The following is a 57,671-nucleotide window of genomic DNA, read 5'->3' on the forward strand; positions in this document are numbered from 1 at the left end:
TTGAACCTCGGGAGTTAACCTGCCCATCCAGTGAGGCATATTTTCTGATTAGGCGGGCAAGACTTTTTGGATCTCATTTGGGCGCGATACATAGAGTATCAAACTGACGCCGGATATATGTTTAAGGCCGCGTTTCATTTTCAGGAACAACCGTCGATGGTGAATTTATGAGATGAATAAATACATTGAGGAAGTCTGAAAAATACTTTGATTTAGATGGAGTGACCATATATGTTCACTCTTGCCATCATTTACATCTTGTATACTCAATCCTCACAAGAGGACACAAGCATTCAGATTCATCAGCCCTCTGCGCTGGTGCTGAACTTATCGGGTCCGATCCGTGAACAAGCCACCTATGTTCAATCGGTTGATTCAATTGCCAGTTCACTCCTTGGTGACTCGCTGCCGAAAGAAAACATTCTGTTTGATATCGTCGATACTATTCGCCATGCAAAGGACGATGAACAAATTTCGGGACTGGTGCTCTCACTCGGAGAGATGTCTGAGACCAACCTGACGAAGCTCCGCTATATCGCCAAAGCAATTAATGAGTTTAAAGCCAGTGGCAAGCCGGTGTTTGCGGTCGGTAACCTGTACACACAAAGCCAGTATTATCTGGCCAGTTACGCTGACAAAATTCTAATGTCTCCCGACGGATTGGTGATGCTCAAAGGCTACAGTGCTTACGGTTTATATTACAAAACCCTGCTCGATAAGCTTGATATCACCACTCATATTTTCCGCGTCGGCACTTACAAGTCTGCGGTTGAGCCCTTTATGCGCGATGATATGTCGGATGCAGCAAAAGCATCAAACAAGCGCTGGTTACAACAGCTCTGGGATGCCTATCTGAGCGATGTCGCTGCCAACAGAAATATCACACCGGACAAATTACGCTTATCGATGGATGATTTTCTGACGCAACTGAAGCGTGTCCACGGTGACGTGGCCAAACTGTCACTCGATCTCGGGTTGGTCGATGAACTGGCGTCCCGCCCGCAAATGCGTGCTGAACTGAGCGATACATTTGGCAGCAATGGCCAAGACGGCTACCGTTCAATCAGTTACTACGACTATCTCAACACGCTCGACTCACAGTTCAAACCTAGCCTGACCACCGACAACGAAATCGCTGTGATTGTCGCTTCAGGAACCATCATGGATGGTAATCAGCCTCGTGGTGAAGCCATTGGTTCGGAAAATATCAGCGCCCTGCTGAGAGATGCGCGTAATGATCCACACATCAAAGCCGTGGTATTGCGCGTGGACAGCCCGGGAGGCAGTGCTTCAGCCTCTGAAGTTATCCGTAGTGAGATTGATGCGCTGAAAGCTTCTGGCAAACCGGTCGTGGTTTCCATGTCCAGTCTTGCCGCTTCAGGAGGATACTGGCTGTCAACCAGTGCAGACCAAATTGTGGCGCAACCTACAACACTCACAGGGTCGATCGGGATATTCAGTGTGCTGACCACCTTTGAACACAGTCTTGACCGTATCGGTGTGTCGACTGACGGTGTGGGAACCACGCCATTTTCCGGTCAAGGTTTCACTACCGGTCTGTCCGACGGCACCAAACAAGCCCTGCAGCTAACCATCGAGCACGGATACCAGCGCTTTATTTCGTTGGTCGCAGAACATCGTAACTTGTCTTTGCAAGATGTTGACAAAGTGGCACAAGGACACGTCTGGACGGGTCAGGATGCGCTCAAGTTCGGTTTAGTCGATAAAATGGGTGATTTTGATGACGCCGTTGATCTGGCCGCCAAACTGGCCAAAGTGGATGATTATCAACTCAACTGGCTGGAAGAACCGGTTTCAACCATGCAGAAATTACTGATTGGGCTATTTTCGGAAGCCCGTGTATCACTGGGGCTCGATGTGACAGCGCTACTCCCCGAGAGCCTGCGCTCAACAACCCAGAAAATGCTCAGTGACGCAACGCTACTCAACCAGTTGAACGACCCTAAAGGACAGTATGCATTCTGTCTCAATTGCGAAGTTGAATAAACCATTAAACGTGATCAAGGGCGACACTGTCGCCCTTTTTATTACCGATGATTCCGCTATAATCGCACTCCCTGAACTTGATAGAAGAGTAATTTCAGTCATGGCAAGAAAACATATCTATATTGCCTACACGGGCGGCACGATTGGTATGCAAAAATCATCACACGGTTATGTACCGGTGGCTGGTTTTATGGAAAAGCAACTTGCTGGTATGCCCGAGTTTCATCGTCCGGAAATGCCTGAATACACCATTCACGAATATGATCCGCTGATCGATTCATCAGATATGACACCTGAAGACTGGCAGCTCATCGCGGATGATATCCGTAAAAACTACGAGCAATACGACGGTTTCGTCATTCTGCACGGCACAGATACGATGGCCTATACAGCATCAGCGCTGTCATTTATGTTAGAAAATCTGGGCAAACCGGTGATTGTGACCGGCTCACAGATACCATTAGCCGAACTGCGCTCCGACGGACAAGCCAACTTGCTCAATGCGCTCCACATCGCTGCCAACTATCCCATCAATGAAGTGACACTGTTTTTCAATAATCAGCTGATGCGAGGCAACCGCAGCACCAAATCCCATGCGGATGGGTTTAATGCCTTCACTTCACCGAACCTGCCGCCCCTGCTGGAAGCGGGAATCAATATTTCGGTGAGCAGCAATGTAACTGTCGGCAAGCAGCCCGACGGCCCTTTTCAGGTCAGTGATATCACGCCACAACCGATCGGGGTGATTACCATGTATCCGGGCATCTCCCATGAGGTAATCCGCAATACATTGCTTCAACCCGTCAATGCGATGATTCTGCTGACCTTTGGCGTCGGTAATGCGCCGCAAAATCCTGAGTTGCTCGCTCAGCTCAAAGCCGCCTCAGAACGGGGAGTAATTGTGGTCAACCTGACCCAGTGCCTTGCCGGGAAGGTCAATATGGGTGGTTATGCGACCGGAAGTGCACTGGCGGAAGCCGGGGTCATCAGCGGGTTCGATATGACGCCGGAAGCGGCACTGGCCAAACTGCATTATCTTTTGAGTAAAGGGCTGGATTACGAAACCGTCAAAGCTGAGATGCAAAAAGTTCTGCGGGGAGAAATGAGCCTGTAACACCGCCGGTTTTCTATAGACGGTATCTGAAACAGAAAGCTGAAACAGAAAGCCGAAACAGAAAGATTAGCGTTGACCCGATGATCAAGCCGCACTCCCAGTGAAGAAAGTCCTCAACCGGGAGTGCAGCTGTCAATGATAACGCCAATCAATCAGGTTGATTGGGATTAACGCGCAAGATATCGTCTTCTGTCTGCCCGGGCTGAAACTGTTTTTTCAGTTCAGCCTTCGATTTGAAACAAATCTCTCCGCCGGCGGCAACTGTCATATGTTCCGGCTGTGCGTTATGCTTAGATTGGTACAACATCACAGCTTGAATACATGAGTCTCGCTGTTGTGCCGAAAGTATCGTACCTTCAGGCCACTTACCCGTTTCAACAGCATAGAGTAAACGCTGGTAAGCCTCAGGTGTAATCGCATCAATGAGTTGTTGAGTATCCATTGCATATCCCGGATGGTTGGTTGTACGAACAATTCAACATAATGAAGTTTCAGCCGCTAACGTCAAGATATGTCGCATAAATAATTGTATATGATCACAGGCTATCGTTATATGCAACAACCAATGAAGTATACTAGTCTTGCTATCACTGTTCTCTTGTTGAGCGGTTGTTTTGAAAATACCAGAAATACAGACAAACTTTGTCTGGATCACCCCGAACTCCGGTGCGAAGAACTGAACATTAATGACGGGCAATGCCGTGTTGCCAGAACAAATCTCATCTGGCATCGTCTCGAAGTTTACAAAGACCCGACAGATCTCAATAAAATCACCGAATACCAACTCACCCAGCAATATAAAAAATGTCTGGAAGTTGCCGCCCAGATTCAACCGATTGATCAGGCTGAACTCAAGAAAAGACGTTTCAATGCCTTACTCAATTCCGGGAAAAATATGGAACGCCTGGAAAAAGAGCTCATGCAATTTAACACCCCCTCCTCACTCTATTTTTTATGGAGTCAAACCGGTGATACACAGGCTCGCAGGCAATTTTTACAACTGGAAGGCAAACCGGAGATGGAAACCGCAGCGCTTCAATATGCGCTGGCAACTTTCTATATCGACAGAGACAGAGAAAAAACCATCAAACTGCTCAATCACGCACTGGAACTCTCTGATCCGGAGTCATTAAATACCAGTATTCTAGAATCATTAGCCAGTTTGAACCAACTGCTCCATCATCAAGAAGCATCTTACATTTGGGCCATGGTCGGCAAACATTTCGGTGTCCCCATCGCATCGACCCAAAATATCCAGCTGATGTACGGCTTCAGTGATGAAAAATTCACGATGTTAGATGACGTTGCAGATATGATTATTGATGCTATAGAAAACCATGAATATCATCCGTCTATAATGCCTGAGTTCAAAAAATAATCATTCTGTACGATTTATACAAGAGTGAAGAAAAAATTTTCACTCTTGATCGTTTTTGTTGAAAATTAACGACACCGAATTGACACAGTAACGTTCACCGGTCGTTTTCGGACCATCATCAAATACATGCCCGAGATGGCTATCACAAGCAGCACAGCGGATTTCAATCCGGCTCATGCCATGACTGTTATCCTGTAAATATCGAATTGCATCGGCACTGAGCGGTGCATCAAAACTTGGCCAGCCACATCCGGAATCATACTTATTCGCTGAGGAAAACAACGGCGCCTGACAACAGGTACATGTATAGAGACCTGTCTCTTTATTATGAAGGAGCTTTCCGGAAAACGGCATCTCGGTGCCCTGCTGGCGACAAACTCGAAATTGCTCATCTGTAAGCGCTTGACGCCACTGAGATTCTGATTTTTTAACCTGTTTCATATCCTCACAACTTATACTGGGTACTTTACTTTTACGCGCTCGATTTTATCATGTTTTTTTCATGAAAAACTTGCACAGTCGCGGTGTTGTAGCACATACTTCAACACCTTAACATCATTCGTTGAGATCTTTTAGAATACCATGGATGCTTCGGTATTCTAGACCAACTGGTGATTGGCAGAGGCCAGATTGCAGAATAAATGTAACCGACCGAAAGAAAGATTCACTTTTTTGATTTTAAACAATTAAAGTAGGATTATCGGTTGCAGAGATGAATCGGTTTCTGTAATTTTACTACCAGTATCTTTCATTAAGAAATTAAGTTGTGGAGCAACTACAATGACTATCAAAGTAGGTATTAACGGTTTTGGCCGTATCGGCCGTTTTGTTTTCCGTGCAGCACAAGAGCGTAACGACATCGAAGTTGTTGGTATTAACGACCTTATCGACGTAGATTACATGGCATACATGTTAAAGTACGATTCAACTCATGGTCGTTTCAACGGAACTGTAGAAGTTGAAGGCGGTAACCTGATCGTTAACGGTAAGACTGTACGTGTCACTGCAGAACGCAACCCAGAAGACCTGAAGTGGGATGCAATCGGTGTTGACGTTGTTGCTGAAGCAACCGGTATCTTCCTGACTGACGAAACTGCACGTAAGCACATCACTGCTGGTGCGAAAAAAGTTGTTTTGACTGGTCCTTCTAAAGACGCAACGCCAATGTTCGTCAATGGTGTTAACTTCGACACTTACGCTGGCCAAGACATCGTTTCTAACGCGTCTTGTACAACAAACTGTCTGGCACCTATCGCTAAAGTACTGAACGACAAATTCGGTATCGAATCAGGTCTGATGACAACAGTTCACGCAACAACTGCAACTCAGAAAACTGTTGACGGCCCGTCTGCAAAAGACTGGCGCGGTGGCCGTGGTGCTTCTCAGAACATCATCCCATCATCAACTGGTGCTGCAAAAGCAGTTGGCGTTGTACTTCCTGAAGTTAACGGCAAACTGACTGGTATGGCTTTCCGTGTACCAACAGCAAACGTTTCTGTTGTTGACCTGACAGTTAACCTTGTAAACGGTGCTTCTTACGAAGATATCTGTAAAGCAATGAAAGAAGCGTCTGAAGGCGAACTGAAAGGCGTTCTGGGTTACACTGAAGATGCAGTTGTATCTCAAGACTTCATCGGCGAAACTTGTACTTCAGTATTCGATGCGAAAGCTGGTATTGCACTGACTGACAAATTCGTAAAAGTTGTATCTTGGTACGATAACGAAATCGGTTACTCAAACAAAGTTCTTGATCTGATTGCGCACATCTCTAAGTAATCGCAATTCAATCTGAACTTGTTCAAAAGGCGGCTGATAGCCGCCTTTTATATTTTCAGACCACCCACTTGTTGAACCCAATCTCCGGCTGAGTACCCAAAATGCGAGGATGAAAAAATGGATTTACATGCTTTACCCACCCTGACCAACCTGTCTGACTGCGTCTCCATTGTTGAACAAGAGAACACGAAAATAGTGCGTGTCATCCACGATAAGGCAACCGCCGGCATTTCTTTATTCGGTGGCCATGTAATTTCCTTTCAGCCCACAGGTCAAAACGATTTAATCTGGATGAGCGATGCAGCGATATTTGATGGCTCAACCCCGTTGCGCGGTGGTATTCCCGTTTGCTGGCCTTGGTTTGCCCGGATTGGCTCACCGTCTCACGGTTTTGCCCGGACTCAGCAATGGACCCTGATTGAACATCGGGAAAGTGAAGCCGGTGTGGTGGTAACGCTCGGCCTGACAGCCAATCCCGAAACACTGGCAATCTGGCCCTATCAATTCAGCTTGCGCTTGTACATTGCCATCAGCGATACGCTTGAAGTGACGCTGGAAATGACCAACGAAGACGCAAGACCGTGGCACTTCTCCGGAGCACTCCATACCTATTTGCATGTCGGTGATATCCGCCAAGCCACAACCACAGGCATGGGTCATGAATACATTGATAGCCTACAAAATAATATGCTATGTCAGGGTGACGATACATTACAACTGACGGACACGATTGACCGCGTTTACACTCAGCCGACACCACAGATTCATCTTCATGACCCTGAACTGAAACGCACGATTGTCGTTGAAAACGAGGGCCATAATTCGGCAGTGCTATGGAATCCTTGGTCACAGGGTGCTCAGTCAATGGCGGACATGACCGACGATGGCTATCAAACCATGCTGTGTATTGAGTCGACCATTCATGCCCCCTGCATTTCTACGGGGATCACTTTGCAACCGGGCGAACAGCATCAATTGAAAACCAAACTCGCTGTCACTGATTAACATACAACACTTGCGCTTGTCCCTGCGTCAACCTGACAAGCGCTTTTTATTTGTAGTAGAACCCGATACACTGCCCGCCTTCAATCGATACGAGATACAAGCCCGATGATGTCTTATCAATGTCCATTGTGTGACACACCACTTCAGCAAGAGCCCGGTACATTTCGGTGTATCAATCGCCATCAGTTTGATATTGCCAAAGAAGGGTATGTTAATTTAATGCCCGTTCAGCATAAACGTTCCAAAGATCCCGGTGATAATAAGGCAATGATGCAAGCCAGACGTCACTTTCTGGAACAAGGGTACTATACCGCCATGCGTGATCAAGCTGCCCGCCTCTGCGCGCAATTTATCTCGCAATCTGCTGAATTGTTGCTGGATATCGGCTGTGGCGAAGGCTACTACACGACTCATGTCGCACAAACCCTAGATGCAGACAACTCTGATTTGCAGGTCTACGGTCTGGATATCTCCAAACCAGCGATTCGCTATGCTGCCAAACGGTATCCCAATTGTCAGTTTTGTATTGCATCCAGTCATCGGCTGCCTTTTGCCGCACAAAGTATCGATGCCATATTACGTATCTACGCACCATGCAAATCAGAAGAACTCCACCGTTGTCTGAAAGACGATGGGATCGTGGTAACCGTGACACCGGCAGCCCGTCATCTATACCAGTTAAAAGCACTGATTTATCAGGATGTTCGTTTGCATGATCCACAGGCAGAATCGATTGAAGGATTTACCCCGGTTCATGAAGAGCAGTTACATTATCCGATGCAGATGAGTGGTACAGACGCATTGAATTTACTCCAAATGACCCCTTTTGCCTGGCGCGCCAGTGAAGCAGTTAAAACCGCATTACAACAGCAAGAGACCTTTCACTGCGAAGCAGACTTCACGCTGCGGGTTTATCGAAAAATATAACACCTCCCGGATTCAGGCATATTTTTTGCTGTATCTATATTGATATGTTATCTGCAGGAAAATTTTGAGAAAAAATAACTCAAGTTTTTCCTTCACCCTCCGTTAACTTAAAAGGAGATGGGCAGGAGAATGTTATGGACCCAGTAAAAGCAACAGGATCTACAACTTTGTATTCACCTCAGTCGGTTAAAGCAAAACAAATTGCACCGACAGCTCAGAGTGCGCCTGATAAAACCAATGAATTCACAAAAGTTGAGCAAAACAAAGTCATCTTATCTGACGAAGGGAAAGCTTTGCTTGCCGCGCTGAAAGAAATCGACAAAGAAAACAAAGCGAGTGAAGACAAAAGTGTTGGTGATAAAGTCGAATCATTCACTTATGGTGCTCTGGGCATGGAACATCCTAAAAAATTAGAAGAAGAAGATGACGGCTCTTACTCTGCGGGGCAATATCTTTCCGCAGCGGCAACAGTTGGCAGTATCTTGCTCGCCATTGTTTGATTTAAAAACACACCATTGAATCAAACATGACGGCCTGACCCGCGACAACTTCAACTTCTTTGATTTTTTCCCATCCCTTCAGATGATCCGTCTCTGAAGGGATATTTTTTATCTGCATCGGTGATTAACCAACGGCTCCAACTGCCTCCGTTATGCCGATCATTCAATACCATGTTCACGAAAACAACTAACGTACTGCTTATCTTCTTTCTGAATATGTAACGTTAACCAATCTTCAAGAAATGACATCAGTTCTTTACCAATGTTTTCGCCATTTTCAACCCGTTTCTGGAAATCAAGCACCTGCTCGACCAATCGATGATGAGCATCGACGTGTTCTTCTTCATTCACATAGCCGAACTGTTCAAACAGCGTCTCCTCATACTGGAAGTGATTTGCTGTATAATCGATCAAGCCTTGTACCACCCGTTTAATCGATGCCAATCCATAACCGTTATTCAATAAATGATTCAGTTCATTAATCAGATGGACTAAGGTTTGATGCTGACGGTTGATCTCCTGAATATCCAAATCAAGTGAAGGCCCCCACTCGATTAGTTTATTTCTTTGCTTATCTTCAGCTTCCAGTTGGCGGTGATCAATCGCAAAACGGTGCAAGAGTGAATTAATTTCACCGGATATATTTTGCACCGTGACACTCGCCATCAGTGTCTCCTGTGTCGCTCTGACATTCTCTTTTGCCACACCAGAGATTTCTGACAGACAGTGTTCCAAATTAACCGTCGCATTGACCTGCTCATCCAGAGACGTGGTAATCTGGCTGCTCTGCCCTTTAATTTCAGCGATCTTATCCAACAGTTGCGTGAAAGACTGACTGGTCTGATCGACAATCCCCATAGATTCTTGCATACATTCACTGTTTCTCTGCATTGCTTCAACCACGGTACTAATACTGGTGCGCAATGCTTCGATCCGCTCATGAATATCATGGGTTGCCGTTTGCGTACGCGTTGCGAGCGTCCGCACTTCATCGGCAACGACAGCAAACCCTCGCCCTTGCTCTCCGGCCCGGGCGGCTTCTATCGCGGCATTCAAAGCCAACAAATTGGTCTGTTCCGCAATATCACTGATTGTCCCGATCACCTGACCAATACTGACACTCTCTGCTTCGAGCGAAGTGATATGCTGATGTGATGTTTCGATTTGCTCACTGGCTGTATGTAACGCATGTTCCAGTTGCGCCATACCACGACAACCATCATCCGCCTGTGTTTTGGCTTCATTCGCATAACCGGATGAGATCTCCGTAAAATGTGCGACCTGCCGGGTTGTCTCTACCAATTGTCCGACGATTTCTGCCGCCTGTTCAACATCGTTTTTTTGTTGTAAAGCCCCGACTTTAGATACTTCAGAATCTTTTTTTACCGACTCGGCGACATGAAGCAACGCTGCCGAGGTTGCCCCTAGTGCCCCAACCGTTCGGGAAACATCTTCACCAATTCGATTAAAAGAGCGATAAAGCGGATGCGCGCCTTCTCGCTCAGTCTTGATTCTGACCCGCAGGTCACCTTCAGACAACTCAATCGCAGCACTTTGTGTCATAACGAGTAAGCGATGAAATGACTGTAATGACAAAAACACCACGATACTGAACAGGATTTGCCCCCCTGTCCACCACCAAAGTTGCTGTGAAATAAAATAAGCTAAAAAAGGAAGTTGCAGGATAAACAGGATGAGATTCCATTGTTGCGCGCTCAACTGACTTAATTTTTTTATATTGTTATAATTCATAAATAACTCTCAAGGGGTAATACACGTTTGTTATATTGATTTCCCCAAGTGACTGTACGATACGGCTCAGAAAGCTATCTGAAGGGATTCCGCCCCCAGAACATCGAGTCTGCTTGGGTAGGCCTCATACAATTACTTAACAAAATCATAGAAAAAGATTGATAAGTTTCCAGAAAATGTAACAAAAAATAAAGCACAAGCATTCGAAAATTTGATCGCATAACAATAATCATAAAAATACAGTCAGCGACCCCATTCATTCCCGAATTGAAATGATGCGTAAAATAATGATCTGCCAAATTCAAGGATGACAAAATAGAGTGACGACCCAATGCTCACCTATTTATTCTGCCCACCGCTTGGTTGTTCAATCTAACAAATTGAGTGGATGAGGGCGTGACCGTAAAAACGCTTCGCAGCGATCAACTGGCTCAGGACGGCAAAGGTAATACCCTTGAATCTCATCGCACTGATGCTGATGCAAGAAAGCCAGTTGCCTGTCATCTTCAACCCCTTCGGCAATGACATTCAGCCCGAGGTTATGCCCTAACGCAATAACGGCTTGCGCAATACTGCATCCTTCAGGGTTGTCCGGCAGATCAGTGACAAAAGCACGATCAATTTTCAGCCGGTGGACCGGAAAGTTCTTCAACGCACTGAGGCTGGAGTATCCCGTTCCGAAATCGTCAATCGAAAGCTGTACCCCCATACGGTTAATTTTTTGCATGATCTCAACCGCTTCTTGCGGATTTTGCATCACCACACTCTCAGTAATTTCCAATTCCAGATATTGGGGTTCTAACCCACTCATTTCCAAAGCAGCCGCGACTCGCTCCGGTAAGTCTTTCTCATGAAATTGTCGGGCGGAAACATTCACCGCAACACAGAGGTCTTGAATGCCGGCATCCTGCCATGCTTTATTCTGTTTACACGCCGTCTGCAAAACCCAATCTCCGATCGGTACAATCAGACCTGTCGTTTCAGCCAGCTGAATAAAGCGCATCGGAGGCACCATGCCGAATTCAGGATGTTGCCAACGTAACAGTGCTTCAACACCGATAATGCGCTGGGTATGAAAACAATACTGGGGCTGATAGTGCAGAACAAACTCTTGATTATCCAATGCATGACGCAGGTTCTCCTGAAGCACCATTCGTTCTTGAATTTCGTTGCCCATATCAGGGCTATAGTGCTGAAAACTATTCCGCCCGAACTCTTTCGCATGATACATGGCAACATCAGCATTTCTTAACAGCACATCAGCGGTCTGGCCATCATCCGGATAGTGAGCAAACCCAATACTACTGGTCATTCTGATTTCATGATCAGCAATCTGTATCGGTTGGGTAATCGCTTCTTTAAGGCGACTGAGCACCAGATCAATCGGGTCGGCGTTATACAAGAGTATGACAAATTCATCGCCCCCCAAACGCGCCAACGTGTCGGTTTTTCTGATACAAGTTTCCATCCGTTTGGCAATAATTTGTAATAACACATCACCGCAGCTGTGACCCAAACTATCATTAATCATTTTGAAATGGTCGAGATCAATCAGCACAACCGACACCTTACGTTCATAACGTTGCGCCCATAACAGCCCCTGATTTAAGCGGTCATCTAATAAAGTCCGGTTCGGTAATGCCGTTAACGTATCGTGGTGTGCCAGATACTGAATCCGCTCCTCGTTCTGCTGGCGCTCAATGGCAATGCCCGCAATTCGGGTTGCCATCTCGATAAATGTCATATCAACCTGACTCATCTGATATTTTTCCAGAAAATAGAGCGTCAGAGTTCCTAAGATATCTCCCTGTGAAGTGACCATCGGGATGGTATAACACGCGTGAATTCCAAACTGATTCAGTAATGTACCGTAGGTTTCCCACCCGAGCGTCGGTTCCAGCGGGTTCTCACACCAGACGGCCTGCTCTCGCATCACTGATTCACTATTCGGGCTCGATGACTCCGTCACAGATTCACCTTCGGGAAATAATTCCTCATACTGCGCGGCAAACGTATCCCCCATCGCTGGTGCGGTACGCAATGTCAATCGATCATTGCTTTTCAAAAATATCGCACCCAACGTCTGCACCTGATGGGCTTCAATCAATTGAATTAAACGATTCAGAATGTCATCCAGTGACGAGCCGGTGACCATCATTTCAAACAACTGCCCTTGGCCGATACGCAGTGCTTCCGTTCGTTTACGCTGATCAATATCATGAATGACCAGAATTTCTCCCTTAGATAGATCTTCCCGATCAATCGCGGTCAAAATCGTCTCTCCCCAGAAACAGTGGCCGTCACTACGCTGATAGCGGATATCCGACACATATTCACCTTGCTGGACAAGTGACTGATAGGCCGCCTGATGGATGTAATCATCATGATATTCAGCCGAATAGAGTGCTTCGAGCGGCAAATCACTTAAAGCTTCTATCTCCTGACCGAACAGGGTCGCCAGTTTTTGGTTGCATCTGACAATCCGACGCTGCTGTAAGAATGCAATTCCCACCCCGGAGTGCTCCAGTAGTCGCTGTTGCTCCTGTAAGATCTGATTCAGTTTCACTTGTGCTTTTTGACGAACTTGGCTTTCTTCGATCAATTGCTGATTTTTTTCGGTTAACCGATGTTGCATATCACACAAAGACAGGTGGAGCTTAATCCGGGACACAACCTCTTCGATCTGAAAAGGCTTCGTTATATAATCCACACCGCCAACTTCAAACCCCGTGACTTTGTCCGTCACATCATTCAGAGCCGTCATAAAAATAACCGGAATATGACGCGTTTTGTCGTTTTGCTTCAAGTGAGTACACACTTCAAAACCATTCATGCCCGGCATCATCACATCCAGCAAAATCAAATCCGGCACGACATAGTCAGCGCGCTGTAATCCTTCCTCTCCGTCTTCGGCAATCAAAACCTGAAAATGCCGGCCATCGAGTTCATCCACTAATACGCCCAGGTTGGCGGGGGTGTCATCGATGATCAAGATGATTTGATCCTGATGTTTTACAGTCGGATAGTCTACAATACTCATATCGCGGATTTCCTTGCCAATAACTCATTAACTAATAGGGATATCCCCCGGGATTGGAATGCTTTCGTCATCTCAATCAAATGCGCAGCAAAAGCACCATAACGGGAGTCTTCAGCGCTTAAGTCTTCAGCCCAGCGACGGATATGACGCATATTGCCGATCAATGCCAAATGGTGAAGCTCTTCTAATTGCTTTCTCGGTGGGGCAACCCATTCTGAAGTATCGGACACCATCGCTAATGCATCCAATTCTGATGTCTGTTCATCAACAATCCATGTGAGATGCAACTGTTCCCCGATCTGAATCAGCAAACGATCCCGGTCAATCGGTTTGCTCACAAAACCACTTGCCCCGGCCTCTTCTCCTTGTCTCAGTTCGGTTTGCGATGCGCTGGCAGAGACAATCAATATGGGGACATCCTCCAGCTCCGGAATCTGCCGAATATTCAGTGTGGCCTCCAGTCCATCCATTACCGGCATCACAATATCCATCAAAATCAAGTCTGGCTGCTTTGCATATGCTTTCCCGACACTATCCTGACCATCGACGGCTTCACAGGTTTCAAAGCCGATTGCACCTAATAAATCAACCAATAGCATACGGTTCTCCAGTACATCATCGACAATCAGAATCTGTTTGCGACTCCCCTCATAGCCAATGATATTCTTCTGACTGAGGCTAAAGTCCCGCTCCCGCTTCTCCGTCACCACCGGCAAATCCAGCGTAAAGAAGAACCGGCTTCCCACGCCCGACTGACTGGTTACCTGAATCTCACCGCCCATCTGTTTAACGAGCTGCTGGCTAATCGCAAGGCCGAGTCCTGTACCGATAATCTGCCGTTTTTTATTTCCGACCCGCTCAAAGGGGTGGAAAATAATATTCTGCATTTCAGGATCAATCCCGATACCACTATCTTCTACCGAAAACGTGACTCGCACCGGATCCGCGGTATCGGCCGATTCAGCAACAACGCTGAGGTAAACATATCCCGTGTCGGTATACTTCACCGCATTGCCTAACAAATTCAGCAACACCTGACGCAGGCGTTTTTCATCGACAAAAACCCAAGGCAGTATCTGAGGCTTGAGCTGAAGCTTGAGATCCAAATTCTTCTGCGCTGCCTTAATGCGAATGATTTCAAGCACACTCTGAAAACACCGGGTCAAATCAATCGCTTCAGGTGCCAAATCCATTCGTCCGGCTTCAATTTTCGACAAATCCAACAAGTCATTAATCAGGGTCAATAAATGCTGGCCACTCTGAATGATGGTATTCAGTCCATCTTTTTGCTGTTCATTCAGTTCAGGAGCCCGATGTATCAACTGCGCATACCCGAGAATCGCATTTAACGGCGTTCTCAGTTCATGGCTCATATTTGCCAGAAAAACAGATTTGGCATGTGTGGCAGCTTCGGCCTGAATGCGTGCACGGTTGAGTTCACGAGCTTGCGCCTCCAATTGTTCTGTTTTGTGCTGCAAGTCTTCTGTCCGTTCAACAACACGCTGCTCCAGTTGTGCCATAATCTGTTGTCGTTCCGCTTCCGCCTCGGCTTCCATTGCCCGGACCTTGATAGCGTTTTCCTGAAAGATTTTCACTGCACGGGACATACTGCCGACTTCATCCTGACGCGCGACACCGGTAATATTCACATTCAGATCTCCGGCGGCTAACTGACGCATCACAGCGGCCAGCGAGATAATCGGTCTGGCGATCAAGCGAGACGTTGACCAGGCAATAAACAGTGCCGTCAAGGCCGTAATACCGCCAACAATCATGCCGGAAAGTTCACTCCATTCATTATGCTGATCAGCGGCAACTTGCTGTTCTTTGGCAAATTGAGATACCAGTGACGATGTTCGTTCAACCTCTTCACGGACTTTTTGGTGAACCCGGGACAGCGCATAGCTTGCCTGCCCGAAGCGGATAAAAGCATCGCGGTAGCCATCAATTAAAGAATTAACGGTCACTGTCGCATTCTGCGACGATGCCAATGTACTCACAGCGGGTAAAATACGCGAATAATGACTCAATTGATCCAACGTATCATGGACAAGTGCGGCTTCGTCATCCGTCGGACGCAGCAGGAATTTCAATGTCTTGGCTTCCAAATAGGCCACCCGTTCTGCAAACCGTCTGGAGATATTGACAGAGTTTTGCAGTAATCCGATCTCGGTGCGCAGGAAATCCATCTCCTCTCCCAGTTCCTTCTCGCGTACTGCAACCAGTTTTTCAAGCTGTTCAATGACTCGTTCAATCATTTTAAAGTGATCCAGTAGCGCTGCATAAATCACGCTGCGCTCTGAGTTGGTCTTGTTCAACACTTCAATATCTTGCCGGGTAAGATTATTCACCTCTTGCAGCTGCGCAATGGCCGTCAACCATTGCGCTTGATTACTCTGCTCTTTGAGCATATTCATGACCGGAAACATGGCTTGCAAAGCCTGCTTGATTTCGGTCAGTGGCTGTTCGGTTTGCCCGGCAGCATGCGGTAGCAACAGGGAAGACATTTTATGCACCCCCGAGCGAAGACTCTGGATAATCTGGTGAGATTGATACACTTTGTTCATCCCGGTATCCTGCAAATCCATTCGCTCATCAAGTGCTGCTCTTTGTTGGATCAGATGGTTTTCAATCGCAGTTGCCACGTTTTGCAACTGCATCTGCTGACGGGTCATATTGCTGGTTTCTGTATTCATCATTTCGGTCGCCAGCCCTAAGATGTCAACCGTATTAGAGAAATAACGCATTCTTCTTTTCAGTGCAGAGACTTCTTCCTCATGAACACTCTCCAATTCACTCAAATCCAGATGAGCAAGTGTCTCGACATTTTCTTCTATAATGGCTTTTACTTCGTCTAAACGAGAGGGGTCATGAGAAGAGATAAAATTTTCGATCCGTTCTGCCGCATCATTGACGGAGACCATCACCGCAGAGCCGTAACCGATCATGTTCACTGACTTCTTCAATTGGGTCAAACTATAGAAGTGAACAAGTGAAACGCCGATATTCAGTAAGACCAACAAGATCACTGATACCGTAATCTTAGTGGTAATCGACCAGTGTTCAAATGACCTGATTTTCAGCATAACACCGTATCCGCGTACTTACTGATGCAGCGCCGCATCAATCATTTTCACCACATCTTGCTGAGAATATGACGGATTGGCAGCACCACCGACAGGTATCCTCTCAAGCCATGCATCCAACTCATCACTGTATATAGTTACTAATGGGACATGTACCACCTTCGGGACTTCTTTTCCGGCTAAGATCTGCTGCGCCACCCAAAAACCAACCTGCGAAATACTGGGACTCGCCGAGATGGAAAATGTCTCATAACCATGCGCGTCCCGCTCTTGCTGCCAGAGTGCCAGTTCGTTTTGTCGATTCCCCATCACAATAATCGGTAACGGCCGCCCTGCTTCTTTAAACGCTATCGCGGCACCATAACCATCTCCGCCTTGATCCACCACTGCATCAATTTTCGGTAATGCCGGCAAGGCTAAAGCCACCTCTTTCTTGGCCACTGAGTTGGTCCATTGACCATAGACGGTATGAACGATTTTCAACCCGGGATACTGCTTTACCGCTTTATGAATCCCCGCACTGATATCTTTATCGGTCACATCACCTGAAATGCCACGAATTTCCAACAAATTGCCTTTGCCCTTCAGACGCTTGGCGACATATTCAATTTCAGCGTGCCCCATTTGATCCCAATCGTAATTCACCTCATAAACACAAGGTTCATTGATCTTGCTGGCAAGAACGACAACAACGACACCAGCCTGACAGGCATCATGCACCAGCCCTCTCAGCGCAGCATCTGCGGCAGCGAGAATCACAATGGCATCATAACCTTCCATAATCATATTCTGGATTTGCCGGGCTTGCTGCGGGACGGAATTATTCGCACTGATCACCGGGGCATCTTTGATCAAGCCTTCTCGTTGTGCCTGAGCGGCAACATCTTTCCAGTCCTGCACCATGACTTTACGAAAATCACTCCCAGCATAAGAGTTACTCAATATAATCCTTTTATCGCTGGTATCACCGCGCACAATGCCAGCAGCCAGAATCGCCGGAACGTAGAGAAGCAATAAAAACGAGCTCACAACCGTAAGCATATATCGCGCTCGCTTCATCCGACTTCGGCTATAAAATAACTGAGTCAATACCATGCAATTCATCTCCCGATTCGAGATTATCGGATGTCAGAGGGAGATCTCATCAGGCTGAGACTGAGCAATTGGCAAGACAATTCTCCCTGAACATTTCCCAGAACATAGAGAAAATATGGTCAGAAGGCGTGCCAAACACAAAAATTAATCATAAATTACGTGAAATAATACTCATATTATTGATGCAACCACCAATCCGTCACGGGCAATATTGACAAATCACCGGATCACCTCTGAGTGCGATTTATCTAAATTATCTCATGAGAATAACCCCGGATTCGCCATCATGATGCGCATTCTCAACTTACCTTCATGGCCTGCATTCTGGTATCATCGCCAACCAAATTCAGAAACAGGAAAGATCTTCAACTGAATGATTTCAATCCGAATGGTCTTTTAAGATGAGAGGAACAGGGAGAATCATAGCCGATGAATCAACAGACTGAGTCTTATCGTCAGGCACACCGGGAAGCCCTGTGGGCGATTGCGTTGGCACTGGGATATTTTATTTGGTGGTACGCCACGGCTTACGGTTTTTCTTTGCCGCCAGAATCTCAGACATTGCCCGAACTGTATTGGGGAATGCCGTTATGGTTTGTGCTTTCTTGTATCGTTGGCCCGGTACTTTTTACCCTTTTGTGTGGTTTGATGGTGAAATGCGTGTATCGAAATGTCCCTCTGTCTACAGCAGAAGGCGAGGATAAACCACCCCACCATACACTGAATTCATCCGGACACTCCGGCACTTCACAACAGAATAATCACCATGAATAGTCAACTGATTATCCCTTTACTGATCTATCTTGCCGCTGTTTTTGCGCTGGCACTGCTGACCCGCCGTCATCACCGGCCGGGACAATTTCTCAGTGAATATTTTATCGGTAGCCGCAGCCTTGGCGGGTTTGTCCTCGCCATGACCCTGGCAGCAACCTATGCCAGTGCCAGTAGCTTTATCGGCGGGCCGGGGGCAGCCTATAAAATGGGACTTGGCTGGGTATTACTGGCGATGATTCAATTGCCTGCGACGTGGCTGACCTTAGGCGTGCTGGGAAAAAAATTTGCTATGGAAGCCAGACGCCACAACGCGGTGACGCTCAATGACATTTTATTTGCCCGTTTTCAGAATCGTACCGTGGTGGTGATTGCTTCACTCACCCTTCTGCTCGCTTTTTTCGGCACTATGGTGGTGCAGTTTGTCGGTGGAGCACGATTACTGCAAACAGTGACCGGGCTCTCTTATCATCAAGGACTGTTGCTGTTTGCCTGCACGGTCGGACTCTATACCACGATCGGTGGTTTTCGGGCGGTGGTCCTGACCGATACGGTTCAGGGAATCATGATGCTGATCGGAACCTTTGTGTTACTTTGGGGCGTCATCCATGCCGGTCACGGTATCGGTGAACTGGTCACCCGGCTGCATCATATCGATCCGGCGTTAGTCACCCCATACGGGCCGGATCATTTTCTCAGCCAACCGTTTATCCTCAGTTTCTGGGTATTAGTCTGTTTCGGAGTGATCGGCCTGCCTCATGCAGCGGTTCGCTGTATGTCCTATAAAGACAGTGCTTCATTACATAAAGGAATTGTCATCAGTACCATCATGATGGCTTTACTGATGTTCGGCACGCATCTGGCCGGTGCACTTGGCCGGGGAATTATCCCGGAAGTTGCCAGCCCGGATCTCATCATGCCGACACTGATGATGACGGTGTTACCTCCGATGGTTGCGGGTATTTTTCTCGCCGGCCCAATGGCGGCAATCATGTCCACCATCGACTCACAACTGATTCAGGCCTCTGCGACCCTGCTCAAAGACCTCTACCTCAACTACATCAATCCCCGGATGCTGAGTGAGGCTCAGGGCGAACGCAAGCTGAGCCGTCTCTCGATCTGGGTCACCGGTATTTTTGCCCTGCTGGTCTTTTTGGCCGCGACCCATCCGCCGGATATGATTATCTGGCTCAATCTGATGGCTTTAGGTGGTTTACAGGCAGTCTTCCTCTGGCCGCTGGTTCTGGGATTATACTGGTCCAAAGCTTCAGCAACCGGTGCATTGAGTAGCATGGTGGTTGGTTTGAGCAGCTATATTTCTCTGGTAGCCTGCAAGCCTGATCTCGGTGGGATTCATCCGATTGTGCCGACACTGGCACTCGGGTTGGTCGCCTTTATCATCGGCAGCTATCTCAAGCCCGCAGCATCGACAGCTATGGCGACTGAATGATGTTATTTACAGGTAGCTACGGCTACCTGTGGCTTACACGCTGTTGTATGATTTCTCACTGAACGTGATGAGACTTTGATCCTTGCTAATGCGCTATAAATTTTTATGACTCATCCTCTGCGAGGCGACATTTTCCATTCACTTGCACAATGCTGGGATAATTATCTAAAAACAAAATGATAGCATCGTATTCAGCGTTCAGTTTTTGCAACAGTATCCAAAGTTTCAACAGCATTAAACGGGTGATAGCGTGTAATAGTTTGGCAATCATTTCCCCCGATTTCATTTCACTTCATTTAAATCATCCGCTGAATAAATAAAACCATTCAGGGAGAATGGTTAAGCAGAATCTATCCGCGCTAAACAAACTTGTTCAACCACTGCTTTTAACTGCAACACTCTCCCTTCGAGATAAGCCAGCTCCTCTGCGGTAATTTCATAATGCTCGGAATAACGGGCTTCGATATAGGCGCGTTGCAAACGGCGGAAGCTGCGACGGTGGAATTTATTGTCGAGCGGGAAAATCGTCTTAAACTCTGGCTCGATTTGCGCACACAGTTTACTCAGCTTTTCGATATTGTGGGATTTGGGTAAGTAGTTGGTGCATGTGAGTAACACACAAGCAAAGAATCTTTCTGTGGTCTGATGCAGGAGAAAAGCAGCTTCCGTAATCCAATTTTTAGCTGCTGTTTCTTGATAAATAATAAAAAACTGAGATGCACTTTTAAGCCATTTCTCATAATGCTTTCGGGCTATTCCCCGCAATTCTTCCTCCGTCAAATCCCCCGGCTCAATCAGCGGTTTCGGTGTTGCGGCAAACAGTTCAATCCCCTCTTCACGGATATCCTTAAAGAAATAATGCCCCTGCTGCAATCGTTCATTTACTTCCTGCAAATCGTGAACAATCAAACCCAACGGCGCGGATTTCACTTTGCGATCAATTTGCTCTTCCGCCCGCTGCCAGACCACATAATCTTCCACCAAGGCAGCTTTGTTGACGATCACCAGAATATCGTAATCGCTGATGTAACCATTGACCGGATCGCTGACCCAATTGCCTTTAGCGTGGCTGCCGAACAGGATGATTTTCAGGATACGAAACTCGCTTTTACTCCCGGTTTTGCCCTCAAGATAGTCTTCCAGCGTATCACGCAGAATGGTCGAGATCGTGGCAAGCTCTTGCTGTTTGAATTCAGGCAGGTGGTCGAGGGAGGTTTTCATAATCGCGCTTCGCTTTGGTGGATAACATGGCTCTAGCATAAAAGAAGCATTCAGAAAAAAACACTGTTTATCATATCCTTAGCATAATTGAAGGATAAAATGCGACGCGGTTCTTTTTTATTTCTGTCCCCGATGATTGTCTCAGGTTTCGGCTTCGAGGCATCACACAATGATGCTTATGTGCCAGAACACATGGTGTATTCGGGATGCCCCGTATGTTCATCGCGCTGTAGACTCACCACATGAAAGCCTTGCGACACATAGAACTGATAGCTGGCCTGATTTTCTTTGTACACTTCACTTTCTTATAATTAATATCTATTGCTAGTTGAGGAGGTTAACGCCGCTCTCTGCGGCAATTTTGGAGCGCAACGAAAAAATTGTCCGACAGCAGCGCCTTGTTAGCTTTTGCTGCCATTGCCATTGCCATTGCCATTGCCATTGCCATTGCCATTTGTAGCATTTTCGACTCTTGATGCCAGATCTCAACTAGCGAAGAAAGTACTTTATATGCTTTATCACTGAATAAACCAGCCAGCAAACCAAGAAATGCACAGCTATATGGATTTGAAGGAATACGGACATCTGGGGAAGTAAGAAGAAATAGATGCTGCCCGCCCTTCAATGCGAGATAAACAATAAAACCAGTAGCTAGACCAGACGTCAACGTGCGGACGCTCATTCGAGTTCCTGACCTTAACCCAAAAATCATGGCTCCAAGAGCGCTACATGAAATAATGGGCAATGCCAAAAGATGGTCTGATCTCATTTCATAGATGAAGCCTATATAATGAGAAGAGCTGAGATTTTCTAAAATACTCGGAGCTGATTCTGATTTTATTGAATTTTCCTCGAATCTTGCTGTTACCTTCTGATAGTTTTTTATAAGCTGTTTTAACACTCCAGATTGATCATCAACACCTACAGTAATCAGTGTCGAAACCTTATCATTGAGTTCTTCAAACTGTTCAATTTTTATAGTCGCTTCTTTTCTATTACTGTAAACAGATTCATCTATTTTGACATTCTGACTAGAAGTCAGGCTAACAGCTATATTCGCTAAATCACTATTTAATGACGCAATCTTGTTGGACACATTATTGCTAAAGGACTCTCTAGATGCCATTTCTGAAACTGTAATCACAGACAATACAGCAAACACTACCACCGCCACGAGCTCGAACAGCTCGTAGTACATATCATACAAACGAGTTATCAATAATGGCTTTATACTTTCCTTTAAAACGCCCTTTTCTTCATTCATCACTCTATTCTCGTTTTGAAAGCTAACGCCACGCTCTGCAGCAAATATGGAGCTTAGCGGAGAACTTGTCCGACAGCAGCGCCTTGTTAAATGCAAGCTTGGCAAAACCTTTCAATCATCCAAATTAACAACATTATCCTCACCAAACCAACTAACCGCTGTTTGAATGACTTGAGCACTTGGGTTTGGAAAGAATACGGCTAACCTTTCTTTTGCTCGAGTGCAACACACATAAAATATTTTTTCAGACCTCTGGCGAACGCTATCAGTACCGTTTCGCTCAAACAGATACTTAAAATTGTATTGGTTCCACTTGCCATTATCCAAGACTACCAAGACATTAGGAAATTCGGCTCCTTTAGTTTTATGCTGAGTCGAGAATGGTAAGTATCCTTCGAGATATTCAAAGACATTGCGAAACTCTTGATAATTGACTTCACACACCTGCTTGTATAAATAATATTTGTCTTCAACGTATCTGACCAGTCTATCATCCTTGATAACTAAACCTAACTCATGAGCAAGATCAATAACTTCACCTATCGTAATATCCGTCTGTATTTCAAAAGACTGAATGGCTTCATTCAGCCTGATTTTATCTTCGACAGAAGTAACGGAATAATCAGTGGCCTTAATGAACTGATTAAATTTCTTAGATTGATAGAGTCGCATGCAATTTTCTATTTTAAACAGATGCTTGACTAAATCATCTCTATTAGAACCAAGTTTACTTTTATCACCAATATTATTTTTCTTATCATCAAGCAGTTGCTCTTTATCTACGTATAGCTTAGATATTTGGTCGTAAGGTTGCTCTTTCGCTAATTCAAAATATTCTCGATAATTGTTAATGTAATTATTCTGTGCATCTGTCGGATTTGGACACCCGAGATACTCAATAACTTGGGAAAGTGTTTTCCCTGTAGAATCATATTGATCCTCATCTCTTTCAAGAGCTTTTCTTATCTTATTTTTAATATATTCGAGGATTTTATCTTTATCATATATACGCATTAATTCAGGAAAACTAGCCTTATCCGAAATAAGACTGTGAGTAAGGTGAAGTTCTTTAACTAATTCAGCATTGTCAAAATCCCATCCAAGATATCTTCTAACTGATTCCAGATCATCATTAGATGAGAATAAAAATTCAACAATACCTTGCTTGACCTCTCCGTTCTCATCCATATTCGGAGCAGATCTATCTCTCGAAGGTTTTTGAATAAGGCCATCAGTTCTAAGCTGATTTGCTAAATTTATTACTTTTAAAGGATTACGTCTATTCTGTAGCTTGAGAACTTCTATTACTTTTGGTGGTTCAGCCTTTGTATACATATCTAAATTACCAACGCTACTATCATAAATTGATTGCATTGCATCACCAAAAAAGCCAACAACATTGTCTTTGGTTGACTTTTCAAGGTGCTCTAGCAGTATCTCTACAACTAAAGGATCAGTATCCTGATATTCATCTACAAAAATAAATGGATATTTATCCTTTGTTATTGAGCATAGCTTTTCGTACTTTTCAAACATCTTAGAAGCCAGAATAATGACCTCATCGTGTGATATTATACCTTTCGCTAGTTTTAAATATTCTTTATATTGGATTGAATCACAGTCATCAAAGAAATCCTGAGAAACAACTTCACTATCAGGATGTTTAATTTTAGTTTGCTCGGAGTCATTTATAAGCTCAATCAACGTTTCCTTAATCTCTGATTGAAAGCATTTAATATTTCCCCATAAGAAATCATGTATAGTCGAAACATATAAGCTATCGTGTGAGATTCGCTCTTCAATTTCATTAACTGCAGCATTGGTGTATGTGATGCACCCAATATTTAGCGAAGGACTATCGCAAACCACAGCTTTTAACACTTCCACTAATGAATATGTCTTACCACTACCTGCACCACCACTAAGTAGAAAGTGCTTCTTATTCTTGATCAAGTCAATGACGTGCCTTGATTCCTCAGAAAGGTTTTCTAAATCTAGTTTTTCCGAAGCCATAACAATCCTTCCTTGATATAGAGAGGAACGTGCCAGTTTGAAAACTCAATTCCTTCTTCAGTCGTCTCGCTATTGAGTAATATTTCAATGGCAAGAGATGGCTTGCTATTAACTGCTTTTTCGGAAAAATCGAAAGCATCAATATCATCGTTTGACAGATATAAATCCAAATATTTTTTTGTTAATGACGGAAATGCGCTATGTCCAGCGTTAAGCAGATCTTTATTTATACTGAAAAATGCGTCCTCAAAGCTTCTACCATGATATCCATGCTCTTCTACCTGATATACAATCTTAAGAAACCCATTAGGATCTTGTTGCCAGGTTTCGCTTCCTGATGGTTTGGTTAAGCTCTTATTTTCAAACTCTAAGTCTTTGTAAAACCCCAACTCCTCTTGTTGAAAGAAAAATTTTAGAGATGAGTTGGATGACTTTGAGCCGTAAGGATCTAAAGGAGTGCATCGCACTTCTTCTATTTTGTCATTGCCATTCTTATACTTTTGAGGCGTTACATTATCATCTTCATATATGGTCTTTTCGTAGTAGCTATCAATGTCAGTGATAATTAGTGATTTCAGGCCTACAAAATCAATAAATTTTTCAAAGGTTTGAGAATGAGCTCCCACCTCTACGATTGAAATATTCTGCGACAACAATGGTTGATCATCTGAGTTCTGAGTTTCTTGGTCAATTTTCTTCAACATCGATGGCAAGATAATCCGCTCTGTATCACCTTCAATGAAAATCGCTTTATCAGCAAAAAACAACTCCGCTCGGTTTAGGGTTAAGTATTGTTTTAGAAACCGATACGCCTTTTTTAGCTCATCGTCTTTGTCTGGATCTTCACTTGAAGCGTACGCATGTGCTAAATCTTTTAGGTTTTTCGCCTGTACTTGATGAGTTTGAGCGGATTTCTTAAGGTACTTAATGTCGTCAAAACTGCTTTCTGAGACTATGTGCGAAGAATGTGTAGTAATAACTGACTGGAGGTGGATTATCACCCCATCTTCCCTTAGACGGTTTTGCCTTAATAGCTCTTTAATATTTTTTATAAATACATATTGCATTTGCGGATGAGTATGTGCCTCAGGCTCTTCAATAAATAGTAAGTTAATTGCCGCTGGCTTTTCCTTTATTGACCGCCTTAGCCTACTCATTAGCATTTCAATTTCAAAAATCATGCTAATTAAATTCATATACCCTAAACCATTATAATGTTCAGGTAAGTCATGACTTTGATGGGCATACATTACAGTAGTGTTACCTTCTAACAATTCCCTATGCTGCAACGTAGAGGTGATTTTGATATCCGTTTCTGTTGGACTTATACCACCGAATTTGTTCACCTTTTCGATGATTCCGCTAAACATTTTCTGATAGATGCTACTCAGCCTGTCATCGGTTTTACGCAGTTCTTTTTTGAATTCGTCAGACGCTTCTTCTTGTTCATCTGATTCATCAACTTGTCTGTACAAGCTTGACGTTTGGTTAGACAGAGTTTTATCGTTTTGCTTGTTAGTTACGCTTCGTTTCGCATTAATGAACTGAATTGCCAGGATATCTTTAAGATTTATCCTTTCCTTGTGTAAATCCAAAAATTGATCCTCATCATTATATAATAAACTCTTTCGAATAATTGGACCAAAGTAATCAAATAATTTTTCCTTCAGGAAAAGACGGGGCTTATTGTCAAACTTTTTAGCTTCATCGATGTATTTTAATTTCAGCTCACTTAGTTTATCAAATGAGATTTTGTACTCGAAAGAAAGAATTACGTTATCATCATCAGGATCTAAGCTCATTATCAATGGACTGATTTTAGAAAGATCGTCTGATTTACTGTATTTAATAAAAAGCTTTAGTTGAATTCCAAGATCAACATATTGCTCCTTAGCACCTATTTCTTTTTCACCTAGAAGAATTTTCTCCAATGAAGACCTCAGTTCAATGTTAAAGTCTTCATAGGCAACTGCATTTCTTTCTGATTGAACTACTAGCTTATCTAAACAAGCTAACACAGATGTTTTACCAGTGTTATTTTTTCCTATAACTAGAGATAGCTCATCTTCCAAATCTAAGACAAAGTTCTTTAGCAATCTGAAATTTGAAATTTCAATCCGTGCTAATTTCATACTTTTCTTTATTCCTTCTTTCTTATTTGATAGCTATGCATTAACGCTACGAGCGCCCCACTGGAATTTAACAGTTTATTATACAGAACTACTCTATAAGAATACTTCTGTATAACTTACTGACAGTCGATGAATTTCTATCCTAATCGCATGGAAATACAGACAAAATCCCAGTAAAAAATATCACTACATCAGAAACCACAGCACAACGCTGTCTAACTCACTCACAAATGATTGACTAACGTTCCTACCCTTAGACACATCTTGGATAAACCATATTTTTGTTCTTTAATGAGCACCTAAACACACTAAATAGCATTGAATAGGTTATAGAAAATCGCCAGAAAAAATTGACACAAACATGACATTTTTTGATGCAGGTAGGTTTTGTACAAAATTTCAGCGTTTTGATCATCAAGGAAAGTAATGCTGCTGCGGTGTGATGTGAGATGACTTGCCTGAGTTCAGAGACTCATTGGCTTTCAAAAGAGTTTTACCCAATTCAAATCAACCACCAAACGAAGAAAACCATTCATGGAAGAATGGTTAGGCTTTTCCGGGCAGGACGCCCGTAAAAGCCGGTTCTGGAAAGCGCGCACCTAAGCCCAACAAGAAAAGATTTTCTGGTTCGTCTTTCATCTCTGAAAGATGAACTGGCGCACTGAGTAACAATGTCTCTGAAATTGAGGAACGCAATTGTGCGTCAAATTTGGGGGCCCAAGGCTGGGAAGATAAAATTTGTAATGCAGGTGTTTGGTGCGCAATGACTTTCTTCGATTTCATCGACATCTCCGAATGCGCCCCAGATACTTTTTCACGGCAGAAAAAGTACCCCAAAATGCCTAAAATTTGAGTTCAGCGCACGTAATCAGGGTCGGATTGATTCGCATCCTGCTCAAGCAATCCTGAAAAATCGTCCATGATTTTTCACCCTGAGTTCAGTGACCAAATTAACTGTTTAAGAATGTTTCACCGCACGCAAATCAACCACCAAACGAAGAAAACCATTCATGGAAGAATGGTTAGGCTTTTCCGGGCAGGACGCCCGTAAAAGCCGGTTCTGGAAAGCGCACACCTAAGCCCAACAAGAAAAGATTTTCTGGTTCGTCTTTCATCTCTGAAAGATGAACTGGCGCACTGAGCACGAATGCAGCTGAAACCGCAAAACGTAATTGTGCGTCACATTTCGATTCCCAAGGCTAGAAATTAAACGAATACATACGAAGCCAACCTATTGTACCGCTAAATCCACTCTTGCTGCTCTGAAGAGACGGTAACTTCACTTTGAATCTCTCCGGTATGAGCCGTCGATGCCGGCTCAACCATCATAAAATGTGTATCTGGCTCTGCTTTCGGGCAGTGCTCGACACCTTTGGGGACGATATACATTTCACCGGGATTGAGCACAATATTTTTATCTCTCAGTTGTAAAGTCAGCTGGCCTTGAAACACAATAAACAGTTCATCTTCATGCTCATGTGCATGCCATACCAGCTCACCATTTCCTTTGGCGATTTTTACCAGCTGACCGTTGGATTCAGCGATAATTTTTGGTGTCCATACTTCGGAGAACTGTCCGAATTTTTCACGAATATTAATTTTATTCACTGCCCTTCTCTCCTATATGACCGTAATAGCACAACGCATTATTAAAATGCCATGAGTTTATGATGAATGCCACGAGAATCACTTATGGAAAATAGCTAGGCTGTTGCCTTAAAAGAACTTCACCGGCAAATAAAAATCTAACTCAAACTGTTCATCAGGATGGAGAAAGTGATTTTGATGATAGTGAACATAAGCCGGTGTCGAGCGCAGCTTAAACCCAGACGTCGGTAGCCACTGCTCCATAATCTGGCTGATATACGGCAGCAACTCACCATATATCCCTTGTAAATGAAACACAGCATGTAAGCCGCCGGGGATCACCATCTGATTCACAATCCCCCGAAACGGCAGAGGCCGGTCGATTTCAAGGCAGGCCACGTAGCGACATTTGTCCAACGCGACCCAGGCGGGATTCGAATGGTGCAAGCCAAACTGAGTCGTGTCATCACGCCCTTCACTCTCCGCCCACGCTTTCAAAACCAACCAAGCATGGCGAATGGAGCGGTTGTACCCCGTATGCCGCACGTAAGCCGCCATGCGATCCGGGACGTCTAAAATTTTGGGCGGCTGTAATACCCGACTTGCTACACGCTGATAGCCGGCTGCGATTTCCGGATCTTTGAGATAAGGTTTTTCAGCAGTCCCCATATCATGCTGCCGCCACTGACCGGGATACATCTGGAAGGTCGCTTTAAAAGCCCGGCTGAATGAAGACGCGGAACTGAAACCACAGTTACTGGCGATCTCCGACACCGAGGATGTTAGATCAAACATCAGCTGATTGGCCGCATACTCCATCCGTGTGCGCCGGATATACTGATGGATCGACTCACCGACCGTCTGTTTAAACACCCGATGAAAATGCTGCTCGGAATAAGCCGCCACATCAGCGAGTGCCTTAGCTGATAACTCTCTACTGATATCTTTATGAATATAAAAGAGAACATCATTGATCCGGGAAATATGATGGCGGCTCATAATCGATAAATCGCATAAATGGACATATTGTTCAGCATAAATGGACATTCGTATTTAAGCAATCCCCTGTACTATCTCTCCTCTAGAGGCTGTACTCCATAGAAAACAGCCCGAACAATAAAACAGCAAACAGGAACAGACATGGAAATTGCGCACTCATTACAACAAACCCGTTCATCTTATATCCGAGAGATTCTTAGTGCCGCCACCGATAAAAATGTGATTTCACTGGCCGGAGGCCTGCCGGACGAACAGACATTCCCGATTGCGCTGATGCAACCAATGCTGGAAAAACTGGCACACATGCCGGAGATCTTTCAATACGGTGCAACCGCCGGTTATCAACCCCTTATCAACTATCTGCACGAGCTGTATCAGTTACCTGACACGCACACGGCCATGATTTGTACCGGCTCACAGCAAGGGTTAGATCTCATCGCCAGAGCTTACTTCAACCCGCAAGACACCATTGCGATGGAAGCCCCCAGTTATCTGGGTGCCATGCAGGTTTTTAATCTGGTTCAGGCCAATATTGTTACCGTGCCTCAAACGGAAGATGGCCCGGATATCGCGTTGCTCGAACAGTGCTTTCAACAACAGCAACCGAAAGCGTTCTATGCGGTGCCTGATTTTCACAACCCGACCGGGGTATGCTGGAGCCTGTCGGTTCGTCAGCAAGTCGCAGCACTCTGTTGCCAATACAATGTGGTTTTGATTGAAGATGCGCCCTATCGCGAGCTACGCTTCAGTGGTGAAGCGCTGCCACTGGTTTCTGATTTTTGTCCGAACCATTCGATTGTCTTACGTTCGTTTTCTAAAATTGCCTCTCCGGGGCTGAGAATCGGTGTGGTCACAGGGAAACGTGGTGATCTGGAGCCATTAATCAAAGTCAAGCAGGGGGCGGATCTGCACTCCAGTGTCCCGATGCAAGCGCTGCTGCTCGGGCTATTGCAACACCCTGATTTTGAGCAGCATATCCAGCGTATCCGTCATTTATATCAGTCCCGTTATGACTGTCTGTATACTGCCCTGAGTCAACAACTGCCTCAAGGCTGTCATCTCAAACCAATTAACGGTGGAATGTTCATCTGGCTTTCTCTGCCGGATTGCGACACATTTGCGTTGGCAAAAACCATGTTGACTAAAGGTGTGGCGGTCGTACCGAGCCCGGTCTTTTATCCCGATGCTGCCCCGTCGCCTGCGGCATTGCGACTGAATTTCACCAATGCCAGTCCGGAAGAACTGACCGAAGCAGTCAACCGTCTGGCTGACGGGCTAAAAGCTTATTTGAATTAAACGCCGCTGCGCAAATCACAATTTATTGCACTCCGCGGCTATCTGCGTCCGCGGAGGTGTATGTCAGTAGAGACCGTCGCCAAGACGTCAATGAAAACGTCACACCATTCAGTCACCACCCACATCCAGTCATGATCAATAAGTCATGACTGGATTCACACGCATCAACCGGGAGGCATCCGTCCGGCTCATTCTGGGTCTCATGCCATCAACAGTTCAGCGTCAATCGGAATATATTGGCTGGCTGCCTGCATCAAAGTAACCGAGGTCAGTTCAGGCACACCATAGACTTCAACCCATTTCCCTTTGTCACCGGATAACTTTTTCACCAACACATCAAAATCACCATCTCCGGAGACGAGCACAACAGTATCGACATCTGCTGCATACTCCATTGCATCAATGGTAATCCCGACATCCCAGTCCCCTTTCGCTGAACCATCCGCACGTTGAATAAAGGGTTTCAGTTTGACTTCAAAACCGATCGCTCGCAGGATATTCTGAAATTCCTGTTGCTTCGGATCCCCCCGGTCAATTGCATAGGCAATTGCCTTTACAACTTCCCGGTTCTCAGTCGTTTTGGCCCATAATTTGTTGTAATTGAGGTGACGTTGATAGGCTTGTCGGGTGGTGTAATACACGTTTTGTACATCAACAAGTAACAGAACTTTTTTCATCTGGGCAGGCCTTTGATTACGGGTCATATGTCTGAAGGGAGCAGTGTAATATGAAACGATTCCCCGACCCAAAGAAAATCGCTGTACCTGACTCATATCGAAGCCAGTAACGACCATCCTTTTAATGCCCCTCCTCTGAATAAAAGAGCATCATGTTTCAGTAAATCAGCCCGAGAATATAAAATAAATTGCATATGTTGATATTCAATCACATCTTTGTTTTTATTTCAAAATGTCATACTGAAAAAGTGTAAGACAAAAATAATTAGTGACAATCATTCCAAATATTTGTAATTCCCATTAAAAACACACAAAATAACCGTCCAATATTAAATAAAACATCCACATACAGCACGCCATATTATAATATTCAAGTCATTAAAAATACACAATAAATATCATATTAAAATACAATATCTTAAATAATAAAACCAAAAAACATAAATGAAAAACCAAAAATCAAAATCATAAAAATCAACAACTTAAAAACAAAAATATTTAATGAAATTTTGTTTCAATTATATTAACCCGCACCAGAAAACACTGACCATTTGATTATTCACCACTGTTATTTTCGTGGCAAATATCACAATAATAAAAAACACACATATTATTTACCTGTCATTTCTTGACGCCAACACAAGAGCCATCTAGACCCAAATAGTATGAATGACTGATGATCATTCTATTTTTTAAGTTGATATTTTAATCAATTGTATAAAAAGAAAATCTCTATCAGGAGGATTGAGAAAATATGCATAAAGCTAACCGTAGGAGGCTAGAAATGAGAAAAAGGCAGAAACAACTCCGGTTGTTACCGCTGGTTTTGGCACTGGGTGCAGCCTTGTCGTCAGTCGGCGCACAAGCTGCATCCTGTTCATATTCATTAACCAATGAATGGGATGGAGGATTTCAAGGCGTTGTAACAATTACCAATGATGAGAATGCAGATATCAATGGCTGGCAGGTTGGGATGAAATACCCAGCCGGCGTGGCGGTCACACAATCGTGGAGTGGCGAACTTTCAGGGAATAACCCCTATTACATCGTAAACACTGAGTGGAACGGAACCATTAAACAAGGCCAGAGCCTGGCGGTTAACTTTATGGGAACCCGCAATAGCACCAGTGCCGCCAATGTCGAACTAATGGGTTCAACCTGTACTGGCGGCGACACCCCGCCACCAAATCATTTACCTGACGCAGTTGCCGATGCAACACCGGTCTCAGGTATTGCACCGCTCGAAGTCAGCTTCAGTGCCAGTGGCTCAACCGATGCTGACGGGGATGAACTCACCTACGTCTGGGATTTCGGTGATGGTGAAACCGGTACAGGCAAAGATGTGCTGCATACCTATACCGAACCCGGTGAGTACACTGCAAAACTGACTGTCAGTGATGGTACAGGTGTTGATACGGCCAATGTGGTGATCAATGTTACAACCGAATCCGGCAATACACCGCCTGTTGCAGCCATGACCGTAACACCGGCATCCGGACAAGCCCCGTTACTGGTTAACTTTGATGCGTCTGCGTCAACCGATGCGGATAACGATGTTCTGACCTATATCTGGGACTTCGGCGACGGTGCGACAGGTTCAGGTGTCACAACGTCACATACTTATGCCGATCCCGGTAAATATACTGTCTCATTAATTGTCAGCGATGGCATGGATACCAGCAAAATCATCAAAACCGTCAATGTCACCGATGATGATGTCCCACCGACTACAGAACGAGTGGACAACCCATTCCGTGATGCGACTTGGTATGTCAACCCTGAGTGGTCTGCGTTAGCAGCAGCGGAACCGGGCGGTAGTGCGGTAGCTGACCAAAACACCGGGGTCTGGCTCGACCGCATCGGTGCGATCGAAGGAACCGACAGTAAAATGGGTCTGCGCGCTCACTTAGATGAGGCACTTAAACAAGGTGCGAACCTGTTTACGGTTGTCGTCTATGACTTACCAAACCGTGACTGTAAAGCTCTGGCATCGAATGGTGAGTTGCTCATTTCCAGAGGCGACATAGTTCGCTATAAAAATGAGTTTATCGACCCAATTGCAGAAATCTTTGCCGATCCGAAATATCAGAGCATCCGCATTGCTGCGGTGATCGAGATTGACTCGTTGCCAAATCTCGTTACCAATCTGGACATTCCAAAATGTGCAGAAGCAAATGGCCCTGGCGGCTATCGTGAAGGGATCACTTACGCATTGAATAAGTTCTCACCGATTAAGAACGTCTATTCATACATTGATGCGGCTCACTCAGGCTGGTTAGGCTGGGATAGTAACTTTGGTCCGGCAGTTACCATGATATCTAACGTGATTAAAGGTACAGATGCAGGCTGGGACAGCGTTGCCGGTTTCGTCACCAACACGGCGAATTACAGTCCACTGGTTGAAACTTACCTCCCAGATCCAACCAAAAACGTCGGAGGTGGTCCGATCCGGAGTGCGGATTTCTATGAATGGAACCCGAACTTTGACGAGAAAGACTATGCGATTGAATTCCGCAAACGGATGATCGCAAAAGGTGCACCAACCACCATCGGGATGTTGATTGATACCGGGCGAAATGGCTGGGGTGGCCCTGATCGGCCGACACATGTCAGTACTTCATCCGATAAAAACACCTATGTGGATGAATCCCGCATCGACCGCCGCTATCACCGCGGTAACTGGTGTAACCAACCCAGTGGTATTGGCTACAAACCATGGGCTGACCCTTATGCCGGCGTTGATGCTTTCGTGTGGGTGAAACCACCGGGTGAATCAGACGGAGTCTCTGAACCAGACTATCAGCCAGACCCGGATGACCCAGCCAAGCAATACGACGCAATGTGTGACCCGGACAAAATGAGTACCTCTGCACCACTGCCCACAGGTGCAATGGATAATGCGCCACACGCTGGTCGTTGGTATTCCGCAGGGTTCCAATATCTGTTGGAGAATGCATATCCACCGGTTGATCAACCAGCAGGTCCCCCAGCTGAGTAAGGTCAATCAACTATCCACCATCTGAATACCGACTCTGTTTCGGTCAATCAGATAACACCAACCGCCGGATTCTGTCACAGGATCCGGCTTTTTATTACTGTTCTATTGATTACATTCTACGCATGAATACAGGTGTTCTCACTCACCGACCAACGCTGAATAAAATGCTGGATAAAGGTAAGCCCGACATCATCACTCCAGTGACACTCAATGATCGCTTCATTGCCTTGCAAATATTGCGGGTAGGCGTACAACCAACTCGCCATCTCATACCATGTCACTCCCAGTGCAGCAGCACTGGAATAAATATGCTCAGCGTGACAAATCAGCATGGGGATACCGTTCAGGTCACGTTCGAGAACAACTGTATCGGCAGCCAACTCCGTCACAACCAAATCATTGACCACCCACCGCCAAGATAAATCTTGACTCGTTAAGAGCCGATCTGACATATCACTTGGCTGAGCCATATTCAAACCAAACCGGGAAGTTGGCATAAAGGATTCATAGCCGAGTGCTTCAAAAAGAAAACGTTCGGTGCTGCCGATGAAGAACACCGGTATGCCAAGATGCAGGATTTGTGAGATTAAACAGCGAATCGTATGTCGCTCAATTTGATGCGACTTGAACGGCCATAACCCGGCAAACACAATACAAGAGACCCGCTGCAATTGTTCAAATGTGACGATCTCGCGATTTAAATCGACAAACCACACCGACTCATGATCCAACTTGAGTCTTGCAATTAAATTGCAACTATAAGGCTGCAAATAATGAGCCACCGAAGCCGGTGACTCATCAAGCTGGAAAAAAGCAACGCGTTGAGCTGGTTTCGCTTTCATCATCGCCAATCCTGTCTACTCAACAAGATGGAAATCAATGGTCGAGTTCAGGACGGGTCTGACCAGGCCGATTCTGATTGCAAAATCACCAAATGCCTCATCGGGTTCACCCTCTGCCGCCCAGCGAGCAACATATTGATCCAGCATCGTCAATATCTCTTCTATCGGCAGGTTCACTTGGTGGAGCCGAGGGATTCGGGTGCCTTCTGCGTTACCGCCGATATAAAAATCATACCGGCCGACAGCGCGACCGACGAGCCCGACTTCGGCCAACATAGCGCGACCGCATCCATTCGGGCAACCGGTAATCCGAAACACAAAAGCGCGATCGGCTAAGCCATGTTTCAACATAATATTGTCAATGGATGCCGAGATATCCGGTAAGACTCGCTCCGCCTCCGCCATTGCAAGCGGACAGGTCGGGAATGAAACGCAAGCCATCGATGCTTTCCGCTGCTCGGTAACCGACGGATCAATTAAACCGTATTCACGGGCAATTGTATCAATCATCTCGACTTTGTCTTGTGGCACACCTGCGACAATAACATTTTGGTTCGGAGAGAGTCTGAAATCACCCTGATGTACTTTGGCAATTTCCGCCATCCCTGATTTGAGCGGTTTATCTTCGGTATCAATTAAACGCCCGCTTGGAATGAACAGCGTCAGATGATGGTCGCCATCGACTCCTTCAACCCAACCGATCCGATCACCACGAGCAGTAAACGCATAAGGTTTGAGCGCCGCAAAAGTCACATTCGCCCGTTTTTCCACCTCTTGCTTAAACACATCGACCCCAACGCGATCCAACGTATATTTGGTCTTCGCGTTTTTCCGGTTGGAACGGTTGCCCCAGTCTCTTTGTGTAGAAACAACCGCTTCGGCAACAGCCAGCGTTTTATCCAGCGTAATAAAACCGAACTCACTGGCTTTACGTGGATAGGTGGAAACATCACCCTGAGTCATTGCCAGCCCGCCACCGACCAGCACATTAAAGCCAATGAGTTTTCCGTTATCGCCTATCGCCACAAAACTCAGGTCATTGGCATGAACATCGACGTCATTTTGCGGCGGAATCACCACGGCTGTTTTGAATTTACGCGGTAAGTAACTTCCCCCGAGAATTGTTTCTTGCTCTTCCTCAACTGCGACTTTTTCACCATCCAGCCAGACTTCGGCATAAGCATTGGTTTTTGGCAGCAGATGCTCAGAGATTTTTTTCGCCCAATCATAAGCCTGTTGATGTAAGGCACTTTCGACTGGATTAGAAGTACACAGGACATTACGGTTCACATCCCCTGCTGTGGCACGAGAATCTAATCCAAGGGTATTTAATAGCTTATGAACCGGTTTAATATTATGTTTCAACACCCCATGTAGTTGCACCGCTTGGCGGTTAGTAACCCGAATCGAGCCATACTCGGTATGCGAACTGGCAAACTCATCAATGCCCAGCCACTGTTTCGGGGTGATAATGCCACCGGGCAGACGAACACGAAGCATTACCGTATGCAAAGGTTCCAGTTTCTGTTTCTGTCTTTGCGCCCGGATATCTCGGTCATCCTGCTGATACATACCGTGAAAGCGAATCAGTTGAAAATTGTCGCCTTCAAAGCCACCGGTTATCGGATTGGCAAGGTCCTCTGATATCGTGCCACGCAGATGCTTACTTTGTCCCTTCAAACGTTCGTTATCTGAGAGTTTCTCTTTGCTCATCGTCACTCCATCACTTCTTTATTTTAATGTGTGGACTTTCAGGTCGGTCCTATTGACTGAAAATTATCACTATCACAGTGAGAGAGGCATAGATACAGACCGCTGTTTAAAATGCATAACAGCGGCCATTTTTATGACAAAATGAAATATGAAATAATGAAGTGCGATTTTGCTCCTTTTTTCCTCGCAGAAACAGAAGATTTAAACCGATTTGATGGTGACGCTTTTCTTTTCACTCACATCGACTTGTAAGGAAAACACATCCGGGCGCGCGTAGTGCCCGACGACATCAAAGTCATAGCGAGACTTCGCAATTTGAGCCATATCGATCTCTGCCGTCAGCAGCCCTTCCTGCTCATACATCGGGCCGGCCAAAACATTGCCCAGCGGGTCAACGATCAGGCTGCCTCCTTTGATCAATGGGCGACTGGCATCCCAACCAGCTACCGTACGCCCCGTCTGTTCAGGAGAACCTTGAACCTGCACGGCACTGATGACAAAACAACGACCTTCATGGGCGATATGGCGCATACTGCATTGCCAAATTTCACGCTCATCAACTGTGGGGGCACACCAGATATCAATCCCCTGATCGTACATGGCCATCCGCAGTAACGGCATGTGGTTTTCCCAGCAGATGGCTCCGCCGATCTGAGCAAAACCAATATTGGTGGTCGCTAAAGTCGATCCGTCTCCCTGCCCCCAGATGAGACGTTCTGTGCCGGTCGGCATCAATTTGCGGTGTTTTGCTGCCAACCCTTGTTGAGGCGTAATGTACAGAGAAGTACAGTACAGTGTTGACCCGTCACGCTCGATCACCCCAACCACAATAGCTGCTTGTGTTCTTTGTGAGAGGGCGACCAGTTCATCGGTTTCTTCTCCCGGCACCGTAATTGCGTTGTCGTAATAACGGGCATACGCTTCACGGCCGTCATCAAGACGATACCCCAAATATGTCCCGAACGTTTCTCCTTTCGGATATCCGCCCAACAAAGCTTCCGGCATCACGACAAGTTCAGTTTTCGATGCAATTATTGCATTTTCGTACGATAGAATTGCCTGTAATGTCTCTTTCTTCCCCGATTCTTTAGAGCCCATTTGTAGTGCTGAAACAATGTGTTTAGTCATTTCGATCCTCAATAGATAGTGACGGTTTATGTTGTTTGAGCGTAGTCGTTGATGCGCATGGCAATACTACTCGCCAGAATATCCAACGCTCTCATGCGATGATGATCAAGCTCGAAAGATGCATTGAGCCGGATGCAGTGGTTATATTGATCGTTCAAACCAAACATTTTCCCCGGTGCAATACTGACATTTTCTTTTAATACCGCATGGTATATATCGGTTGCATCAAGATGTTTGGGGAGTTCGAGCCAGATGAAATATCCCCCTTTCTGACTGATGATATTCACCGCTCGGGGCAACTGTGCTCTTAATCGTTCTGTGATTTTTTTCTTGCGCTCAGCAAGCCTTTTGCGTAACTGTTTGAGGTGTAATTCGTAGTTGCGACTGGTTAAATAATGAACCAGTGTCATTTGAATGGGTGCACTGGTGGCAAAGGTACTCATCAATTGCAACTTCTGAATATCAAGCGCTCTTTTCCCTGCCACCACCCAACCGATGCGCAACCCCGCGATTAAGGATTTCGAGAACGATGAACATAACATGGTATTTCCAGTGTGGTCGTACATCTTCATCGAAGTCATCGGTTCACTGCCCTCATACAGCTCGCTGTATACATCATCTTCAATCAAAGCGACATTATATCGATTCAAAATTTCAACAATCCGCTGCTTCTTTTCATCGGTTAATGTAAACCCGAGCGGATTTTGGTGATTCGACATTAACCAACACGCCTTGACCGGATGGGTTTGCAACGCGCTCTCCAGAGAATCAATATCAATTCCCGTCACCGGATCAGTTCTGACCGAGAGCATTTTCAGCCCTAAACGCTGCAAAGACTGTAGCGCGCCATAAAATGTGGGAGACTCAACGACAATCCAGTCACCGGCAGAGGCACAAGCCTGCAAACTCAAATTAAGCGCTTCTAATGCACCGGCAGTGATGACAATTTCATCCGGTGAGATTTCAATCCCCCGTGCGGCATAACGTTTCGCGATCAGTTGTCTGAGTTGCTCATTACCCGGTGGCAGGTTATTGAATGTATTGGAAATTGGCATATTGCGCGCCGCACTCGAAAATGCACGGGTCACATGGTAATGGGGGTATAAATCCGGACTGGGATAGGCAAACCCGAAATTGACTAACTGCGGATTTTTGCTGGCCTGAAGCACTTCAAAGATAAATTCGTTAATATCGACATTCTCTATCGAAGAGACCGCAGCTTGGGGTGACTGAACATGCTTGATTTTGACTCTGGGAGCAACCCGGTATCCCGAACGTGCCTGCGACACCACCCATCCCTGAGATTCAAGTAACTGATAGGCATGAAGTACAGTCATTAAGCTGACGCCCGTGTATTCAGACTGCTTACGTAATGAAGGCAGTTTGTCACCCGGATTCCAGATGCCGGACTGAATCTGTCGTTTAAGTTGATCGACCAACTCTTGATATTTTGCCAAAACTCAACCTCCGTGTAAGCCATTTTCATTGTAAACCGTTGCGACCAAGCATAACAATTAAAATTTTAAACTGTTATAGTTTTATGTTTTTTTCTGTATCTACATTCTGACCCGGCCAACGATTAACATAGCAAAGAAAAATATTATTCAGCTCAAAGGAAATCTATGTTTGGTCTCGATGCATTTATGCTGGCAAGGATACAGTTTGCTTTTACTGTTTCTTTCCACATTATATTTCCCGCCATTACCATCGGCTTAGCAACTTACCTCGCTGTGCTTGAGGGTTTATGGCTCAAAACACGCAATCCGGATTACAAAACTCTTTATCACTACTGGTCGAAAATTTTCGCCGTCAACTTTGGTATGGGCGTTGTGTCCGGTTTGGTGATGGCTTACCAGTTCGGCACCAACTGGAGCGGTTTTTCGGATTTTGCCGGCAGTATTACCGGCCCGCTACTCACCTATGAAGTGCTGACCGCATTCTTTCTTGAAGCCGGCTTTCTCGGTGTGATGCTGTTCGGCTGGAACCGTGTGGGTGACAAACTACACTTTTTTGCAACCTCAATGGTTGCTCTCGGCACAATTATTTCAACTTTTTGGATTCTGGCATCAAATAGCTGGATGCAAACGCCACAAGGCCATGAAATCATCGATGGCCGAGCTGTGCCTGTTGACTGGTTTGCCGTAATCTTTAACCCGTCATTTCCCTACCGGTTAGCCCATATGGGCGTGGCCGCATTTTTAAGCACCGCATTATTCGTCGGGGCGTCTGCTGCATGGCATCTCCTGAAAGGCCAATCGACCTCTGCGGTGAAAAAGATGTTTTCAATGTCACTGGGGATGCTGGTTATCGTTGCCCCCATTCAAGCACTGATCGGTGACATTCACGGTTTAAATACCTTAGAACATCAACCTGCTAAAATCGCAGCGATTGAAGGCCACTGGTCGAACGCCAGCGGAGAGCCAACACCGTTAATTCTGTTTGGGTTGCCCAATATGGAACAAGAGCGAACCGATTATGCACTGGAAATCCCGGTATTAGGCAGCTTAATTCTACGTCACAGCCTGACAGAGCCGATTCCGGCCCTGAAAGATTTCCCTAAAGATGAACGTCCCAATTCACTGGTTGTATTCTGGTCATTCAGAATCATGGTTGCACTCGGCATCCTGATGATTTTACAAGGCTTTTACAGCTTGTGGTTACGTCGCAAAAAGACACTGTATACCACGCCTTGGTTTCTCAGGTTTTCTATCCTCATGGGGCCGACAGGACTCATCGCAATACTGGCAGGATGGTTTACCACCGAAGTCGGTCGTCAGCCGTGGGTGGTCTACGGGCTTCAGAGAACGCGAGATGCAGTGTCAGCGCATGGCGATTTACAGATGAGTATCAGTCTGCTCTGCTTCCTGGTGGTGTATGGCGCGGTATTTGGTTTTGGTTACTACTATATGATTCACCAAATCAAACAAGGTCCGGATACAGAAGACCACAAGCATCATGAAATCAACACAATTTCTGGTCGTATATAGCCTCACAAATTAAGTAATTAAGGTAGAAAATATGCATTTTGATCTCTCTGTGATTTGGTTCGCGATCATCGTGTTTGCCACCCTGATGTATATCGTAATGGATGGCTTTGATCTCGGCATCGGTATCCTGATGCCGTTTGTCAACAATGAAAAGCACAAAGATGTGATGGTCAACTCGGTCGCTCCGGTCTGGGACGGCAATGAAACTTGGATTGTACTCGGTGGCGCTGCACTGTTCGGTGCATTTCCGCTCGCATACTCAGTGATTATTGAAGCGTTAACCATTCCATTAACACTGATGCTAATTGCTTTGATTTTCCGTGGTGTCGCATTTGAGTTTCGGTTTAAAGCGGTGGAGAACCATCTGCAATTTTGGGATCGTTCATTTATGGTCGGCTCAACCGCTACAACATTCTTCCAAGGGCTCGTGGTCGGGGCGGTAATTCAGGGTTTTGATGTCGAAAATCGCGTTTTCGTCGGCGGACAACTGGACTGGATTACACCATTCCCGATTTTCTGCGGCTTTGCACTGGTCGCAACCTACGCCCTGCTCGGCAGTACATGGTTAATTATGAAAACCGAAGGTGAGTTACAACAATCAATGTTCACTTTCACCAACAAAGCGCTGCTCGCGGTGATTGTAGCGTTAATCGTCGTTAGTTTATGGACCCCCCTTGAGTTTCCGGCAATTGCGACACGTTGGTTCTCAACACCGAACTTGTTCTACTTGCTGCCGATTCCGGTAATCACCGGTCTGGTCTGTTTAAAAATGGCCGACTCCGTTAAAAAACATAAAGAACGTAGTCCGTTTGTGATGGCGCTTATCATCATCATTCTTGGCTTTGCCGGGCTTGGTATCAGTATCTGGCCGAATATTATTCCACCGAATATTTCTATCTGGGAAGCCGCAGCCCCGGCAAGCAGCCAGAGTTTCATGTTGTACGGTGCAGCACTGATTTTGCCGGTGATTCTCGCTTACACATGCTGGAGCTACTATGTCTTCACCGGCAAAGTCAAAGAAGGTGAAGCCTACCACTAATCTCAGGTTGAGGAACTGACAATGAAGATAAAACGCGGCATTGAACAATGGGCTTGGATGATTGGCATCTGGGCACTGAGTGTTGTGGCTTTAGGGGTCGTATCGATGGGGTTTCGCCTGTTAATGACTGCCGCAGGACTCAAGTCTTAAATTTTTGAGTGACATGTTTAAGTTTGAAGTATCACTGGGTATCCCCGCTATTCACTGAATAGCGGGGATATTTATTTTAGGGGGTCATTTGCTTAGGGTACTAAGCGACATGCGCCGCGATCAATACCCGTCCAGATTGAACAAAATTCAACCACGAAAGATCAACAGCCCCTAGTAGCTTTAAATGGATCTGATATACGTTATACGATAAGAAATAAGCAGAAAAAATTGATCGCTAAATAGCGACCCGGTTTTGTTATATATAAAAAATTAACAACTGTATATGGATTTTTTTAATTTCACACATTGATAAACACTGTTCACACTTTTAAAAATAAATATAGATTCTGTCGATAAGTTCTTTGATATTATTAAAATTAATAATACAGTGAAACAACTCTGAGATATATCCTATGACGATAGTAAAGCACAATTTCCTACTTAAATCCTCTTTGACACTCCTTATATTCCCCATCGTTTCTTTTGCAAATACAGACACTCATTTAGGTAGCAACAGCGTCAAAACATTAAAGATTGACGGTCAATACTTTAAAGATTTAAATAAAAATGGTCAGCTTGACCCATACGAAGACTGGCGACTCCCCACAGAAGAAAGATCTAACAACCTCCTGTCTTTAATGACACTAGAAGAGAAAGCAGGGTTAATGATGCATGGTTCTGCGCCCAGTTCAGGCATATTGGGCCGAGGTGCAAGTTATGATCAAGAGAAAGTGACAAAGCTGATTAAAAATAATCATGTTTCTCATTTTATCACCAGACTGCAAGGTAAGGTTCCCAGCCATCTGGCAGAACAAAACAATAGTTTACAACGGATTGCTGCAACGACTCGTTTAGGGATACCGATCACCATTAGTTCAGATCCGCGGAATTCATTCCAATATTTAGAAGGTGCGTCCGTTGCTTCAGGTAAATTTAGCAAATGGCCGGAAACACTGGGAATGGCAGCCATTAATGATGAGGCACTGACTGAAAAATACGCCAATATTATCCGGCAAGAATACCGGGCAGTCGGGATTACAGAAGCTTTATCTCCCCAAGCGGATATTGCGAGTGAACCACGTTGGCCTCGGATTAGCGGAACGTTTGGGGCAGACCCGGATATCGTTGGCAGAATGACTCGCAGCTATATCACCGGTATGCAGTCTGGCTCACAAGGTCTCAGTAAAGACAGTGTGATGACAATCGTGAAGCATTGGGTCGGTTATGGTGCAGCAAAAGACGGTTGGGACAGTCATAACGCTTACGGGAAATACGCTGATTTTAAGTCAACGTCGTTAGATACACATATCGCCCCCTTTATTGAAGCATTTAAAGCAAACCCGGCAGGGGTGATGCCAACCTATTCGATACTACAAGGGGTCACCTACAATGGAAAAGAAATCCCACAAGTCGGTGCAGGATATAACCGTTTTTTATTACAAGATCTATTACGTGAGACTTACGGGTTTAAAGGCGTGATCTTAAGCGATTGGTTAATCACCAGAGATTGTAAAGAAGATTGTATCAACGGTTTTAAAACGGGAGAAAAAGTTCTACCGAGAGGAATGCCTTGGGGTGTTGAAGATCTCTCCGTTGAAGATCGGTTTGCCAAAGCTATCAATGCCGGTGTTGATCAATTCGGTGGTGTCGTTGATTCATCAATATTAGTCAATGCGATAAAACATAAGAAAGTATCAGAAAAAAGACTGGATGCTTCAGTGCTGCGTATTTTGAACCAGAAATTCAACATCGGTTTATTTGAAAACCCATATGTGGATGCCCAAAAAGCAGATGAAATTGTTGGTAATAAACAGTTTGCAACTTTAGCGAATACCGCTCAGTTTAAATCCCTTGTTTTATTAAAAAACGATCATGTTCTGCCACTCAAGACAGGTATCAAAGTATGGTTGTACGGTATTCATAAAAACGTTGCAGAGCAATACGGATTTCAGGTCGTTGAGCAGTTACAAGATGCCGATCTTGCACTTTTAAGAACCTCAACCCCGTTCGAAACACCGCATGAGAATTATTACTTCGGCAAAAAACATCATGAAGGTGCACTGGACTTCAAACCTGATAATAAAGATTATCTCGCGATTCAGAAAGCCAAACAGCATGTACCAACGATTGTGACCATTTACTTAGATCGCCCGGCGATTTTAACCAATGTTTTAGACGATGCTGATGCCTTAATCGCCAACTTTGGTGTCAGTGATGAGGTGCTATTTCAGCGATTAACCTCTGATAAAAGCTATACCGCGAAAATGCCATTCGAGTTACCAAGAACAATGCAGGCGGTCTTATCACAAGATCCGGCCAAACCGCATGATTCCACTCGGCCACTCTTTCCCATTCATTATGGAATGAGCCAATGATTTTATATGTTGGATGAGTCAGAAACGACCACTTTCTGCAGATCCTATTCTGCTGAAGTGGTCGATCTGATATGTTCAGGTGGTCGGCACTTGATACGTCAAAAATCTGTGGGATGAACGCTGGTATGCTCATTGTTCTGAAATTGATGATTCGGAGATTGATTGCTCAGAAGCCGCCTGATCAGCGAACTGGCGACTCAGTTCCATGGTGCTGCCAAACAATACACTGATAGAGGAAACTGAAGACATCATACCGGAAATGCCCCGGACTTTGGTAACAGCAAATGCGGCACATGCACCAATACCGAGAGTCATCCACGGGTTTTCCCGGACAAAACGGGTCGCAGTGAACTGGAGGGTTTGCTTGGCCAACAGGCATTGTGTCAGCGCGGCTTTTCCCTCAGTCCGTTTTATCCGTATGTCCCGGTTGAGCTTGGTTAGATAAGGCATACCATCCCTCTTGCAATTGGTCGGTTGTATTTTTAAAGCCAAGGAAGGTCGTCAGTCGTTTTTGCCACCAAGCCAGGCCAAACAGAACCAGCCCGAGTGACACAATAAATACTCCGGCACTTAGTAATAAATGCGCTGTCAGGTAGTAGGTGACAATACCTGCGGTCAGGCAGAGACTAAAGATAAACAGCACAGCAAGCAGAATAAAAATGATGCTACACAAGACGATTTGGCGCGCTGCAGCGATATTGGTTTTCACTTCGAGCACAAACAGATCGAGCGTTGTGTTTGACCATGTTTTGAGTGACGTCGCAAGCCTTTCAATTTGCGACAAAATGGCCTGAATTCCGTTCACCGCTTGTTCGATGTCCTGAGTGTCAGCCCCGCTTGGGGCCCGGCGACCATCTGCTGTCGCCGGGCCTTGCTCTTCAGTGGTGAGATGTTCGGAATTATTCATTGAACTATCCCTTCCTATAAGTCCTTCCGATAAAATCTGAGTGGCAAGCAAGTCTATTTAATCAGCTTAGACACAGCCCACCCCGCCAGAAATGCACAACCGAGGCTGAGCAACGGACGCTCCCTAATCACGTTTTCTGCTGATTTGGTCGCTTGCTGAATGCTCTCTGCTCCGGCTTCCAGCTTTTCTTTGGCATTGTTTTTGATTGCACCTGCTGTTTCCTCAAGTTGCTCTTGAGTTTTTGCTGCGCTTTCTTTTGCTGTCGTTGTTGTTGCCATAACGAGCCTCCGTTAGTGTAGATAACATTGATGTTTTACTTGGTAAAAATAGATTGATAAAAATAGATTGGTAAAAATAGAATCAATTCCATTTACCTTATTATGTATAAAGCGATTATCATGCCAAAATATTAAGTAACTGTTTTTATTAAATTAAATATCAAATACTGTTGTCTGGTTCAAAATGACTGGTAATTATTTCCTTCTCATTGCTGTCTCTTTGTAATTTTTTCTTACCTACCGTAAATCAACACCTTCAATCCATCATCTCCGTCTCGCTAATACCTTATATTGACTGGCATAAACAACATTCACGACCTCTGGCATACAAAATGCTATACCGATGAATGCAGGTCATATTGGATAATGATTGAACAACAATAAAAATATTGAATGATGAAACTGTTATGACGAAACGGACAAATATCAGAATACAAAACGTATGAATATCAAATAAAGGATATAAACATTAAATAAAGAGTATGAATATTAAATAATGAAAATAACGAAGAGGTTAATATGACATTCACGAATACACGAGTGAGAGAATTTACCCCGGTGAAAGAATTGCTGGTAAAAATCGCACATCATCGACAAAGATGTTTGCCGCTTGTCGATGCTCATTCACATCAGAATATTGATCGCTCAGCATCCCGGTTCGTCAAAATAGAAAAAGTAATGCTTAACAAGATTGCGAACCTATTTTTTGACCAGAACGGTGACGATTTTATTGCCGAACATACCAATAAAACTGATATCGCAACCATCAGCCATTATCAAGAAATGCATTTTATGAATGCACAATTACTGAGAGAGTTAAAACAGTTACTCCGGGAATTGGATGATGCCAACTTAGCAATGTTGCTCTCATATTGGATCGCAGCACTACAAGTTGAAAACGATGAACTGGAAAAATACTTACCTCAAGGTGGGTAGCCCCGCCTTTTGCTTGTTTGACTTTGTGCTTTCATTGATGATGAGCAGCCTGCTCTTCCCTTAGACACATTCCGCAGACGTATTCCTCAGACAAAAGTCCGACAAAACGCATCTCATGATGATATGTTTACCGCACTGAATGAACCGGGCTGCTGCCCACCTTCGAGTCACCTCAACCGGGGACGAAAACATTGAGCGACTGAGGATGAATCTCGATCATTAAACAACGGTCAGAATATAGCTCGCCATCGATAACATAATTGATCGGCTTGTCAGCCTTAATCGTCACACGGGTCGCTTTGGCATACTGAAACAGCTTCGACTGTTCCTGCACGCCGACGCTGGTTAAAGTCAGGTCCGACAGTGCAACGAGGCGTTCGCCAAGAGATTGGGTGTTATCCAGGTAAGTAATATGCAATTGCCCGTCATCGGGCTGCGGCTCACCACCCCCTTGCGCCAGCACGGTACTGAATGGCGCAGTATTGGCCACAATAAAGCTGTGAACGTCAATCGCCTGACCATCAAATTGATGTTCATCGGCTGACTGTCCTTGCATTTCAACGTTGAGGCTTTGCGTCTCTTCCGAAATCAAGGCATTAAAAAAGCCGGTTAAATACGCCAGCTGCCCAAAAGTATTTTTTTCTTCACGCTGTGCGAATTCGATCATTTGCTGTTCCAGACCAATGCCGAGTACCATCAAAATCAGTCGTTGGTTACATGTTGCGGTGTCGATACGTTGGCAATGTCCCGCGAGAATCGCTTCACACGCTTTTTCTACCGGTGATATCTTCGTGCTGATGCCATACAGCACATGACATAATGCATTCGCTGTCCCTAACGGGATAATCCCGAGCTTGATGTCAGTATCAACAAGCTGGCTCGCCACTTCGGTCACCGTGCCATCTCCCCCTGACACCATCACTTGGCTCACACCATGCTCTTTGGCCTGCTTCGCAAGCGTTTCTGCGCTGGTATTTTCCGTGGTTTGATGAATACGAAGACGGAACTTGCGAGTCAGTTCACGAATCACTTGCTGTTCGTGTTGCTGCCATTTACCGCCCCCGGCCACCGGGTTCACGATCATCCAGGTCGGATCATCAAGCGCTAATACGCCTTTTTCGCTGATGGCTTGCAGTATTTTCATCTGTAACCGATTCAGCCTTGCCGTTTGGCGAACGCTGCTGATTTTCTCCATCACCGACGCGACCGACAGAGACGGGTCTTGACTCAGCAGGTAAGCCGCCACCACAAATACCGAGCGGCCACGCCCCAGTGCGCAGTGAACCACCACTGAACGCCCGCACGCAATTTGGGTATCGATCCAATTTATCGCATGACGTAAACGCGCTAAGGTCGGCGCTTTATGATCGAGCACGGGAATCGAAAGATAACTGAACTGTTTGTCGGTCGTCGCACTCTCTAACCCGGCAAATTCCGCCGTGACATCGACAATACAAGAAATATCGTGAGATTCGAGAAAGGCTAAATCGCTGCGGAATAAACGACGGGAAAGATAAAGATTATCGCTGACCTGCTGAATAGGCGGAACGGTGTCATGTCGTCTTTCCCAAGCATTGTAGGCTTTCGCCCCCCATAAAAAGGGAATAAACGCCCATCGTATCCACCAGACAATTTTACCGTCCTGACTCTTCCTGAACATGGATGGGAAATCGAACCAATAAGCGCCACTGACCAACACCAGAGAAAGGGACACCCATAACAACAGGATGCTCAGGACGATATGTGGCATATAAATAGCCGCAAGCAATGAAGCGAGGGCACCAAGCAGATAATATTTGACGATGAACATGCTACCTCCTGCAAACCATCATCGATGGCGGGAATCTTAATGGGTCATCTCTTGGATATAATCATTCGCCAACTGCTGTTTTTGCTCGTCTGACATCACTTTACCGGCCATTTGAAAAAAGCGTTGTTCTTCCTCTTCCAAATGGTGCAACACTTTGTGACGCAATTTTTTCATCAGCGTGAGCCACGCGGGTGAACTTCTGTCGGTTTCATCAATCTGTGCGATCATTTTGTCGATGGCGTGGTGTTCTGCGATCCCGTGTCGCGACAGATCAATCGTCTTATCACTTTCAATCAGTGGGGCATAAAAATAGCGTTCTTCAGCGGCAGCATGTTGCTCAAGCTCTTGTTTTAAGTTGTCATAAAATTCTTTCCGAACCGGGGAATCGCCTGAAGTTTCCATCAATGAATCCAGTAAAAGGCGCTGTTTTTCATGGCTCTCTGTGAGTACATCAAATATATTCTTCATCATCTGACTCCTTCTCAAATTAATTAAGATAAGAATAGTTGATAATATAAAGGGCAGCGTTTCAGCCGCCCTTTACGCTTCACTTTTATGACTGACGATGGAAGAGGCTTAACAGTCTTTATCTTCTGCGTTCAAGCTCTCTTTGAGATTTTCACACTTATCTTCAATGGCATTTTGTGTGTCTTGCGCGGTTTCATCCAATTGTTTACCGGCTTTCTCCATCGGACCTTCATCACTACAGGCTCCCAGCGCAAAGACTAATCCCGATACGGCTATCATACGATAAATAAATGATGTCACTTTCATATAAACTCCTACCTATTTATATTTTTCTTTCCGAGTATCGCCAACACAATTGACACAATGAGTGACAATAGGAACAGATAAAATATGATTTGCGCAACGGCTGCGGCTGCACCGGCAATGCCACTAAATCCAAGAACCCCGGCAACAAGAGCCAAGACAAGGAAAATAAATATCCAACGAAGCATTGTGGTATCTCCTTTATTTCGAGTTAACCCTTAATGTCGAGTTAACTCTTTATTTCAAGGTAATGGCTTATTTCAAGGTAATGGCGCGATTAATAATCATCCTGAATATACCAAGGACAATATTTTTATCTTGCTCGCCGGTGAAAACACCATGCACGTGATTACTGAACCACTTCGAGCTTATCGATAACTTTATTTACATCATTGGTATTATTGGCAATCGATAAAGCAAGATCATGCTCAGCATCTGAATTCACTTGACCGGTTAATGTAACGGTTTGATTGTCTGTGGTGACATTAATATCGGTGCCACTAACGTTAGTCTCCATGAGTAAACGCGTTTTGACTACCGTGGTAATTTTAGAATCCGTCAATACTGCGGATGCATCAGAATCAGATTTTGGTTTATCTGCGTTCACAACCATCAGCTTGTTATTTACTTTTTTCACCCCATCAAGACCTGCAACCAATTCACCTGCCAACGACTTTTCTAAATCGTTGTTCACTGACCCTGTCAGTGTAACCACCTGGTTTTTAACATCGGTATTGATATCAAAAGAGTTCAAATTGGTATTGAGCAGTAAAGTTGTTTCGGCTTTACCGTCCAACCAAGCATCCATGGATTCTTTTTTCCATTGATCACTGGCTAATACTGCAGTAGATGAAGTTGCAAGAACTGTAGTCAGTACAATTTTAGCTGCGATATTTTTCATGATCATTCTCCATTCTATTGACGTTGCAGTTCTAAAATAGCAACACGCGTGCCAGTTTTTTAAACTGTTGTTTTATAAAGATTTAATGTCAAGTAAATGCTTTATCCGAGAAACGGGAACAACCCATTCGTGAATTATTTACACAGAAGAAATGTAATTTTTAATCATGACATGCAGGTTCAGCCTGAAGCGTAATTTTAAATACGAATGCTCGTCACGCTGCTATTTTTAGTCTTGCACTCTCGATTTTTTTAGTCATCGAGTTTTTAGTCATCTATCAGTTATCAGTTATCAGTCTCGGGAAATCATTGACATACCATACACGCATATCTCCATCATACTCTGAACAGACTTTTACAATATTCTGGCTTGTGCTGCTGACACAATAGACGTACATTCTTTCTGTAATCGTAAAGAGGGCATTTCTATGTCATTACCCAGTCTGTTTCTCAGCATACAAGACCCGAAGCTTAAAGATGCTATCGCTGCTTGTCAGGAACTCAATAAATTTCGTTTGTATGATATGGAAACCGAAGGTGATTGGATCGAGCACTTTATCGATATTCGACCCGATGTCGCTATCGTAGAAGTCATTGATTTCACACATGCTGATTATCAGCAACTGTCTGAGTTCGAAGCCATATATGACATGGATCTGATCATCATCAGCTCCGGTGCTCCTAATGAAAACCTCGATAAGCTGATGAATCTCGGTGCTATTTTCCACTACAGAAAGCCAGTCGACTGCAACACTGTGTCTCATACGTTGACAGAAGTCAGTCAGTATTATCAGCACAAACAAGAACAGGGACGTAAAGTCGCCACCAGCGATTTAGATCAGTTTGGTTTATTAGTCGGCTCTTCATCTCCGATGCACCAGCTCTACCGGATGATCCGTCGGGTGGCGAGAACCGAAGCCAATGTTTTGATTGTCGGTGAAAGTGGCTCAGGTAAAGAGCTTGTGGCGCAAACCATCCATTTGGCCAGTGAGCGCAACCAGCAACCCTTTATCGCTATCAACTGTGGTGCCATTAGTCCGGAGTTGGTCGATAGCGAGCTGTTCGGCCATGAAAAAGGGGCGTTCACCGGTGCCAACAAAGCCCATCAAGGGGTATTCAAGCAAGCTGAAGGCGGCACGCTGTTTCTCGATGAAATCACTGAAATGCCGCTTGAACATCAAGTGAAACTGCTGCGTGTTCTGGAAACGGGCGAATACCGCCCCGTTGGGAGTCACACCGTCCATATCGCCGACACCCGCATCGTGGCAGCAACCAACCGCGATCCCAAAGTCGCGATCGAAGAGCAGTTTTTACGTGAAGATCTCTTTTTCAGGCTGTCGCACTTCCCGTTAACCGTTCCGCCTTTACGTGAACGCGGTGACGACATTGCCGGATTAGCCAAACACTTTATTGCCCACCGTAATGCGAACGAATCAAAGGCAAAGACGATTCTCGACTCCGCGCTCCAAAAAATTGTCATGCACGACTGGCCCGGTAACGTCAGAGAACTGAAACACACCATTGAGCGGGCGTTCATTCTGGCTGATGATATCATCAAAGATGAGCACCTGATTTACGATACTCCGCCATTGGAAACCGGCACCAGTTTAGAGGACATCATCCCCACAGGCGTATCACTGGAAGAACTGGAAAAACATGCCATTCTCAACACACTGGAAAAGAATCAGGGCAACAAGACCGAGTCTGCTCAAGAGCTGGGGATCAGTGTCAAAACGCTGTATAACAAACTAGAAAAATATCAGGACTGATATGTTGCGCCTTTCCACACGTGACGATGAAAATATGCCTGACAGTACAATTTTGCATGGCAGGTTAGCCACAGAATTCAAAACCATCCGTGCAATGATGAAAATATACTGTGCGAAATATCATCATGGCACACCTTTGTGCGAGTCATGTGCAACGCTGTTACAGTATGCAGAACAAAAGCTGGATCGTTGCCCGTACGGACAGCAGAAACCGGCCTGCAACCAATGTCCGATTCACTGTTATAAACCCGAGCCGAAAGCGCAAATCCGGGTCATTATGCGCGATTCAGGCCCGCGGATGCTGCTCCATCATCCGATTCTGGCAATACGGCATCTGTACCATGAAAAGCAGGCTTGCCCTGACAAGCCGCAAATCAACGCTTCCAACCGCCATCAACGAAAACAGAATCCGGATAAATAGTATTCCGACCGAACCAGTGATGGGGCTCCCCTTCCCTGTATTCATTGGATGAGTATGTCAGCCGCCCCACTGACAAACCGTACACCGGCCTCAATGAAGATTTATGTGATATTCGCAGATATCTTTGCCGAATTAGCCGAGTCTTGCATGATATAATCATCAACTCCTCTTGATGAATATTCGCGTGGCTATGTCGATTAAAACCCTTATGTTTTGGCGTCAGTTTTCTTTTGTCAAAAAGATCAGCATTATCATACTCTGCCTTGCATCACTCTCGATTACCGGCATGCTCATCAGCGCCAATACCAGTGAAAGCATTCAGGGCAACGCACATATGATTAATCAGGTCGGTGCGATACGGATGCAAAGCTACCGGTTACTCGCCTTGAGCAATGGACAACAAGCGATTGCCCCGGATATTGCTGTCCTTGAACATATGTTAGAAGCCACGTCTTTTCAGCGCTTTATCCAACATGAAAAGTTCGAAACGCCCTATTTAGAAATTCTTCAGCTCTGGTATTCAGACATCAAGCCCACACTACTCACCTCTGAGGATAAAGATGAAAAATTGCAGGCAGTCGAATCTTTCATCGTGCAACTGAATGTTTTAATCTCACAAATAGACAATCATACCGAACATACCATTACCACCATCTCACAAACGCAGAATATCTTTATCGCCCTGACGATCATTTTTCTTTTTCTGGCCTTCACCGGTTTACATAAAAGATTATTTACCCCTTGGCGAGAGTTACTGACCATTGCCAATGCCATTCGCAATGGTGACTTTGAACAGCGGTTTGATTCGCGTCATTACCGGGATGAAATGGCCGTCTTAGGTGAAACGTTCAATAATATGTCGGTGGAATTGAAAGTGATGTACGACGACTTAGAAGAAAGAGTCCACCAGAAAACATCTGAATTAAAACAGCAAAATGATTATCTGGATTTTCTCTATCGCAGCGGACAACGCTTTAACCGCCATCATTTAAACATCAATACATTATCTCCGCTGTTTCAGGAGTTAATTTCATTGTTAGAGTTACACAGCGTGACATTCAACCCGAGCGATAAGCTGCGCTATTTCATTGATGAACAAATTCACTATCATCAAACGGTCGATCATCAAATGATCGACTATCAAACCACCGACGAACAACGAAACCGTGCCTTTACACCACAAAACTGGCCGGTCGGTGACGATTATCATGAATACGGCACCTTACAAACCACCTATCGCGATAAGACGCTTCCGTCCGAAAAACAGAAGCTGATCGAGACGTTTTGTGACCTCTTTACACAATATCTTGCAACACGGGTTCAGGAACAACGTAAACATCAACTTCTGGTGATTGAGGAACGCCATACCATCGCACGCGAGCTGCACGACTCTATTGCACAATCCCTGTCCTTTTTAAAAATAAAAAGTGGGATTTTACGGATGCAAAGTGATAATTTTTCTGCCACGCAACACGAACTACTTGAAGATATCAGTCGAGAGATCAACGCGGCTTACCATCAGTTAAGAGAATTGCTTGTCACCTTCAGATTAAAAATCGATGACTCAGATTTATCCAATGCGATTAAAAATAGTGTCGATGAATATAGTGAAAAACTTGGATTTGCGATTCAGCTCAACAATCAGTGGCAGGATAACAGTATTACACCTCACCACTTTATCCATATCTTACAGATTATCCGTGAAGCATTGAGTAATATTTACAAACACTCGAAAGCAACGGAAGTCACGATTCACTTAACGCAAGACGAAAATAAAATGTGTCATTTAAATATTATGGATAACGGGGTGGGTATCGAGCCACAACAACAAGAAATGGCGAATCATTACGGCTTAACGATTATCGCAGATCGCGTGAAAGCGCTGGACGGCAACCTGACGATTGATTCGAAACCCGATCAGGGCACAGAAATCGCGATTCAGTTTTATCCATGATTCAGTTCTACCCATAATGAGAGAAAGAAGTGATATGCATCCAACCCATATAACTAACGCAACAACCTCCGTATCACCAGCAACGGTCATGCTCGTCGATGATCACCCGATGCTCCGGCAAGGGCTCAAGCAGCTACTGCAATTAAACCCGCAAATCGAGGTTGTCAAAGAGTGTAATAACGGCCAGCAGGCGGTCAAACTCGCTCTCGAGGATGAGCCAGATGTGATTCTGCTCGATATTAATATGCCTGATATTGATGGTATTCAAACGCTCAAATTACTGCGCGACAATGATATTACCAGCCGTATTATCATTTTTACGGTTTCCAATTATGAGGAAGACTTAGTCCGGGCGATACAAGCCGGGGCAGACGGATATTTATTAAAAGATATGGAAGCGGAAGATCTGCTCCACGCCATCGAACAAGTTTGTCTCGGTGAGTTAGTCGTCAGCCCTAAACTTGCCAATCTGCTGGCAAAGCAACTGCGTAGTTCCCCTCATCAGGCGCAACGGGAAATCGATACCTTAACCACACGAGAACGGGATGTACTCAAACTACTGGCACAAAGTTTACCTAACAAGTTAATCGCCCGAAAACTCAATATTGCCGAAACAACCGTGAAAGTGCATGTCAAACATATCCTGAAAAAGCTGCAACTACGCTCCCGGGTTGAAGCCGCAGTCTGGGTGCACCAGCAAGGGATTGATCAATAATACCGATGGCTACATGGTGAGCCATCGATAGGTTTTCATCGAAGTGTTGTTATCGACGAGATGTGGGGAGGGTCAACGCCGGGATCTGACTACCTGATAGCGGCGGCTGATATACTCTAGCGGCACGCTCCAGATGTGAACCAAACGGCAGAACGGAAATGCAACAAACAAGCTCATACCAAGCACAATATGGAGTTTAAATATCCATGCGACATCACCTAGATGCCCGGCTGCACCACCATGAAAATAGACGATTGCCTGTGCCCATTCCATAAACTTCACCATTTCTGAGCCATCCATATGTTGTGCAGAAAACGGTATCGTCAACAGCCCTAAACACACCTGAGCGACTAATAATCCCAGAATCAGAATATCAGCAAATGATGATGTCGCCCGGACTCTCGGGTTATATAAGCGACGTTTCAGCAACAATGCGCCACCGATTAATGTCATCACGCCAAACATCCCTCCGCCAAACATGGCGAGCTTCTGTTTCAATGCAATGGACAGAAAACTTTCATACACCCAATGCGGGGTTAGCATCCCGAATGCATGTCCGCCCAGCACACCGATAATACCGATGTGGAACAGATTTGAGGCCAGCCGCATCCCTTTGTTGTCCATTAACTGGCTTGAACCGGCACGCCAAGAATATTGCCCGTAGTCGTAACGCAGCCAGCTGCCGAGTAAGAACACCGCCGCAGCGATATAAGGATAGACGCCGAATAAAAATTGATTGAAAAAGTCCATTATGCTTCTCCTGTCAGTTGGCTGATATCCAGATACTGGGGCTGAATGGTCTGCGCAAACCGCTGCTGATGCTGCCGGGTCTGGCTGTCGCACGGGGTGTTGTCCATAAAGGTGATTTGCTCTTCTTCCCACACTTGATCCAGTGCTGCAACACTGTCGTCCCGCTCCTCTTGCTTGACCTTTTCAGCAATTGAAGCCGTATTTAACTTGGCAGCACTCAGAGAGAGCAACAGGGACATCAGTTCAGCGTACTCACTGTCTCTTTGGCGCAACCTTTCTGTCAGCAATGCCAAAATCGGGGCAATATCTTTCAGCCCCTGCACGGCCTCGTCTTCAGAGAGTATCGACAAATATTCGAGATACATCGGTAGATAATCGGGTAGCTCTTTAGCGTCCAGCTCTAACCCCTGTTGCTGATACTGCCCCATCAGATCGACCATCGCCTGCCCCCGCTCGCGGGACTGACCGTGCACGTGTTCAAATAGCAACAGTGATAACGATCTGCCGCGGTCAAACAGCGCACAATATTGGGCTTGCACATCAAATAAGCGCTGTTCGCAGTAAGTGCTGATCCACTGTTTTAAATCGCTTTTTTGCGCCAAATTTAATTCAGTGCATTGATCCGTTGATGCAATCAGCTCGTGATATTCAGACCACAGCATCTCTTGCGGGTAATCCAGCAGGTGCGCAATCATTCGTAAACTCAGCATTATTGATCCCCCTTGGTAATGTCGATTGCATCAATTCTCTGGCTATTAAACAGATTGACTCGGTTATCACTACCATGACAGCCGTCACCGAAACTGAAACCACAACCATTTGATTCAGCATAAGCATCATCCGCTTCCTGACGCATCCCGGATGGTACGACAAAGCGATCTTCATAGTTGGCAATCGCCAGATAACGGTACATTTCTTCCACTTGCATGGCCGTCAAACCCACCGCCTCAATCGCGCTGGTGTCAATGGTGCCTTCCACGGTCTCGCTACGCTTGTAGTGACGCATGGCCATCAAGCGTTTGAGAGCCAGTTGCACCGGTTGAATATCACCTGCGGTCAGCAAATTGGCTAAATATTGCAACGGAATCCGCAACATATCGATATCCGGCAATCCGTTGCGCAGCGGCAGGTATCCTGAATCTGCGGCAGATTGAATCGGTGATAGCGGCGGCACGTACCACACCATCGGTAACGTGCGGTATTCCGGATGCAGTGGTAACGCAAGCTGCCACTCCACCGCCATTTTATATACCGGGGACTGCTGTGCCGCATCTAACACACTTTGACTGATGCCCTGTTCTTTCGCCTGACGAATCACTTCCGGATCATGCGGGTCAAGGAAAAGGCTCAACTGACTGGTATAGAGGTCATGTTCATGTTCAACACTGGCGGCCTCTTGAATGCGATCCGCATCATAAAGCATCACCCCTAAATAGCGGATCCTGCCGACACAAGACTCGGAGCAAGCCGTCGGCATACCTGCTTCAATACGGGGATAACAGAAGATGCATTTTTCGGATTTACCGCTTTTCCAGTTAAAGTAGATTTTCTTATAAGGACAGCCACTGATACACATCCGCCATCCGCGACACTTATCCTGGTCAATCAGGACAATGCCATCCTCTTCCCGTTTATAAATCGTGCCGCTCGGGCAGCTCGCAACACAGGCGGGGTTCAGGCAGTGTTCACATAAACGCGGCAAATACGTCATGAATGTATTTTCAAATTCGCCATACATCTGCTTTTGGATATGGTGAAAATTGTAATCAGCGGAACGGGCTGTGAATTCTCCGCCGAGCGTATCTTCCCAGTTCGGCCCATGATTGATTTTTTCCATTCTCTGCCCGGTAAGCAGAGAACGCGGACGGGCAATCGGTTGATGGCGTTGCTTCGGTGCCTTTTGTAAATGCTCATAATCGAAGGTAAACGGTTCATAATAGTCATCGATTTCTGGCATATGCGGGTTGTTAAACAACTTGGACAACACACCGATTTTGTTGCCCTGACGCAAGGTGAGCCGGCCTTTAATGCCACGAATCCACCCGCCTTGCCAGCGTTGTTGATTTTCCCAGTCTGTCGGATACCCGACGCCCGGTTTCGTTTCTACGTTGTTAAACCACGCATACTCGACGCCCTCG

48 protein-coding genes and 2 pseudogenes (1 of these 50 running past the window's edge) are annotated in these 57,671 nt (G+C 45.3%); 20 read left to right on the forward strand and 30 right to left on the reverse strand.

The features are described 5' to 3' along the window. Positions 1-228: 228 nt before the first annotated feature. Together sppA and ansA are read left to right on the forward strand one after the other, a co-directional pair. A pseudogene (gene sppA / locus VR7878_RS16520) lies at positions 229-2,007 on the forward strand (signal peptide peptidase SppA); the annotation flags it as partial. 100 nt (positions 2,008-2,107) lie between these two features. Further along, entirely contained in the window at positions 2,108-3,121 is a 1,014-nt protein-coding gene (gene ansA, locus VR7878_RS16525) for an asparaginase (RefSeq protein ID WP_077337147.1), read from the forward strand. Between the two features lie 148 nt (positions 3,122-3,269). Here ansA and VR7878_RS16530 read toward each other — a convergent pair whose 3' ends face one another. Then, complete coding sequence (locus tag VR7878_RS16530; protein ID WP_077337148.1) at positions 3,270-3,563, reverse strand: YeaC family protein; 294 nt, start codon at positions 3,561-3,563, stop codon at positions 3,270-3,272. 123 nt (positions 3,564-3,686) lie between these two features. On the opposite strand from VR7878_RS16530, the gene VR7878_RS16535 reads away from it, so the two are divergent. Continuing rightward, positions 3,687-4,499: a DUF2989 domain-containing protein gene (locus tag VR7878_RS16535; protein WP_077337229.1), complete on the forward strand. Its 813-nt coding sequence runs from the start codon at positions 3,687-3,689 to the stop codon at positions 4,497-4,499. Positions 4,500-4,538: 39 nt separating this feature from the next. Here VR7878_RS16535 and msrB read toward each other — a convergent pair whose 3' ends face one another. Further along, a complete protein-coding gene (gene msrB, locus VR7878_RS16540; RefSeq protein ID WP_077337149.1) occupies positions 4,539-4,940 on the reverse strand; it encodes a peptide-methionine (R)-S-oxide reductase MsrB in 402 nt (133 codons plus the stop codon). A 339-nt stretch (positions 4,941-5,279) separates the two neighbouring features. On the opposite strand from msrB, the gene gap reads away from it, so the two are divergent. From gap to VR7878_RS16560, 4 genes are all read left to right on the forward strand, one after another. Further along, positions 5,280-6,275: a type I glyceraldehyde-3-phosphate dehydrogenase gene (gap, locus tag VR7878_RS16545; protein ID WP_059120424.1), complete on the forward strand. Its 996-nt coding sequence runs from the start codon at positions 5,280-5,282 to the stop codon at positions 6,273-6,275. A 117-nt stretch (positions 6,276-6,392) separates the two neighbouring features. Further along, on the forward strand, positions 6,393-7,280 hold the full coding sequence (locus VR7878_RS16550; RefSeq protein ID WP_077337150.1) for a D-hexose-6-phosphate mutarotase: 888 nt from the start codon (positions 6,393-6,395) through the stop codon (positions 7,278-7,280). Between the two features lie 108 nt (positions 7,281-7,388). Further along, on the forward strand, positions 7,389-8,207 hold the full coding sequence (gene rlmA / locus VR7878_RS16555; protein ID WP_077337230.1) for a 23S rRNA (guanine(745)-N(1))-methyltransferase: 819 nt from the start codon (positions 7,389-7,391) through the stop codon (positions 8,205-8,207). 134 nt (positions 8,208-8,341) lie between these two features. After that, positions 8,342-8,707 (forward strand): hypothetical protein, encoded by a 366-nt coding sequence (locus VR7878_RS16560; protein WP_077337151.1) that lies wholly within the window; start codon positions 8,342-8,344, stop codon positions 8,705-8,707. Positions 8,708-8,866: 159 nt separating this feature from the next. Here the strand turns inward: VR7878_RS16560 and VR7878_RS16565 are convergent, their stop codons facing one another. From VR7878_RS16565 to VR7878_RS16580, 4 genes are all read right to left on the reverse strand, one after another. Further along, complete coding sequence (locus VR7878_RS16565; RefSeq protein WP_077337152.1) at positions 8,867-10,459, reverse strand: bacteriohemerythrin; 1,593 nt, start codon at positions 10,457-10,459, stop codon at positions 8,867-8,869. A 367-nt stretch (positions 10,460-10,826) separates the two neighbouring features. Then, the gene (locus tag VR7878_RS16570) at positions 10,827-13,499 is read right to left on the reverse strand and encodes an EAL domain-containing protein (RefSeq protein ID WP_077337153.1); all 2,673 of its coding nucleotides are present in this window, start codon (positions 13,497-13,499) and stop codon (positions 10,827-10,829) included. Then, complete coding sequence (locus tag VR7878_RS16575; RefSeq protein ID WP_077337154.1) at positions 13,496-16,585, reverse strand: ATP-binding protein; 3,090 nt, start codon at positions 16,583-16,585, stop codon at positions 13,496-13,498. Before VR7878_RS16575 ends, VR7878_RS16570 begins: the two co-directional genes overlap by 4 nt. A gap of 18 nt (positions 16,586-16,603) precedes the next feature. Then, positions 16,604-17,626 (reverse strand): ABC transporter substrate-binding protein, encoded by a 1,023-nt coding sequence (locus VR7878_RS16580; protein ID WP_205409481.1) that lies wholly within the window; start codon positions 17,624-17,626, stop codon positions 16,604-16,606. A 483-nt stretch (positions 17,627-18,109) separates the two neighbouring features. Between VR7878_RS16580 and VR7878_RS16585 the strand changes: the two genes are divergently transcribed. Together VR7878_RS16585 and panF are read left to right on the forward strand one after the other, a co-directional pair. Then, positions 18,110-18,454 carry a YhdT family protein gene (locus VR7878_RS16585; RefSeq protein WP_077337156.1) on the forward strand — a complete coding sequence of 115 codons (345 nt, stop codon included), beginning with the start codon at positions 18,110-18,112 and terminating at the stop codon, positions 18,452-18,454. Further along, the gene (gene panF, locus VR7878_RS16590) at positions 18,447-19,901 is read left to right on the forward strand and encodes a sodium/pantothenate symporter (RefSeq protein ID WP_077337157.1); all 1,455 of its coding nucleotides are present in this window, start codon (positions 18,447-18,449) and stop codon (positions 19,899-19,901) included. Before VR7878_RS16585 ends, panF begins: the two co-directional genes overlap by 8 nt. Positions 19,902-20,240: 339 nt before the next feature. Here the strand turns inward: panF and VR7878_RS16600 are convergent, their stop codons facing one another. From VR7878_RS16600 to VR7878_RS16635, 8 genes and pseudogenes are all read right to left on the reverse strand, one after another. Then, positions 20,241-21,122, reverse strand: coding sequence for a HEPN domain-containing protein (locus VR7878_RS16600; RefSeq protein WP_159440492.1), 882 nt, complete (start codon positions 21,120-21,122; stop codon positions 20,241-20,243). A 176-nt stretch (positions 21,123-21,298) separates the two neighbouring features. Continuing rightward, positions 21,299-21,418, reverse strand: a pseudogene (locus tag VR7878_RS16605) (GNAT family N-acetyltransferase); the annotation flags it as partial. 41 nt (positions 21,419-21,459) lie between these two features. Next, a complete protein-coding gene (locus VR7878_RS16610; protein ID WP_077337160.1) occupies positions 21,460-22,386 on the reverse strand; it encodes a hypothetical protein in 927 nt (308 codons plus the stop codon). 111 nt (positions 22,387-22,497) lie between these two features. Beyond that, entirely contained in the window at positions 22,498-24,399 is a 1,902-nt protein-coding gene (locus tag VR7878_RS16615; protein ID WP_077337161.1) for a UvrD-helicase domain-containing protein, read from the reverse strand. Continuing rightward, positions 24,381-26,531, reverse strand: a complete 2,151-nt coding sequence (locus tag VR7878_RS16620) for an ATP-dependent nuclease (protein ID WP_077337162.1) — start codon at positions 26,529-26,531, stop codon at positions 24,381-24,383. Before VR7878_RS16620 ends, VR7878_RS16615 begins: the two co-directional genes overlap by 19 nt. Before the next feature lie 546 nt (positions 26,532-27,077). After that, complete coding sequence (locus VR7878_RS16625) at positions 27,078-27,314, reverse strand: hypothetical protein (protein WP_077337163.1); 237 nt, start codon at positions 27,312-27,314, stop codon at positions 27,078-27,080. Between the two features lie 459 nt (positions 27,315-27,773). Beyond that, positions 27,774-28,139, reverse strand: a complete 366-nt coding sequence (locus tag VR7878_RS16630; protein WP_059120407.1) for a cupin domain-containing protein — start codon at positions 28,137-28,139, stop codon at positions 27,774-27,776. A 108-nt stretch (positions 28,140-28,247) separates the two neighbouring features. Then, positions 28,248-29,117 (reverse strand): AraC family transcriptional regulator, encoded by an 870-nt coding sequence (locus tag VR7878_RS16635; protein ID WP_077337231.1) that lies wholly within the window; start codon positions 29,115-29,117, stop codon positions 28,248-28,250. Positions 29,118-29,258: 141 nt separating this feature from the next. On the opposite strand from VR7878_RS16635, the gene VR7878_RS16640 reads away from it, so the two are divergent. After that, on the forward strand, positions 29,259-30,413 hold the full coding sequence (locus VR7878_RS16640) for an aminotransferase-like domain-containing protein (protein WP_077337164.1): 1,155 nt from the start codon (positions 29,259-29,261) through the stop codon (positions 30,411-30,413). 200 nt (positions 30,414-30,613) lie between these two features. On the opposite strand, the gene VR7878_RS16645 is transcribed toward VR7878_RS16640, so the two are convergent. Further along, positions 30,614-31,090 carry a LabA-like NYN domain-containing protein gene (locus tag VR7878_RS16645; protein ID WP_077337232.1) on the reverse strand — a complete coding sequence of 159 codons (477 nt, stop codon included), beginning with the start codon at positions 31,088-31,090 and terminating at the stop codon, positions 30,614-30,616. A 784-nt stretch (positions 31,091-31,874) separates the two neighbouring features. Here VR7878_RS16645 and VR7878_RS16650 point away from each other — a divergent pair. Beyond that, positions 31,875-34,088, forward strand: a complete 2,214-nt coding sequence (locus VR7878_RS16650) for a glycoside hydrolase family 6 protein (protein ID WP_159440493.1) — start codon at positions 31,875-31,877, stop codon at positions 34,086-34,088. Positions 34,089-34,204: 116 nt separating this feature from the next. Here the strand turns inward: VR7878_RS16650 and VR7878_RS16655 are convergent, their stop codons facing one another. From VR7878_RS16655 to VR7878_RS16670, 4 genes are all read right to left on the reverse strand, one after another. After that, positions 34,205-34,933: a hypothetical protein gene (locus VR7878_RS16655; RefSeq protein ID WP_077337166.1), complete on the reverse strand. Its 729-nt coding sequence runs from the start codon at positions 34,931-34,933 to the stop codon at positions 34,205-34,207. A 12-nt stretch (positions 34,934-34,945) separates the two neighbouring features. Then, positions 34,946-36,643 carry an assimilatory sulfite reductase (NADPH) hemoprotein subunit gene (cysI, locus tag VR7878_RS16660; protein WP_077337167.1) on the reverse strand — a complete coding sequence of 566 codons (1,698 nt, stop codon included), beginning with the start codon at positions 36,641-36,643 and terminating at the stop codon, positions 34,946-34,948. A 201-nt stretch (positions 36,644-36,844) separates the two neighbouring features. Then, a complete protein-coding gene (locus VR7878_RS16665; RefSeq protein WP_077337168.1) occupies positions 36,845-37,771 on the reverse strand; it encodes a carbon-nitrogen hydrolase family protein in 927 nt (308 codons plus the stop codon). 26 nt (positions 37,772-37,797) lie between these two features. Next, positions 37,798-39,228, reverse strand: coding sequence for an aminotransferase-like domain-containing protein (locus tag VR7878_RS16670; protein ID WP_077337169.1), 1,431 nt, complete (start codon positions 39,226-39,228; stop codon positions 37,798-37,800). Positions 39,229-39,393: 165 nt separating this feature from the next. Here VR7878_RS16670 and VR7878_RS16675 point away from each other — a divergent pair, with 165 nt between their 5' ends. The 4 genes from VR7878_RS16675 (at position 39,394) to VR7878_RS16690 (ending at position 44,322) form a co-directional block, all read left to right on the forward strand. Beyond that, on the forward strand, positions 39,394-40,758 hold the full coding sequence (locus tag VR7878_RS16675) for a cytochrome ubiquinol oxidase subunit I (RefSeq protein ID WP_077337170.1): 1,365 nt from the start codon (positions 39,394-39,396) through the stop codon (positions 40,756-40,758). 31 nt (positions 40,759-40,789) lie between these two features. Beyond that, entirely contained in the window at positions 40,790-41,797 is a 1,008-nt protein-coding gene (gene cydB / locus VR7878_RS16680; RefSeq protein ID WP_077337171.1) for a cytochrome d ubiquinol oxidase subunit II, read from the forward strand. A gap of 21 nt (positions 41,798-41,818) precedes the next feature. Further along, positions 41,819-41,947 carry a DUF2474 domain-containing protein gene (locus VR7878_RS16685; RefSeq protein ID WP_077337172.1) on the forward strand — a complete coding sequence of 43 codons (129 nt, stop codon included), beginning with the start codon at positions 41,819-41,821 and terminating at the stop codon, positions 41,945-41,947. 665 nt (positions 41,948-42,612) lie between these two features. Continuing rightward, positions 42,613-44,322 (forward strand): glycoside hydrolase family 3 protein, encoded by a 1,710-nt coding sequence (locus VR7878_RS16690; RefSeq protein ID WP_077337173.1) that lies wholly within the window; start codon positions 42,613-42,615, stop codon positions 44,320-44,322. A 129-nt stretch (positions 44,323-44,451) separates the two neighbouring features. Here the strand turns inward: VR7878_RS16690 and VR7878_RS16695 are convergent, their stop codons facing one another. Genes VR7878_RS16695 through VR7878_RS16705 form a run of 3 tightly spaced genes read right to left on the reverse strand, consistent with a single transcriptional unit; the run spans position 44,452 to position 45,507 of the window. Beyond that, entirely contained in the window at positions 44,452-44,772 is a 321-nt protein-coding gene (locus VR7878_RS16695) for a DUF883 C-terminal domain-containing protein (RefSeq protein ID WP_139344128.1), read from the reverse strand. After that, a complete protein-coding gene (locus tag VR7878_RS16700; protein ID WP_077337174.1) occupies positions 44,723-45,229 on the reverse strand; it encodes a phage holin family protein in 507 nt (168 codons plus the stop codon). The genes VR7878_RS16695 and VR7878_RS16700 overlap by 50 nt, the downstream gene beginning before the upstream one ends. A 53-nt stretch (positions 45,230-45,282) precedes the next feature. Then, on the reverse strand, positions 45,283-45,507 hold the full coding sequence (locus tag VR7878_RS16705; protein ID WP_077337175.1) for a hypothetical protein: 225 nt from the start codon (positions 45,505-45,507) through the stop codon (positions 45,283-45,285). 519 nt (positions 45,508-46,026) lie between these two features. Between VR7878_RS16705 and VR7878_RS16710 the strand changes: the two genes are divergently transcribed. Next, a complete protein-coding gene (locus VR7878_RS16710) occupies positions 46,027-46,443 on the forward strand; it encodes a hypothetical protein (protein WP_077337176.1) in 417 nt (138 codons plus the stop codon). Between the two features lie 172 nt (positions 46,444-46,615). Here VR7878_RS16710 and VR7878_RS16715 read toward each other — a convergent pair whose 3' ends face one another. The 5 genes from VR7878_RS16715 to VR7878_RS16735 all read right to left on the reverse strand — a co-directional run bounded on the left by VR7878_RS16715 (position 46,616) and on the right by VR7878_RS16735 (position 49,925). Then, a complete protein-coding gene (locus VR7878_RS16715) occupies positions 46,616-48,253 on the reverse strand; it encodes a diacylglycerol kinase family protein (RefSeq protein WP_077337177.1) in 1,638 nt (545 codons plus the stop codon). Between the two features lie 36 nt (positions 48,254-48,289). Then, complete coding sequence (locus VR7878_RS16720) at positions 48,290-48,721, reverse strand: hemerythrin domain-containing protein (protein WP_077337178.1); 432 nt, start codon at positions 48,719-48,721, stop codon at positions 48,290-48,292. A gap of 108 nt (positions 48,722-48,829) precedes the next feature. Continuing rightward, a complete protein-coding gene (locus tag VR7878_RS16725; protein ID WP_077337179.1) occupies positions 48,830-49,027 on the reverse strand; it encodes a hypothetical protein in 198 nt (65 codons plus the stop codon). Positions 49,028-49,035: 8 nt separating this feature from the next. Next, positions 49,036-49,212 carry a DUF1328 domain-containing protein gene (locus VR7878_RS16730; protein ID WP_077337180.1) on the reverse strand — a complete coding sequence of 59 codons (177 nt, stop codon included), beginning with the start codon at positions 49,210-49,212 and terminating at the stop codon, positions 49,036-49,038. A 161-nt stretch (positions 49,213-49,373) separates the two neighbouring features. After that, a complete protein-coding gene (locus VR7878_RS16735) occupies positions 49,374-49,925 on the reverse strand; it encodes a BON domain-containing protein (protein WP_077337181.1) in 552 nt (183 codons plus the stop codon). A gap of 427 nt (positions 49,926-50,352) precedes the next feature. Here VR7878_RS16735 and VR7878_RS16740 point away from each other — a divergent pair, with 427 nt between their 5' ends. The 4 genes from VR7878_RS16740 (at position 50,353) to narL (ending at position 54,783) form a co-directional block, all read left to right on the forward strand. Further along, positions 50,353-51,693, forward strand: coding sequence for a sigma-54 interaction domain-containing protein (locus VR7878_RS16740; protein WP_077337182.1), 1,341 nt, complete (start codon positions 50,353-50,355; stop codon positions 51,691-51,693). 34 nt (positions 51,694-51,727) lie between these two features. After that, positions 51,728-52,114 carry a nitrous oxide-stimulated promoter family protein gene (locus VR7878_RS16745; RefSeq protein WP_077337234.1) on the forward strand — a complete coding sequence of 129 codons (387 nt, stop codon included), beginning with the start codon at positions 51,728-51,730 and terminating at the stop codon, positions 52,112-52,114. A gap of 190 nt (positions 52,115-52,304) precedes the next feature. Next, the gene (locus VR7878_RS16750; RefSeq protein ID WP_159440494.1) at positions 52,305-54,068 is read left to right on the forward strand and encodes a histidine kinase; all 1,764 of its coding nucleotides are present in this window, start codon (positions 52,305-52,307) and stop codon (positions 54,066-54,068) included. Positions 54,069-54,102: 34 nt separating this feature from the next. After that, positions 54,103-54,783, forward strand: a complete 681-nt coding sequence (gene narL / locus VR7878_RS16755; protein ID WP_077337184.1) for a two-component system response regulator NarL — start codon at positions 54,103-54,105, stop codon at positions 54,781-54,783. Positions 54,784-54,855: 72 nt separating this feature from the next. Here narL and narI read toward each other — a convergent pair whose 3' ends face one another. The 3 genes in view from narI to narH are tightly spaced (each overlapping or abutting the next) and all read right to left on the reverse strand, a layout consistent with a single transcriptional unit that may run on beyond the window. Continuing rightward, on the reverse strand, positions 54,856-55,533 hold the full coding sequence (gene narI / locus VR7878_RS16760) for a respiratory nitrate reductase subunit gamma (protein ID WP_077337185.1): 678 nt from the start codon (positions 55,531-55,533) through the stop codon (positions 54,856-54,858). Continuing rightward, a complete protein-coding gene (gene narJ / locus VR7878_RS16765) occupies positions 55,533-56,243 on the reverse strand; it encodes a nitrate reductase molybdenum cofactor assembly chaperone (RefSeq protein WP_077337186.1) in 711 nt (236 codons plus the stop codon). The genes narI and narJ overlap by 1 nt, the downstream gene beginning before the upstream one ends. After that, positions 56,243-57,671, reverse strand: partial view of a nitrate reductase subunit beta gene (narH, locus tag VR7878_RS16770; RefSeq protein WP_077337187.1) — the 3' portion only. Its footprint extends 98 nt past the window's final position; 1,429 of the gene's 1,527 nt are visible here — the last part of the coding sequence; the start codon falls outside the window, past its right edge; it ends in the stop codon at positions 56,243-56,245. Before narH ends, narJ begins: the two co-directional genes overlap by 1 nt.

Origin of the sequence: Vibrio ruber DSM 16370 (assembly GCF_900163965.1) — a bacterium.
GTDB lineage: Bacteria > Pseudomonadota > Gammaproteobacteria > Enterobacterales > Vibrionaceae > Vibrio > Vibrio ruber.

Bases quoted from the DNA above. Each gene is read 5' to 3' on its own strand.
- VR7878_RS16570 (WP_077337153.1), bottom strand. From the start codon at position 13,499: ATGAGTATTGTAGACTATCCGACTGTAAAACATCAGGATCAAATCATC.
- VR7878_RS16750 (WP_159440494.1), top strand. From the start codon at position 52,305: ATGTCGATTAAAACCCTTATGTTTTGGCGTCAGTTTTCTTTTGTCAAA.
- VR7878_RS16685 (WP_077337172.1), top strand. From the start codon at position 41,819: ATGAAGATAAAACGCGGCATTGAACAATGGGCTTGGATGATTGGCATC.
- VR7878_RS16585 (WP_077337156.1), top strand. From the start codon at position 18,110: ATGAATCAACAGACTGAGTCTTATCGTCAGGCACACCGGGAAGCCCTG.
- cydB (WP_077337171.1), top strand. From the start codon at position 40,790: ATGCATTTTGATCTCTCTGTGATTTGGTTCGCGATCATCGTGTTTGCC.
- VR7878_RS16735 (WP_077337181.1), bottom strand. From the start codon at position 49,925: ATGAAAAATATCGCAGCTAAAATTGTACTGACTACAGTTCTTGCAACT.
- narJ (WP_077337186.1), bottom strand. From the start codon at position 56,243: ATGCTGAGTTTACGAATGATTGCGCACCTGCTGGATTACCCGCAAGAG.
- VR7878_RS16580 (WP_205409481.1), bottom strand. From the start codon at position 17,626: ATGCTTACGGTTGTGAGCTCGTTTTTATTGCTTCTCTACGTTCCGGCG.
- cysI (WP_077337167.1), bottom strand. From the start codon at position 36,643: ATGAGCAAAGAGAAACTCTCAGATAACGAACGTTTGAAGGGACAAAGT.
- VR7878_RS16655 (WP_077337166.1), bottom strand. From the start codon at position 34,933: ATGATGAAAGCGAAACCAGCTCAACGCGTTGCTTTTTTCCAGCTTGAT.
- VR7878_RS16665 (WP_077337168.1), bottom strand. From the start codon at position 37,771: ATGACTAAACACATTGTTTCAGCACTACAAATGGGCTCTAAAGAATCG.
- panF (WP_077337157.1), top strand. From the start codon at position 18,447: ATGAATAGTCAACTGATTATCCCTTTACTGATCTATCTTGCCGCTGTT.
- VR7878_RS16535 (WP_077337229.1), top strand. From the start codon at position 3,687: ATGAAGTATACTAGTCTTGCTATCACTGTTCTCTTGTTGAGCGGTTGT.
- VR7878_RS16575 (WP_077337154.1), bottom strand. From the start codon at position 16,585: ATGCTGAAAATCAGGTCATTTGAACACTGGTCGATTACCACTAAGATT.
- VR7878_RS16640 (WP_077337164.1), top strand. From the start codon at position 29,259: ATGGAAATTGCGCACTCATTACAACAAACCCGTTCATCTTATATCCGA.
- VR7878_RS16690 (WP_077337173.1), top strand. From the start codon at position 42,613: ATGATGCATGGTTCTGCGCCCAGTTCAGGCATATTGGGCCGAGGTGCA.
- VR7878_RS16645 (WP_077337232.1), bottom strand. From the start codon at position 31,090: ATGAAAAAAGTTCTGTTACTTGTTGATGTACAAAACGTGTATTACACC.
- VR7878_RS16675 (WP_077337170.1), top strand. From the start codon at position 39,394: ATGTTTGGTCTCGATGCATTTATGCTGGCAAGGATACAGTTTGCTTTT.
- VR7878_RS16600 (WP_159440492.1), bottom strand. From the start codon at position 21,122: ATGAAAACCTCCCTCGACCACCTGCCTGAATTCAAACAGCAAGAGCTT.
- VR7878_RS16700 (WP_077337174.1), bottom strand. From the start codon at position 45,229: ATGAATAATTCCGAACATCTCACCACTGAAGAGCAAGGCCCGGCGACA.
- VR7878_RS16650 (WP_159440493.1), top strand. From the start codon at position 31,875: ATGAGAAAAAGGCAGAAACAACTCCGGTTGTTACCGCTGGTTTTGGCA.
- VR7878_RS16635 (WP_077337231.1), bottom strand. From the start codon at position 29,117: ATGAGCCGCCATCATATTTCCCGGATCAATGATGTTCTCTTTTATATT.
- VR7878_RS16530 (WP_077337148.1), bottom strand. From the start codon at position 3,563: ATGGATACTCAACAACTCATTGATGCGATTACACCTGAGGCTTACCAG.
- VR7878_RS16705 (WP_077337175.1), bottom strand. From the start codon at position 45,507: ATGGCAACAACAACGACAGCAAAAGAAAGCGCAGCAAAAACTCAAGAG.
- msrB (WP_077337149.1), bottom strand. From the start codon at position 4,940: ATGAAACAGGTTAAAAAATCAGAATCTCAGTGGCGTCAAGCGCTTACA.
- VR7878_RS16715 (WP_077337177.1), bottom strand. From the start codon at position 48,253: ATGTTCATCGTCAAATATTATCTGCTTGGTGCCCTCGCTTCATTGCTT.
- VR7878_RS16710 (WP_077337176.1), top strand. From the start codon at position 46,027: ATGACATTCACGAATACACGAGTGAGAGAATTTACCCCGGTGAAAGAA.
- VR7878_RS16745 (WP_077337234.1), top strand. From the start codon at position 51,728: ATGCCTGACAGTACAATTTTGCATGGCAGGTTAGCCACAGAATTCAAA.
- VR7878_RS16550 (WP_077337150.1), top strand. From the start codon at position 6,393: ATGGATTTACATGCTTTACCCACCCTGACCAACCTGTCTGACTGCGTC.
- VR7878_RS16615 (WP_077337161.1), bottom strand. From the start codon at position 24,399: ATGGCTTCGGAAAAACTAGATTTAGAAAACCTTTCTGAGGAATCAAGG.
- VR7878_RS16565 (WP_077337152.1), bottom strand. From the start codon at position 10,459: ATGAATTATAACAATATAAAAAAATTAAGTCAGTTGAGCGCGCAACAA.
- VR7878_RS16725 (WP_077337179.1), bottom strand. From the start codon at position 49,027: ATGAAAGTGACATCATTTATTTATCGTATGATAGCCGTATCGGGATTA.
- VR7878_RS16620 (WP_077337162.1), bottom strand. From the start codon at position 26,531: ATGAAATTAGCACGGATTGAAATTTCAAATTTCAGATTGCTAAAGAAC.
- narL (WP_077337184.1), top strand. From the start codon at position 54,103: ATGCATCCAACCCATATAACTAACGCAACAACCTCCGTATCACCAGCA.
- VR7878_RS16695 (WP_139344128.1), bottom strand. From the start codon at position 44,772: ATGCCTTATCTAACCAAGCTCAACCGGGACATACGGATAAAACGGACT.
- VR7878_RS16610 (WP_077337160.1), bottom strand. From the start codon at position 22,386: ATGAATGAAGAAAAGGGCGTTTTAAAGGAAAGTATAAAGCCATTATTG.
- VR7878_RS16560 (WP_077337151.1), top strand. From the start codon at position 8,342: ATGGACCCAGTAAAAGCAACAGGATCTACAACTTTGTATTCACCTCAG.
- gap (WP_059120424.1), top strand. From the start codon at position 5,280: ATGACTATCAAAGTAGGTATTAACGGTTTTGGCCGTATCGGCCGTTTT.
- VR7878_RS16740 (WP_077337182.1), top strand. From the start codon at position 50,353: ATGTCATTACCCAGTCTGTTTCTCAGCATACAAGACCCGAAGCTTAAA.
- rlmA (WP_077337230.1), top strand. From the start codon at position 7,389: ATGTCTTATCAATGTCCATTGTGTGACACACCACTTCAGCAAGAGCCC.
- ansA (WP_077337147.1), top strand. From the start codon at position 2,108: ATGGCAAGAAAACATATCTATATTGCCTACACGGGCGGCACGATTGGT.
- VR7878_RS16720 (WP_077337178.1), bottom strand. From the start codon at position 48,721: ATGAAGAATATATTTGATGTACTCACAGAGAGCCATGAAAAACAGCGC.
- VR7878_RS16625 (WP_077337163.1), bottom strand. From the start codon at position 27,314: ATGAAATCGAAGAAAGTCATTGCGCACCAAACACCTGCATTACAAATT.
- VR7878_RS16730 (WP_077337180.1), bottom strand. From the start codon at position 49,212: ATGCTTCGTTGGATATTTATTTTCCTTGTCTTGGCTCTTGTTGCCGGG.
- narI (WP_077337185.1), bottom strand. From the start codon at position 55,533: ATGGACTTTTTCAATCAATTTTTATTCGGCGTCTATCCTTATATCGCT.